At 60.2% G+C, this 57,288-nt stretch carries 51 protein-coding genes, 1 tRNA gene and 1 pseudogene (1 of these 53 only partly in view); 31 read left to right on the plus strand and 22 right to left on the minus strand.

What is annotated here, in order from left to right:
* Positions 1–192: 192 nt before the first annotated feature.
* Together purU and BLR63_RS31605 are read left to right on the plus strand one after the other, a co-directional pair.
* Positions 193–1,041 (plus strand): formyltetrahydrofolate deformylase, encoded by an 849-nt coding sequence (gene purU, locus BLR63_RS29515; RefSeq protein WP_010566126.1) that lies wholly within the window; start codon positions 193–195, stop codon positions 1,039–1,041.
* Positions 1,042–1,127: 86 nt separating this feature from the next.
* Positions 1,128–1,304: a hypothetical protein gene (locus tag BLR63_RS31605; RefSeq protein ID WP_010566127.1), complete on the plus strand. Its 177-nt coding sequence runs from the start codon at positions 1,128–1,130 to the stop codon at positions 1,302–1,304.
* Between the two features lie 59 nt (positions 1,305–1,363).
* On the opposite strand, the gene BLR63_RS29520 is transcribed toward BLR63_RS31605, so the two are convergent.
* Entirely contained in the window at positions 1,364–2,107 is a 744-nt protein-coding gene (locus BLR63_RS29520; RefSeq protein ID WP_010566128.1) for a DUF2334 domain-containing protein, read from the minus strand.
* Complete coding sequence (locus tag BLR63_RS29525; protein ID WP_010566129.1) at positions 2,100–3,221, minus strand: glycosyltransferase family 4 protein; 1,122 nt, start codon at positions 3,219–3,221, stop codon at positions 2,100–2,102. The genes BLR63_RS29520 and BLR63_RS29525 overlap by 8 nt, the downstream gene beginning before the upstream one ends.
* Positions 3,222–3,493: 272 nt before the next feature.
* On the opposite strand from BLR63_RS29525, the gene BLR63_RS29530 reads away from it, so the two are divergent.
* Positions 3,494–4,972 carry a helicase HerA-like domain-containing protein gene (locus BLR63_RS29530; RefSeq protein ID WP_042947124.1) on the plus strand — a complete coding sequence of 493 codons (1,479 nt, stop codon included), beginning with the start codon at positions 3,494–3,496 and terminating at the stop codon, positions 4,970–4,972.
* 4 nt (positions 4,973–4,976) lie between these two features.
* On the opposite strand, the gene BLR63_RS29535 is transcribed toward BLR63_RS29530, so the two are convergent.
* Positions 4,977–5,432, minus strand: coding sequence for a DUF721 domain-containing protein (locus BLR63_RS29535; protein WP_010566131.1), 456 nt, complete (start codon positions 5,430–5,432; stop codon positions 4,977–4,979).
* Between the two features lie 305 nt (positions 5,433–5,737).
* Between BLR63_RS29535 and secA the strand changes: the two genes are divergently transcribed.
* The 3 genes from secA (at position 5,738) to BLR63_RS29550 (ending at position 10,778) form a co-directional block, all read left to right on the plus strand.
* Positions 5,738–8,473 carry a preprotein translocase subunit SecA gene (gene secA / locus BLR63_RS29540; protein ID WP_010566132.1) on the plus strand — a complete coding sequence of 912 codons (2,736 nt, stop codon included), beginning with the start codon at positions 5,738–5,740 and terminating at the stop codon, positions 8,471–8,473.
* A gap of 123 nt (positions 8,474–8,596) precedes the next feature.
* Complete coding sequence (argJ, locus tag BLR63_RS29545) at positions 8,597–9,814, plus strand: bifunctional glutamate N-acetyltransferase/amino-acid acetyltransferase ArgJ (protein ID WP_010566133.1); 1,218 nt, start codon at positions 8,597–8,599, stop codon at positions 9,812–9,814.
* Positions 9,815–9,833: 19 nt separating this feature from the next.
* Positions 9,834–10,778, plus strand: a complete 945-nt coding sequence (locus BLR63_RS29550; protein WP_010566134.1) for a Nudix family hydrolase — start codon at positions 9,834–9,836, stop codon at positions 10,776–10,778.
* 64 nt (positions 10,779–10,842) lie between these two features.
* Here the strand turns inward: BLR63_RS29550 and BLR63_RS29555 are convergent, their stop codons facing one another.
* The 3 genes from BLR63_RS29555 to BLR63_RS29565 are packed head-to-tail and all read right to left on the minus strand — an operon-like array spanning position 10,843 to position 14,424.
* A complete protein-coding gene (locus tag BLR63_RS29555) occupies positions 10,843–11,421 on the minus strand; it encodes a cob(I)yrinic acid a,c-diamide adenosyltransferase (RefSeq protein ID WP_010566135.1) in 579 nt (192 codons plus the stop codon).
* A 2-nt stretch (positions 11,422–11,423) separates the two neighbouring features.
* Positions 11,424–13,460: a sensor histidine kinase gene (locus BLR63_RS29560; protein WP_010566136.1), complete on the minus strand. Its 2,037-nt coding sequence runs from the start codon at positions 13,458–13,460 to the stop codon at positions 11,424–11,426.
* Between the two features lie 46 nt (positions 13,461–13,506).
* Complete coding sequence (locus BLR63_RS29565; protein WP_010566137.1) at positions 13,507–14,424, minus strand: putative 2-dehydropantoate 2-reductase; 918 nt, start codon at positions 14,422–14,424, stop codon at positions 13,507–13,509.
* A gap of 123 nt (positions 14,425–14,547) precedes the next feature.
* On the opposite strand from BLR63_RS29565, the gene BLR63_RS29570 reads away from it, so the two are divergent.
* Together BLR63_RS29570 and BLR63_RS29575 are read left to right on the plus strand one after the other, a co-directional pair.
* The gene (locus BLR63_RS29570) at positions 14,548–15,033 is read left to right on the plus strand and encodes a YajQ family cyclic di-GMP-binding protein (protein ID WP_003193880.1); all 486 of its coding nucleotides are present in this window, start codon (positions 14,548–14,550) and stop codon (positions 15,031–15,033) included.
* A 136-nt stretch (positions 15,034–15,169) separates the two neighbouring features.
* A complete protein-coding gene (locus BLR63_RS29575) occupies positions 15,170–16,015 on the plus strand; it encodes a mechanosensitive ion channel family protein (RefSeq protein WP_010566138.1) in 846 nt (281 codons plus the stop codon).
* Between the two features lie 186 nt (positions 16,016–16,201).
* On the opposite strand, the gene BLR63_RS29580 is transcribed toward BLR63_RS29575, so the two are convergent.
* Positions 16,202–17,500, minus strand: a complete 1,299-nt coding sequence (locus BLR63_RS29580) for an OprD family porin (protein ID WP_010566139.1) — start codon at positions 17,498–17,500, stop codon at positions 16,202–16,204.
* 743 nt (positions 17,501–18,243) lie between these two features.
* Between BLR63_RS29580 and BLR63_RS29585 the strand changes: the two genes are divergently transcribed.
* Together BLR63_RS29585 and BLR63_RS29590 are read left to right on the plus strand one after the other, a co-directional pair.
* Positions 18,244–18,669: an HIT domain-containing protein gene (locus BLR63_RS29585; RefSeq protein WP_010566140.1), complete on the plus strand. Its 426-nt coding sequence runs from the start codon at positions 18,244–18,246 to the stop codon at positions 18,667–18,669.
* A gap of 3 nt (positions 18,670–18,672) precedes the next feature.
* A complete protein-coding gene (locus tag BLR63_RS29590; protein ID WP_010566141.1) occupies positions 18,673–18,879 on the plus strand; it encodes a SlyX family protein in 207 nt (68 codons plus the stop codon).
* Between the two features lie 69 nt (positions 18,880–18,948).
* Here BLR63_RS29590 and BLR63_RS32145 read toward each other — a convergent pair whose 3' ends face one another.
* Complete coding sequence (locus BLR63_RS32145) at positions 18,949–19,551, minus strand: cold-shock protein (RefSeq protein WP_010566142.1); 603 nt, start codon at positions 19,549–19,551, stop codon at positions 18,949–18,951.
* A 416-nt stretch (positions 19,552–19,967) separates the two neighbouring features.
* Here BLR63_RS32145 and BLR63_RS29600 point away from each other — a divergent pair, with 416 nt between their 5' ends.
* The 18 genes from BLR63_RS29600 (at position 19,968) to BLR63_RS29685 (ending at position 33,732) form a co-directional block, all read left to right on the plus strand.
* On the plus strand, positions 19,968–20,441 hold the full coding sequence (locus BLR63_RS29600; RefSeq protein ID WP_010566143.1) for a Dps family protein: 474 nt from the start codon (positions 19,968–19,970) through the stop codon (positions 20,439–20,441).
* A gap of 181 nt (positions 20,442–20,622) precedes the next feature.
* Entirely contained in the window at positions 20,623–20,964 is a 342-nt protein-coding gene (locus BLR63_RS29605; protein WP_042947107.1) for a ribbon-helix-helix domain-containing protein, read from the plus strand.
* Between the two features lie 185 nt (positions 20,965–21,149).
* Positions 21,150–21,371 (plus strand): FmdB family zinc ribbon protein, encoded by a 222-nt coding sequence (locus tag BLR63_RS29610; protein ID WP_010208103.1) that lies wholly within the window; start codon positions 21,150–21,152, stop codon positions 21,369–21,371.
* A 107-nt stretch (positions 21,372–21,478) separates the two neighbouring features.
* Positions 21,479–23,254: an aspartate--tRNA ligase gene (gene aspS / locus BLR63_RS29615; RefSeq protein ID WP_042947109.1), complete on the plus strand. Its 1,776-nt coding sequence runs from the start codon at positions 21,479–21,481 to the stop codon at positions 23,252–23,254.
* 135 nt (positions 23,255–23,389) lie between these two features.
* The gene (locus BLR63_RS29620) at positions 23,390–24,136 is read left to right on the plus strand and encodes a YebC/PmpR family DNA-binding transcriptional regulator (protein ID WP_010566146.1); all 747 of its coding nucleotides are present in this window, start codon (positions 23,390–23,392) and stop codon (positions 24,134–24,136) included.
* A 156-nt stretch (positions 24,137–24,292) separates the two neighbouring features.
* Complete coding sequence (ruvC, locus tag BLR63_RS29625) at positions 24,293–24,817, plus strand: crossover junction endodeoxyribonuclease RuvC (protein WP_010566147.1); 525 nt, start codon at positions 24,293–24,295, stop codon at positions 24,815–24,817.
* Positions 24,818–24,884: 67 nt separating this feature from the next.
* Positions 24,885–25,496 (plus strand): Holliday junction branch migration protein RuvA, encoded by a 612-nt coding sequence (ruvA, locus tag BLR63_RS29630; RefSeq protein ID WP_010566148.1) that lies wholly within the window; start codon positions 24,885–24,887, stop codon positions 25,494–25,496.
* Positions 25,497–26,555, plus strand: coding sequence for a Holliday junction branch migration DNA helicase RuvB (ruvB, locus tag BLR63_RS29635; protein WP_003193867.1), 1,059 nt, complete (start codon positions 25,497–25,499; stop codon positions 26,553–26,555). It begins immediately after the preceding gene.
* A gap of 139 nt (positions 26,556–26,694) precedes the next feature.
* On the plus strand, positions 26,695–27,150 hold the full coding sequence (ybgC, locus tag BLR63_RS29640; protein WP_010566149.1) for a tol-pal system-associated acyl-CoA thioesterase: 456 nt from the start codon (positions 26,695–26,697) through the stop codon (positions 27,148–27,150).
* A gap of 1 nt (position 27,151) precedes the next feature.
* The gene (tolQ, locus tag BLR63_RS29645; protein ID WP_010566150.1) at positions 27,152–27,847 is read left to right on the plus strand and encodes a protein TolQ; all 696 of its coding nucleotides are present in this window, start codon (positions 27,152–27,154) and stop codon (positions 27,845–27,847) included.
* A 23-nt stretch (positions 27,848–27,870) separates the two neighbouring features.
* A complete protein-coding gene (gene tolR / locus BLR63_RS29650; protein WP_162097537.1) occupies positions 27,871–28,323 on the plus strand; it encodes a protein TolR in 453 nt (150 codons plus the stop codon).
* Positions 28,323–29,396 carry a cell envelope integrity protein TolA gene (tolA, locus tag BLR63_RS29655; RefSeq protein WP_010566152.1) on the plus strand — a complete coding sequence of 358 codons (1,074 nt, stop codon included), beginning with the start codon at positions 28,323–28,325 and terminating at the stop codon, positions 29,394–29,396. Before tolR ends, tolA begins: the two co-directional genes overlap by 1 nt.
* A 17-nt stretch (positions 29,397–29,413) precedes the next feature.
* Positions 29,414–30,694 carry a Tol-Pal system beta propeller repeat protein TolB gene (tolB, locus tag BLR63_RS29660; protein ID WP_042947113.1) on the plus strand — a complete coding sequence of 427 codons (1,281 nt, stop codon included), beginning with the start codon at positions 29,414–29,416 and terminating at the stop codon, positions 30,692–30,694.
* 52 nt (positions 30,695–30,746) lie between these two features.
* Positions 30,747–31,247 carry a peptidoglycan-associated lipoprotein Pal gene (pal, locus tag BLR63_RS29665; RefSeq protein ID WP_003175795.1) on the plus strand — a complete coding sequence of 167 codons (501 nt, stop codon included), beginning with the start codon at positions 30,747–30,749 and terminating at the stop codon, positions 31,245–31,247.
* A gap of 6 nt (positions 31,248–31,253) precedes the next feature.
* On the plus strand, positions 31,254–32,090 hold the full coding sequence (gene ybgF, locus BLR63_RS29670) for a tol-pal system protein YbgF (RefSeq protein ID WP_010566154.1): 837 nt from the start codon (positions 31,254–31,256) through the stop codon (positions 32,088–32,090).
* A gap of 164 nt (positions 32,091–32,254) precedes the next feature.
* Positions 32,255–32,902: a 7-carboxy-7-deazaguanine synthase QueE gene (gene queE / locus BLR63_RS29675; protein ID WP_010566155.1), complete on the plus strand. Its 648-nt coding sequence runs from the start codon at positions 32,255–32,257 to the stop codon at positions 32,900–32,902.
* Between the two features lie 16 nt (positions 32,903–32,918).
* Complete coding sequence (queC, locus tag BLR63_RS29680) at positions 32,919–33,593, plus strand: 7-cyano-7-deazaguanine synthase QueC (protein WP_042947126.1); 675 nt, start codon at positions 32,919–32,921, stop codon at positions 33,591–33,593.
* Positions 33,594–33,656: 63 nt separating this feature from the next.
* Positions 33,657–33,732, plus strand: a tRNA-Lys gene (locus BLR63_RS29685).
* Between the two features lie 192 nt (positions 33,733–33,924).
* On the opposite strand, the gene BLR63_RS29690 is transcribed toward BLR63_RS29685, so the two are convergent.
* Together BLR63_RS29690 and BLR63_RS29695 are read right to left on the minus strand one after the other, a co-directional pair.
* Positions 33,925–35,250 carry an OprD family porin gene (locus tag BLR63_RS29690; RefSeq protein ID WP_042947115.1) on the minus strand — a complete coding sequence of 442 codons (1,326 nt, stop codon included), beginning with the start codon at positions 35,248–35,250 and terminating at the stop codon, positions 33,925–33,927.
* Positions 35,251–35,659: 409 nt separating this feature from the next.
* Positions 35,660–36,227, minus strand: a pseudogene (locus tag BLR63_RS29695) (PAS domain-containing protein); the annotation flags it as partial.
* A 373-nt stretch (positions 36,228–36,600) separates the two neighbouring features.
* On the opposite strand from BLR63_RS29695, the gene BLR63_RS29700 reads away from it, so the two are divergent.
* Entirely contained in the window at positions 36,601–37,998 is a 1,398-nt protein-coding gene (locus tag BLR63_RS29700; RefSeq protein ID WP_010566158.1) for a hypothetical protein, read from the plus strand.
* 240 nt (positions 37,999–38,238) lie between these two features.
* The gene (gene nadA / locus BLR63_RS29705) at positions 38,239–39,297 is read left to right on the plus strand and encodes a quinolinate synthase NadA (protein ID WP_010566159.1); all 1,059 of its coding nucleotides are present in this window, start codon (positions 38,239–38,241) and stop codon (positions 39,295–39,297) included.
* Positions 39,298–39,365: 68 nt separating this feature from the next.
* Here the strand turns inward: nadA and BLR63_RS29710 are convergent, their stop codons facing one another.
* The 6 genes from BLR63_RS29710 to gcvH form a co-directional block, all read right to left on the minus strand.
* Entirely contained in the window at positions 39,366–39,854 is a 489-nt protein-coding gene (locus BLR63_RS29710) for an RDD family protein (protein ID WP_010566160.1), read from the minus strand.
* A 96-nt stretch (positions 39,855–39,950) separates the two neighbouring features.
* A complete protein-coding gene (locus tag BLR63_RS29715) occupies positions 39,951–40,163 on the minus strand; it encodes a cold-shock protein (protein ID WP_010566161.1) in 213 nt (70 codons plus the stop codon).
* A gap of 387 nt (positions 40,164–40,550) precedes the next feature.
* A complete protein-coding gene (gcvT, locus tag BLR63_RS29720; RefSeq protein WP_010566162.1) occupies positions 40,551–41,675 on the minus strand; it encodes a glycine cleavage system aminomethyltransferase GcvT in 1,125 nt (374 codons plus the stop codon).
* A gap of 40 nt (positions 41,676–41,715) precedes the next feature.
* On the minus strand, positions 41,716–43,092 hold the full coding sequence (locus BLR63_RS29725; RefSeq protein ID WP_010566163.1) for an L-serine ammonia-lyase: 1,377 nt from the start codon (positions 43,090–43,092) through the stop codon (positions 41,716–41,718).
* 101 nt (positions 43,093–43,193) lie between these two features.
* A complete protein-coding gene (gcvP, locus tag BLR63_RS29730; protein ID WP_010566164.1) occupies positions 43,194–46,043 on the minus strand; it encodes an aminomethyl-transferring glycine dehydrogenase in 2,850 nt (949 codons plus the stop codon).
* 10 nt (positions 46,044–46,053) lie between these two features.
* Positions 46,054–46,437 (minus strand): glycine cleavage system protein GcvH, encoded by a 384-nt coding sequence (gene gcvH, locus BLR63_RS29735; RefSeq protein WP_010566165.1) that lies wholly within the window; start codon positions 46,435–46,437, stop codon positions 46,054–46,056.
* A 359-nt stretch (positions 46,438–46,796) separates the two neighbouring features.
* On the opposite strand from gcvH, the gene BLR63_RS29740 reads away from it, so the two are divergent.
* Complete coding sequence (locus BLR63_RS29740; RefSeq protein ID WP_010566166.1) at positions 46,797–51,479, plus strand: coiled-coil domain-containing protein; 4,683 nt, start codon at positions 46,797–46,799, stop codon at positions 51,477–51,479.
* Here the strand turns inward: BLR63_RS29740 and BLR63_RS29745 are convergent, their stop codons facing one another.
* The 6 genes from BLR63_RS29745 to arcD form a co-directional block, all read right to left on the minus strand.
* On the minus strand, positions 51,480–52,988 hold the full coding sequence (locus BLR63_RS29745) for a sigma-54-dependent transcriptional regulator (RefSeq protein WP_010566167.1): 1,509 nt from the start codon (positions 52,986–52,988) through the stop codon (positions 51,480–51,482).
* Between the two features lie 106 nt (positions 52,989–53,094).
* On the minus strand, positions 53,095–53,457 hold the full coding sequence (locus BLR63_RS29750; RefSeq protein WP_010566168.1) for a DUF5064 family protein: 363 nt from the start codon (positions 53,455–53,457) through the stop codon (positions 53,095–53,097).
* Positions 53,458–53,475: 18 nt separating this feature from the next.
* Positions 53,476–54,405, minus strand: a complete 930-nt coding sequence (gene arcC / locus BLR63_RS29755) for a carbamate kinase (RefSeq protein WP_010566169.1) — start codon at positions 54,403–54,405, stop codon at positions 53,476–53,478.
* 97 nt (positions 54,406–54,502) lie between these two features.
* Positions 54,503–55,513, minus strand: coding sequence for an ornithine carbamoyltransferase (locus tag BLR63_RS29760; RefSeq protein WP_010566170.1), 1,011 nt, complete (start codon positions 55,511–55,513; stop codon positions 54,503–54,505).
* A 69-nt stretch (positions 55,514–55,582) separates the two neighbouring features.
* Positions 55,583–56,839: an arginine deiminase gene (gene arcA, locus BLR63_RS29765; protein ID WP_010566171.1), complete on the minus strand. Its 1,257-nt coding sequence runs from the start codon at positions 56,837–56,839 to the stop codon at positions 55,583–55,585.
* Positions 56,840–56,863: 24 nt separating this feature from the next.
* Positions 56,864–57,288 carry the 3' portion of an arginine-ornithine antiporter gene (gene arcD, locus BLR63_RS29770; RefSeq protein ID WP_010566172.1) on the minus strand. It continues 1,009 nt past the right edge of the window, so 425 of the gene's 1,434 nt are visible here — the last part of the coding sequence; its start codon lies off the right edge, out of view; the stop codon is at positions 56,864–56,866.

The raw sequence follows: 57,288 nt of genomic DNA on the forward strand, positions 1-57,288 counted from the left end.
TGAAGATAATCTCCTTGGAACTCGGCGAACAGCCGGGGGGATGCGCTAGATTCATATAGGGTTGGTAAAGCCTTAGGCTATGTAAGGCGCATGCGGCGAGCCGGCGATCAGAATAAGCGTTAACGAATACTGCAGTTTTTCTGCGCAATCGCTAGAATGGCGGCCTTTGCGAAGTTCTGGAGTTCCCCCCTAATGCGCACTTTTCGGCTGGTGATTGCTTGCCCGGACCGGGTCGGCATCGTTGCCAAAGTCAGTAACTTTCTGGCCTCCCACAACGGTTGGATCACCGAGGCAAGTCATCACTCGGACAATCTCAGCGGTTGGTTCTTCATGCGTCACGAAATCCGTGCCGATACGTTGCCTTTTGGCCTCGAGGCCTTCCGTGAGGCCTTTGCGCCGATCGCCGAAGAGTTCTCGATGACGTGGCGCATCACCGACACCGAGCAGAAAAAACGCGTGGTGCTGATGGCCAGTCGCGAGTCCCACTGCCTGGCAGATTTGTTGCACCGCTGGCACAGCGATGAGTTGGACTGCGAGATCGCTTGTGTGATTTCCAACCATGACGACCTGCGCAGCATGGTCGAGTGGCATGACATCCCTTACTACCATGTGCCGGTCAACCCGCAGGACAAGGAACCGGCCTTCGCCGAAGTGAATCGACTGGTCAAGCAACACGAAGCCGACGTCGTGGTGCTGGCGCGCTACATGCAAATCCTGCCGCCGGAACTGTGCCGCGAATATGCCGGCAAGGTGATCAATATCCACCACAGCTTCTTGCCGTCGTTTGTCGGTGCCAAGCCCTACCATCAGGCATCCCTGCGTGGCGTGAAGTTGATCGGCGCAACCTGCCACTACGTCACCGAAGAGCTGGACGCAGGTCCTATCATCGAGCAGGACGTGGTACGCGTCAGCCATAGCGACAGCATCGAAGACATGGTGCGTTTCGGCCGTGACGTGGAGAAGATGGTACTTGCCCGTGGCCTGCGTTATCACTTGGAAGACCGCGTGCTGGTGCGCGGTAACAAGACCGTCGTGTTCTGATCGACGCGTCATGATTGAAGAATGAAGGGCCTGGGCGTTAAATCGTCCCAGGCCTTTTTTTTTGATCCGCACGGCAGGACACACCCATGACCGACCCACTCGATAAAGCCACGTCCAGGGCGCCGGCTATATTGGGCGAAGGGTGTCTGAGTCGCTATGACCCGGACGCGCTGGATGCCGAGGATGGTACTGATTTTCCAGGGGCAGCCCAATTGTGGGAGCACTTGCAGGAACTTCCCGGTGCGCCTGAAAAAGATGCTTGAGCATCGGCGCCGCCATCAGCACAAACACGGGCTGGCCAGCAACCGCCAGATCATCCGGCTCATGGCTGGGTGGCCAGCCATGCAGCCTTGGTCCGCGGGATGCGCCCATCGTTAAGCAAGCGTTGCAGGGTTTGCAGCCAATAACGGCGGGAAAGCTCATGGCGCATGTCTACCGGGTGCAGCCCCAGGCGGATGACCGGGGCCGCACGCCAGTGATGTTCGCGTCGATCGCTCAGGATTTTGGACAGACCGCGGCGCCAGGCACTGCGCGCGCTCCAGACCAGGCCGGGGGCGTCAAGTGGGGTGAAATCGGGCAGACGATAAAGATGGTTGGGGTCGCTGGTGTAGGTCAACGGCAACTGACGCAGGGCCTGGCGAGTGCCGTGGCTCATCAGCCAGGCCGGTGCTACGAAGCCTTGCAGTAGCCAGTCGTGGCGGCGGAACAGGTCGATGCCGTCGGTAATGCGCTGTAACGCCTGTTGCCGCGACAGTTGATAGAACTCGCCCTCGTGGGTGTAGATGCGTCGCATGAACCACTGTCTTGGTGTATGTGGTGCGGGTTGATCGTCGCAATGGTAGTAACCGTGCAAGGTCAGTTCATCGCCCCTGGCCACGCGGTCGTCCAGCAGGCGCCGAAAGTCATCCTGGCCGGCCAGGCTGTCATGATGATGGAAGTCCGGCACCACCAGCCAGGTGATGGGCACCGTACCCAAGGCGTCGACGGCCTCGACGAAGGAGCGGTAGTCTGGCCATGTTGACGGCGCCACATCGTGCAACACCAGCAAAACCGCGCGCTCAGCCATGGGAAAGCATCGGTTTGTGGGTCTCCAGCACCGCGCAGTAGTGCTCCAGCAGGCTATCGACCACAGTGTCCCACGCGTAATGCTGCTCCACATGCCGCCGAGCCTGCGCGCCCAGCCGGCGACTATCTGCGCCGAACAGCTCGCGCACCGCGTCGGCCATGGCGCGTGGGTTATTGGGGGCGCATAGCAGGCCGCAGCGCTCATCGACGATTTCGTTGAACGCACCGGCCGCCACGGCGACCACCGGGATGCCGCAGGCCATCGCTTCCAGAATCACCAGGCCGAAAGTTTCCTGGTCACCGCCGTGCAGCAACGCGTCGGCACTGGCCATCAGTCGGGCAACGTGCTGGGCAGGGCGAAACCCGTCGACCACTGTGACGTTGTCGGGCACGTGGGCCGGCATCCCGGAGCCCACCAACAGCAAGTGATAGCCATCCCCCAGGCGCCTCATGCACTTGAGCAGCACCGGCAGGTTTTTTTCCTTGGACCCGCGTCCGGCGAAGATCAGCAGGTGGGTGTCTTCGCCGATGCCCAGTTCGGCGCGCAAGCCAGGGTCGCGCACATCCGGGGTAAAGGTTTGCAGATCAACGCCCAGCGGCTGGACGAAGACATTCTTTACCCCAAGCCCGATGAGCTTGTCGGCCATCACTTGGCTGGGGGCCAGTACCCGATCGAAATTGCCATAGAGTTTGCTGACGTAGGCTTCAACGTTGGGCGTGAACCAGGGGCCCATGCGGTTGCTCACCAGCAGCGGCAAATCGGAGTGGTAGAAACCGATGACCGGTACATCCAATTGGCGTCGGGCGTCCAGCGCGGCCCAGGCAGTCAGGTACGGATCGCCGACTTCGATCAGGTCTGGCTGTAAATCGCGCAGGACATTTCGCCAGGGAGCCAGGCGCAGCGGGAATCGATAGCCTTTGCCGAAGGGCAGGGCGGGCGCCGGCACCTTGAAGATCCCATCTCGTTCGCTCAAGTGCGCACCGGGGATCAACAGGCTGTGGCGAATCCCGGGCTTGAGCGCCAGGCGCCGGTGCTTGGCGTCGAGATAAGTGCGTACGCCCCCGCTGGCGGGGGCATAGAACATGGTTATGTCCGCGATATGCACGATGAACACCCCTCCTATCCATTGCTCACCTTACGTGGACCTGGGGTAAGGATAGATGTTCGATCGGGATTGGAGGGATGTGTATCGCAGAGAGCGGCTCAGCTTCGGAAGCTGCGCGCCCGCCGGCTAGGCAAAATGGCAGCGTCAAAAAAGGTGTGATACTTGTTGTGATAGCGCTGGGGGTTCCCATAGGACCCAACTGACCTCTTTATTAGACGTTGTGGGCCTCACATCGGCCTGTAGCGACCTGGCGACAGTAAAGATTAACCATGGGTGATCAAATGCCTGACTCTATGCAACTCCTTATCGGCGCAGACCTTTCCGGCCTGCCGATTGCCCAGTCCATGCGCCTGGCCAATCGTCACGGGCTGATCGCCGGCGCTACCGGCACGGGCAAGACCGTCACATTGCAACGCCTGGCTGAAGCCTTCAGTGATGCAGGCGTTGCCGTGTTTGCCGCCGACATCAAGGGTGACCTCTGCGGCCTGGGGGCGGCGGCTAATCCCCAGGGCAAGGTGGCTGAACGTATCGCCGGTATGCCTTTCCTCAATTACACGGCCAAGGCGTATCCGGTCACGTTGTGGGACATCCACGGGCAGTCCGGTCATCCGTTGCGCACCACCATCAGTGAAATGGGCCCTTTGTTGCTCGGCAGCCTGTTGGAACTCACCGACAGCCAGCAGTCGGCCCTGTACGCAGCCTTCAAGGTGGCGGATCGCGAAGGCTTGTTGTTGCTGGACCTCAAGGATCTCAAGGCACTGCTCAATCACCTGCGTTATCACCCGGAACTGCTCGGTGACGACGCGGCGCTGATGACGACCGGTTCCAGCCAGGCCCTGTTGCGGCGCCTGGCGGTGCTCGAGCAGCAGGGCGCCGAGGCGTTGTTTGGCGAACCGGCCCTGCAGCTTGAAGACATCCTGCAGCCTACCGGCGACGGACGCGGGCGTATCCACCTGCTGGACGCCAGTCGCCTGGTGCACGAGGCGCCGAAGGTCTATGCGACCTTCCTGCTGTGGCTGCTGGCGGAACTGTTCGAGCAACTGCCTGAGCGCGGTGATGCGGACAAGCCATTGCTGGCGCTGTTTTTCGACGAAGCCCACTTATTGTTTGCCGATACGCCCAAGGCCTTGCAAGACCGCCTTGAGCAAGTGGTGCGGCTGATTCGTTCCAAAGGCGTGGGCGTGTATTTCGTAACCCAATCGCCGGGCGACCTGCCGGACAGCGTGCTGGCCCAGCTCGGCCTTCGCATCCAGCATGGCCTGCGGGCGTTCACCACCAAGGAGCAGAAGTCCTTGCGGGCTGTAGCGGACGGTTTTCGACCAAACCCGGCATTTGACACTTTGGCGGTGCTGACCGAACTGGGTACCGGTGAGGCATTGGTGGGCACCCTGCAGGAAAAAGGCACGCCGGAGGTCGTCCAGCGCGTGCTGGTAGCGCCGCCGCAATCGCGGATCGGGCCGTTGAGCGAGGCCGAACGCGCTGCGCTGGTGGCCCGTTCACCGTTGTTGGGACGTTATGACCAACCCATCGATCGGGAATCCGCTTATGAAGTGCTGATGGCACGCAAGGAGTTGGCACCGACCGAAGAGGCCAAGACGGCTGCCGAGGAACCGAGCTTTACCGACAAGGCCGGGGCGTTTCTGGGCACCACGGCGGGCAAGGCGCTCAAATCTGCCATGCAGCAGGCCGCCAATCAGATGGGGCGTCAATTGGTGCGGGGCTTGTTGGGGTCGCTGTTGGGCGGCAGCAAGCGCAAGTAGTGGCTCAGGCCTTAGGCTTGGCGTGGGCGGCGAGCCGTTCAAGGGCTGCCCGCAAGCCTGGGTCGCTGATCCCGTCCGCCGTTGCCTGAATGGTTTCGGCCGCATTCGCCGACAGGTCCATGGTATGGCCGACCGCACCTTGCTGGACCGTGGGCGGCTGTACCTTGAACTGGATGCGCGTCAGGCTGGCGAACTCATCAAAGGCCATCAACTGACGCTGCAGGCGTTTTTGCTGATAACGCAGGCGGGTCGCCCAATGGCCATCGGTGACAATCAGCAGCAAATTCCCTTCGCGCCAGGACGCCACATGACAATGTTCGCGTGCGGCCGGTTGCAGCTGGCTTTCGACCAGGCGTTGCAAATGGCCCAGGCGTTGTGCATGGCTAAAGATGGCTTTCAACGGCTTGGCTTCGCGAAGCAACACGCTGGGGGCGCGGGCTGTAAGAGGGCGAAATGCCATGATTAGACACCTTAAGTAACAGAGCGGCCATCTTAACAGAAAGCGTCCACGCGCCCCCAGGCCATGCATCGACTAGGCTTTACCCGTGAAATCAATAGGTAACTTCTGGGCTCCATGGGTTGAAGTTCCGGCAAAAGCCCTTATTTTAAACAAGCCCTCTCACCGCCCCATGCCAGCATCAGGGAACAACGCCACTTTCCTCACCCACGATTCCGGGTAGAATGCGCGTTCGCATGCGGCCGTGAGGGCTGCTCGGGCCACTGACGGTGCGCCCTCCATCCCTATGTGTGGAAGAACCTGCCGATATGTTTGCGCCTTTGTTAAAGAAACTTTTTGGAAGCAAGAATGAGCGCGAAGTCAAACGCATGCTCAAGACGGTGCAGCTGGTCAATGCCTTCGAAGAGCAGATGGTTGCCCTTTCGGACGAGCAATTGCGCGCCAAGACCCAAGAGTTCAAGGCCCGCATAGCCAAAGGTGAAACCCTCGACAAGTTGCTTCCCGAAGCCTTCGCGGTCGCCCGTGAAGCCGGTAAGCGTGTCATGGGCATGCGCCACTTCGACGTCCAGTTGATCGGTGGCATGACCTTGCATGAAGGCATGATTGCCGAAATGCGTACCGGTGAAGGCAAGACCCTGGTGGCAACCCTGGGCGTTTACCTCAACGCGTTGTCCGGCAAGGGCGTGCACGTTGTGACGGTGAACGACTACCTGGCCCGCCGCGACGCCAACTGGATGCGTCCGCTGTATGAGTTCCTCGGCCTGACCGTCGGCGTCGTGACGCCGTTCCAGCCGCCGGAAGAGAAGCGCGCCGCCTATGCCGCCGACATCACCTACGGCACCAACAACGAATTCGGTTTCGACTACCTGCGCGACAATATGGCGTTCAGCATGGAAGAAAAATTCCAGCGTGAACTCAACTTTGCAGTGATCGACGAAGTCGACTCCATCCTCATCGACGAAGCCCGTACCCCGTTGATCATCTCCGGCCAGGCCGAAGACAGCTCGCGCCTGTACACCGAGATCAACAAGTTGATCCCGCGTCTGGAGCAGCACATCGAAGAAGTGGAAGGCGTAGTGACCAAAGAAGGTCACTTCACCATCGACGAGAAGACCCGCCAGGTCGAACTCAACGAAGCCGGTCACCAGTTCGTCGAAGACATGCTGACCCAGATCGGCCTGCTGGCCGAGGGCGAAAGCCTGTACTCGGCCCACAACCTGGGCCTGCTGACCCACGTGTATGCCGGCCTGCGCGCCCACAAGCTGTTCCATCGCAACGTCGAGTACATCGTGCAGGACGGCCAGGTCGTCCTGGTCGACGAACACACTGGCCGTACCATGCCGGGTCGTCGCCTGTCCGAAGGTCTGCACCAGGCCATCGAAGCCAAGGAAGCGCTCAACATCCAGGCCGAAAGCCAGACGTTGGCATCCACTACCTTCCAGAACTACTTCCGTCTGTACAACAAACTGTCCGGCATGACCGGTACGGCCGACACCGAAGCGTTCGAATTCCACCAGATCTATGGTCTGTCGGTCGTGGTCATCCCGCCGAACAAACCGCTGGCGCGTAAAGACTTCAACGACCTGGTGTTCCTGACCGCCGAAGAGAAATACGCGGCGATCATCAACGACATCAAGGACGGCATGGCCCAGGGGCGTCCGATCCTGGTGGGTACCGCCACGATCGAAACGTCCGAGCACGTGTCCAACCTGCTCAACAAGGAAGGCATCGAGCACAAGGTCCTCAACGCCAAGTTCCACGAAAAAGAAGCCGAGATCATCGCCCAGGCCGGTCGCCCCGGCGCACTGACCATCGCCACCAACATGGCCGGTCGTGGTACCGACATCCTGTTGGGCGGCAACTGGGAAGTGGAAGTGGCCTCGCTGGACAATCCGACCCCTGAGCAGATCGCCCAGATCAAGGCTGACTGGCAGAAGCGCCACCAGGCCGTGCTGGAGTCGGGCGGCTTGCAGGTGATCGCTTCCGAGCGTCACGAATCCCGTCGGATCGACAACCAGCTGCGTGGTCGTGCCGGTCGTCAGGGTGACGCCGGTTCCAGCCGTTTCTACCTGTCCCTGGAAGACAGCCTGATGCGCATCTTCGCCTCGGATCGGGTGAAGAACTTCATGAAGGCCCTGGGCATGCAGTCCGGTGAAGCGATCGAACACCGCATGGTGACCAACGCCATCGAAAAGGCCCAGCGCAAGGTAGAAGGCCGCAACTTCGACATTCGTAAGCAACTGCTCGAGTTCGATGACGTCAACAACGAACAGCGTAAAGTGATCTATCACATGCGTAATACGTTGCTGGCCGCCGACAACATTGGCGAGACCATCGCCGATTTCCGCCAGGACGTGCTCAACGCCACCGTCAGCGCACACATCCCGCCACAATCCCTGCCTGAACAGTGGGATGTGGCTGGTCTGGAAGCCGCGTTGAAGAGCGACTTCGGTGTCGACTTGCCGGTCCAGCAATGGCTGGATGAAGACGACCACCTGTATGAAGAGACCCTGCGCGAGAAGCTCATGACCGAGCTGCTGGCCGCTTACAACGAAAAAGAAGAGCAGGCGAGCGCCGAAGCGCTGCGCACCTTCGAGAAACAAATCGTATTGCGCGTCCTGGACGACCTGTGGAAAGACCACCTGTCGACCATGGACCATCTGCGTCACGGTATCCACCTGCGCGGCTATGCCCAGAAGAACCCGAAGCAGGAGTACAAGCGCGAGTCGTTCACACTGTTCTCCGAGCTGCTGGATTCGATCAAACGCGATTCGATTCGTGTGCTGTCCCACGTCCAGGTGCGTCGCGAAGACCCGGTCGAGGAAGAAGCGCGTTTGCGTCAGGAAGCCGAGGCACTGGCGGCGCGCATGCAGTTCCAGCATGACGAAGCGCCGGGTCTTGAGGCTCCTGAGGTCGTGGGCGAAGAGGTCGATGCGGCCCTGGCTCAATCGCCGGTTCGCAACGAGCAGAAGCTGGGCCGTAACGAACTGTGCTGGTGCGGTTCGGGCAAGAAGTTCAAACACTGCCACGGCGAAATCAACTAAGATTTCCGCCTGACGCTGCTACACCCCGCGCCGCGACCGGCCTCTGCCGTCGCGGCGTTTTGCCATTAATTTCACCGTCGATCGCGACGGCACAGACATCATCTATTTTTAAGGAGCGCATTCATGGCTGTTGGTCTTGGTCCTTTGCCCACTTTGCACCCGGTTGCCGGTTTTGAACTCGGTATCGCTTCGGCCGGGATCAAACGCCCAGGGCGCAAGGATGTGGTGGTGATGCGCTGTGCCGAAGGCTCGACGGTCGCGGGCGTGTTCACGCTCAATGCTTTCTGCGCCGCACCGGTGATCCTGGCCAGGCAGCGCGTTGCCGGCCCGATCCGTTACCTGCTGACCAACACCGGCAATGCCAACGCTGGCACCGGCGAGCCTGGCCTGGTAGCTGCCGCGCGCACCTGCGCCAAGCTGGCTCAGTTGGCCGGCGTGGATGCCAGCCAAGTGCTGCCATACTCCACCGGTGTGATCGGCGAGCCGCTGCCTGTCGAGAAAATCGAAGGTGCCCTGCAGGCCGCGCTGGACGACCTGTCTGTGGATAACTGGGCTGCCGCCGCCACCGGCATCATGACCACCGACACCATGCCCAAGGGCGCGAGCCGCCAGTTCGTGCACGACGGCGTGACCGTCACCGTGACTGGTATCAGCAAGGGCGCGGGCATGATCCGTCCAAACATGGCCACCATGCTCGGCTACATTGCCACCGATGCCAAAGTTTCCCGCGACGTACTGCAGAGCCTGGTGCTGGACGGCGCCAACAAGTCGTTCAACCGCATCACCATCGATGGCGATACCTCGACCAACGACTGCTGCATGCTGATCGCCACCGGCCAGGCCAACCTGCCGCAGATCACCGAGGCCAGCGGCCCGCTGTTCGCTGCGTTGAAGCAAGCGGTATTCGAAGTGTGCATGGATGTGGCCCAGGCCATCGTGCGTGACGGCGAAGGCGCGACCAAGTTCGTGACGGTCGAAGTCAACGGCGGCGGCAATCACCAGGAGTGCCTGGATGTCGGCTATACCGTGGCCCACTCGCCGCTGATCAAGACTGCGTTGTTTGCCTCCGACCCGAACTGGGGCCGGATTCTCGCTGCGGTTGGCCGTGCCGGTGTGCCGGACCTGGACGTGAGCAAGATCGACGTGTTCCTGGGCGACGTCTGCATTGCCAGTCGTGGCGCCCGCGCCGAGACCTACACCGAAGCCCAGGGCTCGGCCGTGATGCAGCAGGAAGAAATCACCATCCGTATCGAACTGGGGCGCGGCGATTGCAGCGAAACCATCTGGACTACCGACCTGTCCCACGAGTACGTGAAGATCAATGCGGAATACCGCACCTGAAATCCGGAGGATAAGCGCGGTGAAACGAGTGCATGTAGCAGCAGCGGTGATCCGCGGCGCCGACGGCAGGGTCCTGCTGGCCCGCCGCGCCGACACCCAGCATCAGGGCGGCCTCTGGGAGTTTCCCGGCGGCAAGGTGGAGGCTGATGAGTCGGTCGCCACCGCACTGTCGCGCGAATTGCAGGAAGAGTTGGGCATTCAGGTCACCACGGCGCGGCCGTTGATCAAGGTGCAGCATGACTACCCGGACAAACAGGTGTTGCTGGATGTCTGGGAAGTGTCGGCCTTTACCGGCGAACCCCATGGCGCCGAGGGGCAGCCGCTGGAATGGGTGGCGCCTCGGGATCTGCTCAACTATGAGTTCCCGGCGGCGAATGCGCCGATTGTTGCCGCCGCGCGTTTGCCCGCCGAATACCTGATCACCCCAGGCGATCTGGAAACCCCGACCTTGTTGCGCGGTGTCCAGAAAGCTATCGCGGGGGGCATCAAGCTGGTGCAACTGCGCGCACCCAACGGCTACGACCCCAAGTACCGTGACCTTGCGGTGGATGCGGTGGGGCTGTGTGCCGGCAAGGCGCAATTGATGCTCAAGGGCCCGTTTGAATGGCTGGGGGATTTTCCTGCCGCCGGCTGGCACATGACCTCCGCGCAATTGCGTAAATACGCCAGCAAAGGGCGACCGCTGCCGAAGGATCGCTGGCTGGCAGCTTCGTGCCACAACGCCGAAGAACTGGCGCTGGCCGAGTTGATGGACGTGGATTTCGTCACGCTGTCACCGGTGCAACCGACCCAGACCCATCCCGATGCCCAGCCTCTCGGTTGGGAGCAGGCTGCGGCGTTGATCAGCGGGTTCAGCAAACCGGTGTTTCTGCTGGGCGGTGTCGGGCCTGACGAGCGGGAACAGGCGTGGCAAGCCGGAGCCCAAGGTGTGGCGGGGATTCGGGCGTTTTGGCCGCAAGCTTGATGTGGTTCTGACGGGCCTCATCGCGAGCTAGCCCGCGATAAGGCCCGATCAAACACCGCAGTCCTCAGTGAGGTTTAGCCGCCGCCTGCCACAAAACCTCTGCGACACCCTGGCGCTTGGCGATCACCCTGGCCGCTACAAACAGCAAGTCCGACAGCCGATTGATATACGCCAGCGCCACCCCTTCCAACGGTTCGACCGCATTCAAATGCTGACACCGTCGTTCCGCGCTGCGCGCCAGGCTTCGGCATATATGGGCTTGGGCGATCAACGCTGAACCACCCGGCAAAATGAAGTTTTCCAACGACCCCACTTCCTCATTCCAGCGATCAATCGCCGCTTCCAGCCGGTTCACCTCGGCCTCATTCAGCGCCTTGTACACCGGCATCGCTAACTCACCGCCCAAGTCAAACAGGCGATGTTGGCAGGGGGTCAACACCTCGATCACATCCTTCAGCGCCGGATGCTTGCCGCTCTGTTCTTCAAGACTGGCCAGCAGCAGTCCCAGTTGGCTGTTCAGCGTATCGACCTCGCCAATGGCCTCTACCCGGGGATGGTCCTTGCCTACCCGACGGCCGTCGCCCAGGCCGGTTTCGCCCTTGTCGCCGGTACGGGTGTAAATCTTCGACAGGCGAAAGCCCATGGTCAGTGCTCCAGTTGGGTAAGTTCGTGAGGGAGTGGTTGGCTGCCGGCCAAGGGCAGGCGCAAGGTGAAGCAGGTGCCCTGGCCAGGGGTGGAATGCACTTCCATCTGGCCCTTGTGGTTATTGGTGATGATGAAATAAGACACCGACAGCCCCAACCCTGTGCCCTGGCCGATTTCCTTGGTGGTGAAGAACGGCTCGAAGGTCCGTTTGCGCACGTTTTCGCTCATGCCGATGCCGTTGTCTTCCACCTGGATCTCCGCCCATGGCGGGTTGAGACGGGTGCGCAGGATGATACGGCCCGGCTCACTGTCGTCTTCGCGCAGGTGAATGGCCTGGGCGGCGTTTTTAAGCAGATTGAGCAGCACCTGTTCCAACTCGTTGGCGGTGCCGGGCACCGGGCCCAGTTGCGGGTCGAACTGGCGGATGATCGCCTGGCCCTTGAAGTCGAAGCCGATGGTGAGGTCGAAGTCGTTACCGGCGATTTCCACTGCCTGGTCGATCAGTGCGGGCAGATCGCAGGGCGCCATCTGGCGGTTACTGCGACGGCTGAAGCTGAGCATATGGGTGACGATTTTTGCCGCTCGCGCCCCGGCTTGCTGGATGCCGTCGAGCAGTTGTGGCACTTCGCGGCTTTGCAGATAGCGGTTGACGGTGTCCAGCTCGATGCCCAATTGCTCGGCATGCTCGAGGTTCTTGGGCAGGTCGGGGGACAGGCGGCGGCGAATATTCTGCACGTTATGCAGGATCGCTCCCAACGGGTTGTTGATCTCGTGGGCCATGCCTGCGGCGAGCCCGCCAACGGAAAGCATCTTTTCCGACTGCACCATCATTTCTTCCAGGGACAGGCGCTGGGTAATGTCATCGATACGGATCACCACGCCGCGGCCCGCACCGCCGGTCAGCGGGTAGAAGGTCAGCGCGTAATGCTTGGGCTCATCGTCCTTGGTCCAGGTGACACGCTCTATGCGTTCTACCGTGTGTTGCTCGACGGTGGCCTTGATCTGCGGCAGGAACGGCTTGAGCGGTTGGAAGGCCAGGTCGATCGGCTGATTCAAGGCTTCGTCCAGGCGCGTGCCGGAAAGCGCGCTGGCTTCCTGGTTCCACTGTGTCACGTAGAGCTGCTCATCCAGGGCGATCAGTGCCGATGGCATCGAGTCGATAATGCTGTTCAGATAATTCTGAAAGCCGGTGAGTTTTTTCTCGATTTTGCTGCGAACCTGAACTTCCAGCTCCAGCTTGCGGTTGGTATGGCGCGTCTCTTCCGCCAAGCCCTGGGCCTGGTCGTAAGCGGCCTGGGAATCGTCCCGTGCGCGCTTGAGCTGCTGCTCGCGGGCTTCGATGCGCGACAGCATGGTGTTGAAGGCTTCGGCCAAGCTGCCGATTTCATCGCGGTTGCCGGGGCCTGCGCGCAGGGCGTAGTTCTCTTCGCGGGTCACCTGGCGTGAGAGTTCTTCCAGCTCGTGGATGGGCCGGGTGATCAGGCGTTTGATCTGCCGGGCGATGATCAGCCACAACAGCACACTGAAAATCAGGATGCCCAGGCTGGCGGTCAGTGTGCCGGTATAGAAGGCCATCGGCAGCTCACTGCTGGCCACCAGCAACAAATGCCCGGAAGGTTGGCCGGGGCGGGGCAGGGTGATGACTTGATTGCTGCGGAATTCGGTGACGCGCCAGGCTTCGATATGACGGTAGTGGTCTGGCAGGTGCAGGCGATCGCCATGTTGCATCTGCGCCAGGCGGTTGCCTTCGCCGTCGTAAAGCGCGGCGGCGCGTAATGGCGAATAGCTGGTCAGTTCATTGAGCAGGGCGTCGGCTTTGGCGGGGGATTCAAGGGCTTCTGCCGCCAGCGCCGGGTTGGACACCAGTCGACCGATGGCCTGCAACGCCTGGGGCGCCATGCTTTCCTGGGAGATCCAGTAGGCGGCGCTGATGAAAGTCAGGTTGGCCACCAGCAACACGGTGGTCAGCAACACCAGCAGGGCGGCCAGCAGTTTCTGCCCGACCGGTAGGTTTTCTAGACGCTGGCGCAGCGGCATCAGGATTTTCCCAGGTGATAGACAGGCGGGCAGAGTAGCGCGTGGCTCAGTCGCGGGGCAATCCGTGTGCGCGTAACTGGTCGACCAGGCGTATTTGCAGTTGTTGCAAATGCGGCAAGTTCAGTTGGTGACGGGCCGCCGCCTGGCAAGCATAGCCCAGCAAATAGCTGATTTCGGTGCGCCGGGCGTTGGCCACGTCCTGATACATGGAGGAGTAATTGGCGGCCGTGGCGTGGATCACCCGTTCCACTTCGTGCTGCAGATCCCGCGCTGCGGCGGGTTGGCCGCAGCATTCCAGCAGTTCGCCGAGCTCGGCGCACAGGGTCGCCACTTCACATTGATGGGCCTGCAGTTCGCCGTTGCGGCACTGGTACAGCACGGTCAGCGGGTTGATCGCACAATTGAGCGCCAGCTTGCGCCACAGACGCGTGAGGATGTCGGTGCTCCATTCGTGGGGAATGCCAGCGGCGTGCAGGTCCTCCAGCCACAGCGGTGGGGTGGGGTGACGAGTGTCCCCCAGCCAGGTGTAGCCATGGCCGGCAAACACGACGCGCCAGTTGCCATCACGAAACGCGCCCTCGGTGCTTGAGGCGAAAATGCAGCGGGCCTGGGGCAGTTGCGCGGCTACTGCGTCCTGGCTGCCGAGGCCGTTCTGCAGCAGGATCAGCTCGGCGTCGGGTACGAGGCGGTGTTGCAACTGTGCGACGGCGCTTTGGGCGTCGTAGGCCTTGCATGCCACCAGCAGGCGATGAATCGGTTCGGGACTGTCGGCTGTTTCGCCGATCACTGGGTAGCTCTGTTCGACACCATGCTCTACCAGCGTCAGCCCGCCTGCGGTCTGATAGCTGGCCAGGCGCGCCTCATCGCGCAGGATCAACCTGACGGGCACGCCAGCGCGAGCCAAGCGGGTGGCCCAGAGTGTGCCCAGGCTGCCGGCGCCAAGGATATGCCAGGTGGTCGACATCAGTTTTTGCTCCGCAGGGTCGCTCACAGTGAACGGGACGAAAGAACCGCTATAATGCCCCGGCATTTTAGCCTGGGCGCGCTCCATCTCTACTGAGCCCGCCCCTTATATTGGAGATATGACATGCCTTCGTTCGACGTGGTATCCGAACTGGACAAACACGAAGTCACCAACGCCGTCGAGAACGCCGTCAAGGAACTGGACCGTCGCTATGACTTGAAAGGCAAGGGCAGCTTCGAATTCAAGGAAAAGGAACTGACCGTCAACCTGACCGCTGAAGCCGATTTCCAGCTGGAAGCGATGATCGAGATCCTCAAGCTGGCCCTGGTCAAGCGCAAGATCGACGTGCAATGCCTTGAAGTCAAGGACGCCTACGCCTCCGGCAAGCTGATGAAGCAGGAAGCCGTGCTCAAGGAAGGCATCGACAAAGAGTTGGCGAAGAAGATCGTCGCCCATATCAAGGATGCCAAGCTGAAAGTCCAGGCCGCCATCCAGGGTGAGCAGGTACGGGTTACGGGCAAGAAGCGTGACGACCTGCAAGAGGCCATCGCCGCCCTGCGCGCCAAGACCTTCGATATGCCGCTGCAGTTCAATAACTTTCGCGACTGATGGCACAGTGGGGAACCTGTGGACGTTTTTGACGTCCCACGCCCCAGAATCCCGCGCCTACAACTGAGCCCTACGGGGCTCAGTTGCGTTTTCAGACCGTCAATAAAGCCGTACATCCGCATACAGGAGAAGCTACATGGATTTAAACGCTGAAATGGATCACTTGATCAAGACCTCGCAGTCGTGGATCCCGATGATCATGGAATACGGCAGCCGGGTGTTGCTGGCGGTCATCACCTTGGCCATTGGCTGGTGGCTGATCAACGTATTGACCCACCGTGTGGGGCGTCTGCTGGCCATGCGTAACGCGGACCAGGCGCTGCAGCACTTCATCACCAGCCTGGCGAATATAGCGCTCAAAGTCATGCTGATCGTCAGTGTGGCCTCGATGATCGGCGTTGCGACCACTTCGTTCGTCGCGGCGATCGGTGCCGCTACCCTGGCCATCGGCCTGGCATTGCAAGGCAGCCTGGCCAACTTCGCCGGCGGCGTGCTGATTCTGTTGTTCCGCCCGTTCCGCATTGGTGACTGGATCGAAGCCCAGGGCACATCGGGTACCGTCGACAGCATCCAGATCTTCCACACCGTGCTGCGTACCGGCGACAACAAGACCGTCATCGTGCCTAACGGCATCTTGTCCAACGGCATCATCACCAACACCAATCGTCAGCCGACCCGCAAGGTGGTGTTCGATGTAGGAGTGGACTATGAAGCCGATCTGCAGAAAGCCCGCGAAGTGTTGCTGGAGTTGGCGAAGGATCCGCGTGTACTGACCGATCCCGCAGCGGTGGCCGTGGTTTCGACCTTGGGCGATAGCTCGATCACGGTTTCCCTGCGTTGCTGGACTAATACGGCGGATTACTGGGATGTAGTGTTCATGCTTAATGAACTGGCGCGCGACCGTTTGAAGGCAGCGAATATCAATATTCCATTTCCGCAGCGAGTCATTCGTGTAATGCAGGAAACAACAGCGAAGCAATAGTAAGCAATTGCATTTAACTTGGCTGGCAGGTCGGGTTTAGTGTGAAAACGTTAGTGTCGTTAGTTAGCTTGCTAGTTATTTTTTCGCTGAAGCCACACAGACAAAAAAGCCGCTCCCTTGTGAACAAAGGAGCGGCTTTTTATTTAAGGCCGAAGCCTTAAGTCATCGTTGTAATCAAACTGTCAATTACAAGATGTTCAGCGGGTATTGCGCGATCAGACGCAGTTCGTCGAGGGACGGGGAACCGTAGTACACGCCATCAGACGAACGATAGGTCGCTTGACGTACGCGCAGGCTCAGGTCTTTGGCTGGGCCGCTCTGGATTACGTACTTGGCTTCGATATCGCGTTCCCACTCTTTGCCGTTCGAAGTGGTGCCAGTGTTGGCGCCGCTACCGGTTACGTAACGAGTCATGAAGCTCAGGCCAGGAATGCCAAAGGTCGCCATGTTGATGTCGTAACGCGCCTGGTAGGACTTCTCGCCTTCGGCGTTGAAGTCGGAACGGGCAATGGAGTTGGCCAGGAAGATCGTACCGCCGCCGTCTACGCCGTAGCCGTAGTCGCCGTCGCCGGTGACCTTCTGTGCAGCCAGGGTGAAGGTGTGAGCGCCGATGGTGTACGCACCCTGCAAGCTGAACGCACGGTTGTCGAGCTTGGTCGTACCGTCTTTTTCAGCGCGTTGCAGGCCTGCGCCGTCGCTCTTGGTGTCGTAGATGTTGAAGTCGATAGCGAAGGACTGATCGTCGCTCAGTGCATGGGTCCAGTTCAGGTTGCCGTAGTACTTGCGGAAGTAATCTTCGGTCTTCGCGTAGTACAGGCTACCGGTGAACTCTGGAGTGAAGGAGTAGACGCCACCGACGAAGTCGGTTTTCGTCAGGCCGAGGCTGTCATGGTAGGTCTGGCTCTGCGCGACGCTGGAAGTAAAGTGGCCGCCTTCCAGTTTCAGTCCCTTGATCTCGTTGCTGGTGATCGAGATACCTTGTGGCAACTCTGGCAGCAGACGGCTGTCGTCAGAAGCGAATACAGGTGCTGTGGTGTACTGGTCGCCGATTTTCAATACGGTGTCAGAGATGCGGAACTTAACTGCGCCGCCGCCTTTGGAGTAGTCGTCTTGCGAGCGACCATCGGAACCTGTTGGGAACAGACCGGTACCGGAGCGCCCTTTACCGCTGTCGAGCTTGACGCCCCCCAGGGCGATCAGGTCAATACCGAAACCGACGGTGCCTTGGGTGAAGCCCGATTGATACAGGGCATTGAAGCCCAGGCCGGTTTCTTCGGCGCGGCTCTTGCGCTTGCCGTTGACGATGGTATAGCCGTTTGCGGGTTCATTGCGGAAGTCGCGGCTGAAATACAGCGCACGGGTATTGATACCGAAAGTGCTGTCTTCAACAAAGCCCTTGGCGTCGTCTTGGGCGGACGCCATTGCGAACTGCGAGGTGCCTGCTGAAACAGCCAGGGCGATCATGCTCCACTTCATCACGCGCATCGTGATTTGCTCCTTTGGTTTTAGGAAGAGTACTGCCGTCCCACCTGTATTTTTATCTGGGCGGCTCTTTCTTTTTTGTGTCAGCGCAAAGTTATATCACGCAGACCCTTATTGACGATACTTACCCATCTTTCCTTTCAGCTTCTTTACGAGGCTGTCGTAAATTGCTAGCTCCATGTCGCAAATTCACAGTCCAAATTTAACTGGACTGACAACTCCAATACTGTTTTCAAACGCATTTCGGCGTCTGAAGTCTTCCTTGGCACGCATTGAAACGCTTGGGTTTTTATCGCGAAACACCTGCATCCCGGCGAGTGTCGTTGTCGACGATGTGGGTGTGAATGCAACAAGCGTGCACAAACCGGTAACTGAATGTCATTTTTTCGTGAAAAGGCGCTCTCATGTGTAAAAACCTCATAAGTACGGGCTTCTTACGCCGTTTGGTTTGGACTCGGGCGTGGGTGTCACGGTCTTTTTTATGCTCCAAAAAACCTGTGTCAGAAAAAAACGTTACCGGATCACCCCATCAGTGGGTACTTGGCGGATCTTTTTGACGCGCAAGTGGGTCATTTTGGTGCGTCCCGGTGAAGCCCGTATCAGCGTAGCTCAAATATTCGACTGCTTCGAAAGAGTGCAGGTTTTCTGGTGGATTGCGTCGTGGCTCTGCGCAATCGCCGTGAAGCCAGCGACATTCAAAGGTATGCTGGGCCCCTGAACCTGACTTGCCGAACGGAGTGCCCGCAGTGTTCGCTTTAGATCAACGCCTGCAACAAGACACACTGGTCATCGGGGACTTCCCGCTTTGTCGCCTGCTGCTGTCCAACGATTCGAATTACCCCTGGTTCATCCTGGTGCCGCGCATCAACGGTATCAGCGAGGTGTTTCAACTGGATGTCGCAGATCAACAAACGCTTTGGCAAGAGACGACGGCTCTTGCGCAATTGCTGAGCGAGGGCCTGGTCGCCGACAAGATGAACATTGGTGCGCTGGGTAACGTCGTCAGCCAACTGCACGTGCACGTGATTGTGCGCAAGCGCGATGACGCCGCCTGGCCGGCACCGGTATGGGGCAAGCAACCGGCGCGGCCTTATACGCAAGAGCAGGCCACGGCCATGCGGGCGCGCCTGCGCGAACTGTTGCCCGCCGACTTCGTCTTTACCCAGGGCTGAATCATGGATCTGCAAGACCGCGTCACCGATCTGGAAAGCCGACTGGCCTTTCAGGACGACACCATCGAGACCCTCAATGACATCCTTGTCGCTCAGCAGCGGGCCGTGGAGCGCCTGCAGTTACAGATGACCGCGCTGCTCAAGCGCCAGGAAGAAATGGGCAGCCAGTTCGAAACCTCCGAAGAGGAAGCCCCACCGCCCCACTATTAAGCGCTATGCATAAAAAACCGCGATCCAGCCAGCGCCGGGTCGCGGTTTTTTTTGCTGCGAAGACTGGAATCAGCGACGCGGCAGGGCGGCGATCACGTCCTCGGCTTGCAGGCCTTTGTCGCGATTCATCACGGAGAACTCCACGCGCTGGCCTTCGACCAGAACACGATGGCCTTCGCCGCGAATGGCCCGGAAGTGGACGAAAATATCGTCGCCCGAATCGCGGGAAATAAAGCCGAAGCCTTTGGATGTGTTGAACCACTTGACGGTCCCGGTATCCCGATTGGTCATGTCGTAGTTTTGCGACGCGGCCGCAGGGGACGAACGGTAGAAGCTGATGGCCAGGTGAAGAACGATGGCGACCAGCGCAATCACCAGGCTGAGGAGGATGGCCGGGTGGCCGCCGACTTCAGGCATGGGCGCCAGGAGGGTGAGGGTTTGTACGACAACAGTCAGCACCAGCAGCGCGCTGACCAGGTTTTGCAGTTGATGACGCGTGCCTTTGTTCCAGTAAGGGATCACTGGTGCAAGCGTCAGGTTAAGAAGGCCGAACAAGGCCAGGTACAGAGCGTCGTGTTGTTGCAGGTAGGGCAGGCTTTCAGGCTGCAGGCTCGGGATAAAGGACAGCAGCAAAGCTGCAACGCCCGTTAGCAGGTGGACGATTTTCAACATTTTGATTAACTCACGTTAAGACGGATCACAAGGAAGAGCTGACTGGCACGGTTCGCTTCTGAACAATGGGAGGCGTTGGGCACGTGCGCGGGTATCAGCCTATGCCGCTTGCCGCGAAAGGTAACGGCGGCGACACGCTGCCTATTTAACAGCAAAGGCTGTGCCTACTCAAATCAAGCATTTCCGGGTGTTGCAAGAGGCGGGGCATTTATGCGTCAAACGCTTGTCCTAGACACGTGCGGGCTTTTCAAGCGGCTCGCTTGGACATTTCCGGCTTTGCCCGCCGGCCTTGCCGGTACGCGCCAACAGGGCGTTCCAGGGGATTTGCCGCAGGGCCGGGCTGCGCATCAACGATGCTCTTGCTAGAGTGGTCCTGCACCTGATCAATGAATGCTTGTCAATTGAAGGGGATAAACATGGCTATCGATATCGGTATCAGTGAAGAAGATCGTAAATCCACCGTCGACGGGCTTTCGCGTCTGCTTTCCGACACCTATGTACTGTACCTGAAGACCCACAACTTCCACTGGAACGTCACGGGGCCCATGTTTCGCACGCTGCACTTGATGTTCGAGGAGCAATACAACGAGCTGGCGCTGGCGGTGGACTCCATTGCCGAGCGGATTCGTGCCCTGGGCTTCCCGGCGCCGGGTGCCTATTCGATCTATGCGCGTCTTTCTTCTATCAAGGAGGAAGAGGGCGTACCCAGCGCGGAAGAAATGATCCGGCAACTAGTGGCCGGCCAGGAGGCGGTGACTCGCACCGCGCGGGGTATCTTCCCGTTGCTCGACAAGGTCAGCGATGAGCCGACTGCCGACTTGCTGACCCAGCGTATGCAGGTTCACGAGAAAACCGCGTGGATGCTGCGCTCCCTGCTCGAAAATCAATAATCTTCGGCCCTGAGGGGCGCCGTCCTGGCGCCGCTCGCTGGTTTCCGCGCATTTCCTGGCGTTGTCCTACGCCTATCGACGTACCGTCTTCTGGCTGCCTGCCGCTTCCTGCTGTTTTATAGAGCCTACTGTCCAATGGGAGAACTCATGGGCTGCTGTTTGGCAATGGAGTGTCAGGTGTATGTCACGTGGAGTGGGTAATGGGGTAATGGAAACCAGTGGCTTTCATAAGATGCAGATCGACCCCTTCGCAAAAGGGTTCGATATGGGGCTCGCCAAGCCGTTGTCCCGGTCGGTCAGGCTCAATGGCTTTTCCACTTGCCTGCGGCTTGAACAGATCTATTGGAATATCCTCACGGAAATAGCCAGGATCAATGCCTGTTCGGTCAGTGCGTTGCTGTCATACGTCGATCGGGAAGTGCACTTGCGTCATGGCGGGGTGAAGAACTTCAGTGGGTTGGTCAGGGTGGTGTGTGTGGTTCATCTGTTAAAAGGACGTGCCGGAGCACCGAGCCCTGAGTAATCGTCGGGCTCCGGGGCCTGTCCGCCGTCGAGGTGGGCGAGGCCCCGAGCAGAAAGCCGGCTGCGCTGCCTCGATTTACCAGATATAATCCCGCGCTTTGCTGCGCATGCCGGGGGCTTTCTCCCTGTGCTCTCTAGCCAGGAGCGGGCGCGGCACAGTAACGATCTGATCGCCGAGACATCTCCATGCCCATGTACGACTATCAATGTGCTTCCTGTGGTCATCAGTTGGAAGCCATCCAGAAGATCAGCGCCGCGCCGCTGGTCGATTGCCCGGCCTGCCAGGCGCCTGAGCTCAAGAAGATGTTGTCCATGCCGGGCTTCCGCCTGAGCGGCAGCGGCTGGTACGAGACCGATTTCAAGACCGGCTCGAAGAAAAACCTGGCGGGCGGCGACAAAGCAGACTGAGTTGAACTCCATGCGCAGGCTCCTGCATTATTCGTCCCCTGCTTAACTGTACGGTGACGAGGCAGGCCTCCACCGAATTTCGAATTACGAGAAGTGAAACCACTACCATGATGCGCAGCCACTATTGCGGCCAACTGAACGAGACCCTGGATGGTCAGGAAATCACCCTTTGCGGATGGGTTCACCGTCGCCGCGACCACGGCGGGGTGATCTTCCTCGATATCCGTGATCGTGATGGTCTGGCCCAGGTGGTGTTCGACCCTGATCGCGCTGACAGCTTCGCCGCCGCCGACCGCGTGCGCAGCGAGTATGTCGTGAAGATCACCGGCAAGGTCCGTCTGCGTCCGGCCGGTGCCGTTAACCCGAACATGGCGTCCGGCGCGATCGAAGTGCTGGGTTACGAGCTGGAAGTGTTGAACGAGTCGGAAACCCCGCCGTTCCCACTGAACGAATACTCCGACGTCGGTGAAGAAACCCGCCTGCGCTATCGCTTCCTGGACCTGCGTCGTCCGGAAATGGCCGAGAAGCTGCGTCTGCGTTCGCGCATGACCACCAGCATCCGCCGCTTCCTCGACGAAAACGGCTTCCTTGACGTCGAAACGCCGATCCTGACCCGGGCCACCCCGGAAGGCGCGCGTGACTATCTGGTGCCGAGCCGTACCCACGCTGGTAGCTTCTTTGCCCTGCCGCAATCGCCACAGCTGTTCAAGCAACTGTTGATGGTGGCCGGCTTCGACCGTTACTACCAGATCGCCAAGTGCTTCCGCGACGAAGACCTGCGCGCCGACCGCCAGCCGGAATTCACCCAGATCGACATCGAGACCAGTTTCCTCGATGAAAAAGAGATCATGGGCATCACCGAAAAAATGATCCGCAACCTGTTCAAGGAAGTGCTGGACCTGGAGTTCGGTGAGTTCCCACACATGACCTTCGAAGAAGCCATGCGCCGTTACGGTTCCGACAAGCCAGACCTGCGTATTCCGCTGGAACTGGTGGACGTGGCCGACCAGCTCAAGGACGTCGACTTCAAGGTATTCAGCGGCCCGGCCAACGACCCGAAATGTCGTATCGCCGCTCTGCGCGTGCCTGGCGGCGCGAGCATGCCGCGCAAGCAGATCGACGACTACACCAAGTTCGTCGGCATCTACGGTGCCAAGGGCCTGGCGTACATCAAGGTCAACGAGCGCGCCAAAGGCGTTGAAGGCCTGCAGTCGCCTATCGTGAAGAACATCCCTGAAGCCAACCTCAACGTGATCCTGGATCGCGTGGGCGCGGTCGATGGCGACATCGTGTTCTTTGGCGCCGACAAGGCCAAGATCGTCAGCGAAGCCTTGGGTGCGCTGCGGATCAAGCTGGGCCACGACCTGGACCTGCTGACCTGCAAGTGGGCACCGATGTGGGTCGTTGACTTCCCGATGTTCGAAGAGAACGACGACGGCAGCTTCAGCGCCTTGCACCACCCGTTCACCGCGCCGAAATGCTCCCCGGAAGAATTGGAAGCCAATCCTGCGGGCGCTCTGTCCCGTGCGTATGACATGGTGCTCAACGGCACCGAGCTGGGTGGCGGTTCGATCCGTATCCACCGCAAAGAGATGCAGCAAGCGGTCTTCCGTCTGCTGGGTATCGACGAAGCGGAACAGGAAGAGAAGTTCGGCTTCCTGCTCGATGCCCTGAAATACGGCGCGCCGCCTCACGGTGGCCTGGCTTTCGGCCTGGACCGCCTGGTCATGCTGATGACCGGCGCCCAGTCGATCCGTGAAGTGATTGCGTTCCCGAAAACCCAGAGTGCTGCCGACGTAATGACGCAGGCTCCAGGTGTGGTGGATGCCAAGGCATTGCGCGAGCTGCACATTCGTCTGCGCGAGACGCCGAAGGCTGAGTAAGGCTGCGGCGTGAAAGCGCACTGAGGTTTACGCAGTCCAAAAAGGCGCATCTTCGGATGCGCCTTTGCGTTACAAGGGTTGTATCCCACCTGGGGTGGGGTTGATAAGGTTTCTAGAGAATTTCGGAGTTGTGTTATGGCTGGCCATTCCAAGTGGGCGAACATCAAGCACCGCAAAGAGCGTCAGGATGCCAAGAAAGGCAAGATATTCACCAAGTGGATTCGCGAGCTGACCGTCGCTGCCCGCCAGGGTGGCGGTGACCCCGGCTCCAACCCGCGCCTGCGCCTGGCGCTGGACAAGGCCCTTGGCGCCAACATGAGTCGCGACATCATCGACCGGGCCGTGGCCCGCGGCGCCGGCGCTGCCGATACCGACGACATGGTCGAACTGACCTATGAAGGCTACGGCCCCGGCGGCGTGGCCGTGATGGTCGAGTGCATGACCGACAACCGTAACCGCACCGCGGCCGCCGTGCGTCATGCTTTCAGCAAATGCGGCGGCAACCTGGGGACCGATGGTTCGGTGGCCTACCTGTTTGAGCGCAAGGGGCAGATATCCTTCGCGCCGGGTACGGATGAAGATGCGCTGATGGAAGCCGCCATGGAGGCCGATGCCGACGACGTGGTGACCAACGAAGACGGCTCCATCGATGTGTTCACCTCGTTCGCCGGATTCTATGCCGTGCGTAACGCGCTGGAAGCCGCCGGATTCAAAGGCACCGACGCGGAAATCGTGATGCTGCCGACCACCAGTGCCGAGCTGGACCTGGAGGGTGCGCAGAAAGTGTTGAAGATGCTGGATATGCTCGAAGACCTGGATGATGTGCAGAACGTCTATTCGAACGCCGACATCCCGGAGTCAGTGGCCGAACAGCTAGGCTGACGGGCAACGTGGATCGACATGTGGGAGGGGGCTTACTGCCGATGGCGGTGTGTCGGTTATTTATCAATCGACTGAACCTCCGCCATCGGCAGCAAGCCCCCTCCCACATTGGATCTTCCCTGTTTCAAGAATTGTTTTACCCGACCTGCAGGCGTTATGACTTTAATCCTAGGTATCGACCCCGGTTCGCGCATCACCGGTTTTGGCGTAGTGCAACAGACCCCGCGCGGCTGCATCTACGTCGCCTCGGGTTGTATCCGCACCGGCGCGGGCGAGTTGGCCGAACGCCTGCAGATCGTCTACCGTGGCGTGCGTGAAGTGATCCAGACCTACGGTCCGGTGACCATGGGGATCGAAAAGGTATTCATGGCCAAAAACGCCGATTCGGCCCTCAAGCTCGGGCAGGCTCGCGGCGCCGCCATTGTGGCCGGTGCCGAGGAGGGCATGGAAATCGCCGAATACACCGCGACTCAGGTCAAGCAAGCCGTGGTCGGCACCGGTGCGGCGAATAAAGAGCAAGTGATGATGATGGTGATGCATATGCTCAAGCTCACCTCGAAACCTCAAATCGATGCCTCCGACGCCCTGGCGATCGCCATTTGCCATGCGCACACCCGCTCCAGCCTGTTGCCCCACGGGCTGGGTGCGGCACGCAGTCGTGGCGGGCGCCTGCGTCTCTGATAGCATCAGCGCAATCGTTATTTCCGGTCAGGCCTCGATCTGACCCCAAGCTTTAAGGATCTGAACCGTGATTGGACGCTTGCGCGGCACCCTGGCTGAGAAACAGCCGCCGCACCTGATTCTGGATGTCAACGGGCTGGGGTATGAGCTGGAAGTGCCCATGACCACCCTGTATCGCCTTCCGTCGGTCGGTGAGCCAATAACCCTGCACACCCACTTGGTGGTGCGCGAAGATGCGCAACTGCTCTATGGTTTCATCGGCAAGCGCGACCGCGACTTCTTCCGCGAGTTGATTCGCCTCAATGGCGTCGGCCCGAAACTGGCCCTGGCACTGATGTCGAGCCTCGAAGTGGACGAGTTGGTACGTGCCGTTTCCGCCCAGGACACCTCGGCGTTGACCAAGGTGCCGGGTGTGGGCAAGAAAACCGCCGAACGCCTGCTCGTGGAACTCAAGGACCGCTTTAAAGCCTGGGAAGTGGCGCCAAGCATGTTCGCCCTGGTGCCAAACCAGCCGGATATGCCAGCGGGTCAGGTGGCCAGTGCCGAAAGCGATGCGGTCAGTGCGCTGATTTCCCTGGGCTACAAGCCGCAGGAAGCCAGCAAGGCGGTGTCGGCCATCAAGGACAAGAACCTGAGCAGCGAAGACATGATCCGCCGAGCCCTGAAGGGAATGATTTAAGTGATTGAAGCTGATCGTCTGATCGCGGCCACCGGCCCTCGGGACCGCGAAGAAGTCCAGGACCGCGCCATCCGCCCCCTGAGCCTGGCCGAGTACATCGGCCAGCCGACCGTGCGCGAGCAGATGGAGTTGTTTATCCAGGCCGCGCGTGGGCGCAGCGAGTCCCTGGATCACACCCTGATCTTTGGCCCGCCGGGTCTGGGCAAGACCACCCTGGCGAACATCATTGCCCAGGAGATGGGCGTGTCGATCAAGTCCACTTCCGGCCCCGTACTGGAGCGTCCGGGTGACCTGGCGGCGTTGCTGACCAATCTTGAGCCGCACGATGTGCTGTTTATCGACGAAATCCATCGTCTTTCACCGATCGTCGAGGAAGTACTGTACCCGGCGATGGAAGACTTCCAACTCGACATCATGATCGGCGAAGGCCCGGCGGCCCGCTCGATCAAACTCGACCTGCCGCCGTTCACCCTGGTCGGCGCGACCACCCGTGCCGGGATGCTCACCAACCCGCTGCGGGACCGTTTCGGCATCGTTCAGCGTCTGGAGTTCTATAGCACGGCGGACCTGGCGACCATCGTCAGCCGTTCGGCGAGCATTCTCGGTTTGCCGCTGGACCCGGAAGGCGCGTTTGAGATAGCCCGCCGGGCCCGCGGCACGCCACGCATCGCCAATCGACTGTTGCGTCGCGTGCGCGACTTCGCCGAGGTTCGGGCCAAGGGCCATATCACCAAGGCCGTGGCCGACCTGGCCTTGAACCTGCTGGATGTGGACGAGCATGGCTTCGATCATCAGGATCGACGACTACTCTTGACCATGATCGAGAAGTTCGACGGGGGCCCTGTCGGGGTCGACAGTCTGGCGGCGGCCATCAGTGAAGAACGTCATACCATCGAAGATGTGCTGGAGCCGTACCTGATCCAACAGGGCTACATCATGCGCACGCCACGGGGCCGGGTGGTGACGCGCCACGCCTATTTGCACTTTGGGCTAAACATTCCGTCACGATTGGGTGAGATGCCTGTGGTAGACGAATTCCTCGATGCAGTGGACGATTAAAAAGGCTACCTGAGCTGATTTATTCAAGGTTTGTGCTGTCCTAGTGGCTGGCGTCGTCATTCAGTCACTGGAAATGTTTCAGAGAATGAAAAAACAGTTGCCTGAGCGGATTGGCAACCTGAGGAGTAAGCACTAGAGTATGCGCGCGCAAAATGGGGATCAGTCGTTCGCACATCGTTGTCGCGTTTATTACGAGGACACCGATGCTGGCGGCATCGTGTATTACGTCAATTACCTCAAGTTCATGGAGCGGGCTCGAACCGAGCAGCTACGGGAGCTGGGCTTTGCCCAATCCGAGCTGGCAGGGGAGGACCTGTTATTCGTTGTGCATTCCAGCGAGGCTCGGTATCACGCGCCGGCGCGATTGGATGACGAGTTACTGGTCAGCGCGCAAGTAATCGAATTGAACCGTGCCAGCCTGCGTTTCAAGCAGCAGGTCAGGCGGGCAACGGATGCAACGCTGCTCTGTGAGGGGCAGTTCCTGGTGGCGTGTGTGCGCACCAGCAGTTTGAAACCTCGGGCCATTCCCGAAACTCTACGTGCGGCCTTTGCCGCCGTGAGCGGCGCGGGTAAACAATCAAAGCAGGAGATTTAGCGTGGAACCTACCGTCGTCGACCATTCCTCCATGTGGAGCCTGGTCAGCAATGCCAGTGTTGTGGTTCAACTGGTCATGCTGACCCTGGTAGCCGCATCGGTTACCTCTTGGGTCATGATTTTTCAGCGCAGCAACCTGCTGCGTGCCGGTCGACGTGCCCTGGAGAGCTTTGAAGAGCGCTTCTGGTCGGGAATCGACCTGTCCAAGCTGTACCGCCAGGCTGGCAGCAACCCGGATCCGGATTCGGGCGTCGAACAGATCTTCCGCGCCGGCTTCAAGGAGTTTTCCCGCCTGCGCCAGCAACCGGGCGTTGACCCTGAAGCGGTAATGGAAGGTGTGGCCCGTGCCATGCGCGTCGCGATCTCCCGTGAAGAAGAGAAGCTGGAGCAGAGCCTGCCGTTCCTCGCGACTGTCGGTTCCGTGAGCCCATACATCGGCCTGTTCGGTACCGTGTGGGGGATCATGAACTCTTTCCGCGGCCTGGCCCAGGCCCAGCAAGCGACCCTCGCCACCGTGGCTCCGGGTATCGCCGAAGCCCTGGTTGCCACCGCGATTGGCCTGTTCGCCGCTATCCCCGCAGTAATCGCCTACAACCGCTTTGCTGCCACTAGCGAAACGTTGATCGCTCGTTACTACACCTTCGCCGAAGAATTCCAGGCGATCCTGCACCGTAAAGTGCACACCAGCGAAGAATAAGCAGGTAATTCCCAATGGCTTTAATCGCTCGATCTCGCAAAAAGCGCAAGCCGGTCGCTGAGATGAACGTAGTGCCCTACATCGACGTGATGCTGGTGCTGCTGGTGATCTTCATGGTGACCGCGCCGATGCTCAACCAGGGCGTGAAGGTTGATCTGCCCAAGGTTTCCAGTGAAGCCCTGCCGCAAGACAACAACACTCAGGTCCTGACCATTTCGATCAAGGCTGACAAGACCTATTACTGGAACCTTGGCAGCGAAGTCGACACTCAGAAGCAGCAAGACAAGGCCCTGACCTTGCCCGCGATGACCGATGCGGTGACCAAGATCATTCGCTCCGGCAACGAAGGCGGCAAGCACACCCAGGTGTTCATCCGGGGCGACAAGTCTGTCGACTACGGCTCTGTCATGGGCGCCATGGGCGGGCTGCAGAAGGCCGGCGTCGGTAACGTTGGCTTGATTACCGAGGCGCCCTGATGCACCAACAGCGAGAGCCGTCCGCCTCGGAAAGCTTCTTCTGGCCTAGCGTCTGGGCAATCGCCCTGCACGTCCTGGTATTTGGCCTGCTGTTCGTCAGCTTTGCCATGACCCCGGACCTGCCGCCAGCCAAGCCGATCGTGCAGGCGACCCTGTATCAGCTGAAATCGAAAAGCCAGGCCACCACCCAGACCAATCAGAAGATTGCGGGTGAGGCCCAGAAGTCGGCTGCGCGCCAGACTGAAGTCGAGCAGATGGAACAGAAGAAGGTCGAGCAGGAAGCGGTGAAGGCTGCTGCGGAACAAAAGAAAGAAGAGGCGGCTCAAAAGGCCGAGGAATCGAAAAAGGCTGACGAAGCCAAGAAGGCCGACGAGGCGAAAAAGGCTGATGAAGCCAAGAAAGCCGAGAAAGCTGCCGAAGCGAAAAAAGCCGAAGAGAAACAATTGGCTGATATAGCCAAGAAGAAAGCCGAAGACGAAGCGAAGAAAGCTGCCGAGGAAGAGGCCAAGAAAAAGGCCGCTGAAGAGGCCAAGAAAAAGATAGTCGAAGACGCGAAGAAGAAAGCCGCCGAAGACGCCAAGAAAAAAGCTGAAGCAGACGAGGCGAAAAAGAAAATCGCCGATGATGCGAAGAAGAAAGCTGCCGCCGATGCCACCAAGAAAAAGGCCCAGGAAGCAGCGCGCAAATCCGCCGAAGAGAAAAAGGCCCAGGCCTTGGCAGATCTGCTTTCCGACACGCCGCAGCGTCAGCAAGCTTTGGCCGATGAACGGGGTGACGAAGTCGCGGGCAGTTTCGACGACCTGATTCGGGCACGGGCAGCAGAAGGCTGGACGCGTCCACCTTCGGCACGTAAAGGCATGACAGTAGTGCTGCAGATCGGCATGTTGCCGGACGGTACGGTGACTTCGGTCAGCGTGGCCAAGTCCAGTGGTGACGGTTCGTTCGACAGTTCGGCGGTTGCCGCGGTCAAGAACATTGGCCGGTTGACCGAGATGCAGGGAATGAAACCAAGCGACTTCGCTCCCTATCGTTCATTCAAGATGACATTCACACCTGAGGATCTAGCCTTGTGAGAAACCTTCTTCGAGGAATGCTTGTCGTTATTTGCTGTATGGCAGGGATAGCGGCGGCGGATGAAAAGAACATCCTGGTCACCAGCGGTAGCGATCGGGCCACCCCGATCGCGGTCGTACCGTTCGGTTGGCAGGGCGGCAGTGTTCTGCCGGACGACATGGCCCAGATCGTCAGCGACGACCTGCGCAACTCCGGTTACTACGCGCCGATTCCGAAAGGCAACATGATCAGCCAGCCAACCCAGGCCAGCGAAGTCATCTTCCGTGACTGGAAAGCCGTTGGCGCCCAGTACCTGATGGTCGGCAACATCGTTCCGGCGGGTGGTCGCCTGCAGATCCAGTACACGTTGTTCAACGTGGCCACTGAACAGCAGGTCCTGACCGGCAGCGTTTCGGGCACTGCCGAACAACTGCGGGACATGGCCCACTACATTTCGGACCAGTCGTTTGAAAAGCTCACCGGTATCAAGGGGGCTTTCTCGACGCGTCTGCTGTATGTAACGGCTGAACGATTCTCCGTAGACAACACGCGTTATACCTTGCAACGCTCGGACTACGACGGTGCGCGGGCTGTCACTTTGCTGCAATCGCGCGAGCCAATCCTGTCGCCGCGTTTCGCACCGGATGGCAAGCGCATTGCCTACGTGTCTTTCGAGCAGAAGCGTCCGCGCATCTTCGTCCAGCACATTGACACGGGGCGTCGTGAGCAGATCACCAACTTCGAAGGCCTCAACGGTGCGCCGGCCTGGTCTCCGGATGGTTCGCGCCTGGCGTTCGTGTTGTCCAAAGACGGCAACCCGGATATCTATGTGATGAACATGGCTTCGCGCCAGATCTCTCGCGTAACCAGCGGTCCAGGTATCAATACCGAACCGTTCTGGGGTAAAGATGGTTCGACCATCTATTTCACTTCCGATCGTGGTGGTAAGCCGCAAGTCTATAAAACAAGTGTTGGCGGCGGGGGCGCGGAACGCGTGACCTTTATCGGTAACTACAATGCCAACCCTAAGCTTTCGGCTGATGAAAAGACGTTGGTGATGATTCACCGTCAGGATGGTTTCACTAATTTCCGGGTTGCGGCCCAGGATTTGCAGCGCGGAACCGTAAAAATCCTCACAGATACCAACCTAGATGAGTCAGCCACTGTTGCGCCCAACGGCACCATGGTAATCTACGCCACCCGCCAGCAGGGCCGGGGAGTCTTGATGCTCGTGTCCATTAATGGACGCGTAAGGCTCCCGCTTCCTACCGCACAAGGCGAAGTCAGAGAACCATCCTGGTCCCCTTACCTGAACTGACGCGGCGCTACATGATTTGCTTAACACACTGGGGTTCATTAGGAGTTTCACGATGGAAATGCTGAAGTTTGGTAAGTTTGCTGCTCTGGCTCTGGCTCTGTCCGTAGCCGTTGGTTGCTCGTCTAAAGGCGGCGACAATGCCGGTGAAGGCGCAGCTGTTGATCCAAACGCTGGTTACGGCGCTAACTCTGGTGCAGTTGACGGCTCCCTGAGCGAAGAAGCTGCTCTGCGCGCTATCACCACTTTCTACTTCGAATACGACAGTTCGGATCTGAAACCAGAAGCCATGCGCGCTCTGGACGTTCACGCCAAAGACCTGAAAGCTAACGGCGCTCGCGTTGTACTGGAAGGTAACACTGACGAACGTGGTACTCGTGAGTACAACATGGCACTGGGCGAGCGTCGTGCGAAAGCCGTTCAGCGTTACCTGGTACTGCAAGGTGTTGCTCCAGGCCAACTGGAACTGGTTTCCTACGGTAAAGAGCGTCCAGTCGCTACTGGCCACGACGAGCAGTCCTGGGCTCAAAACCGTCGCGTCGAACTGCGTAAGTAATTCGTCATGCGAACGTGCCGTCGTGCTCTAACTGTATTGGCTCTCAGCCTCGCTCCGCTTGCGGTGTGGGCTGCGGTTCCTGTGGTAGATAGCAACTCAGGCTATAACAATAGCGGGAGCAGTTATCCGCCAGCAGGTTATGGCACGAACGGCGCCTATGCTGGGGGGGCGGCTACGTCCGCGCCCTCGGCACAGGGCGAACTGTTCAACCAGCTGCAACGCATGCAGGATCAATTGTCGCAGCAGCAGGGCGCCATTGAAGTTCTGCAGAATCAAGTGAACCAGCTGAAGCAAGAAGGCCTGGAGCGTTACCAGGATCTTGATCGACGTATAGGAGCCGGCGTTACACCTGCCGCTACTCCTGATAATTCTTCTGCCGGTGGCGCGCCAAGTGCCGTCGCCGTTGGTGCTGCGGCTGGGGCCGCAGCTGGCAGCCAACCCCCTGCCGCCAGCAGCGAACCGGGTGATCCGGCGAAAGAAAAGCTGTATTACGATGCAGCCTTCGACCTGATCAAAGCCAAGGACTTCGATAAAGCCAGTCAGGCATTTACCGCATTCCTGCGCAAATACCCGAATAGCCAGTACGCGGGCAATGCCCAATACTGGTTGGGCGAGGTTAACCTGGCAAAGGGTGATCTGCAGGGTGCCGGCCAAGCATTTGCCAAGGTCAGCCAGCTGTACCCCAAGCACGCCAAGGTGCCGGATTCGCTGTACAAACTCGCTGACGTAGAGCGCCGCCTGGGTCATACCGACAAGGTCAAAGGCATTCTGCAGCAGGTGGTGGCCCAATATCCTGGGACGTCTGCTGCCCAGTTGGCCCAACGGGATCTGCAACGCTTGTAAGCGATGCCTTCCGTCTAGAAGAAACCCGCGCTTGCCGCGGGTTTTTTCGTTAGAATCCACGCCCTTTTATGAAACACGCTTCCTGGGGTCTACGCGTTGGCGGGGTCTCTTGAAGTGCCTGACGGAGGCGGACAGCCTGTTTAGCTGTTACGCCCGTGGCGACTATGCAAGACACATTACGAATTACCGAAGTTTTTTACTCGTTGCAGGGTGAAACGCGAACGGCTGGCCTGCCTACAGTGTTTGTGCGCTTGACCGGCTGTCCTTTGCGTTGCCAATACTGTGACAGCGCCTACGCCTTCAGTGGCGGCACTGTGCGCTCCCTCGACGACATCCTGGAGCAGGTTGCCGGTTATCGGCCACGTTACGTCTGTGTGACGGGAGGCGAGCCCCTGGCGCAACCCAATGCCATTCCCTTGCTCAAACAGTTGTGTGATGCCGGCTACGAGGTCTCCCTGGAAACCAGTGGCGCCCTGGATATCTCGGCGGTGGACCCGCGCGTGAGCCGAGTGGTCGATCTCAAGACTCCGGGCTCCAAGGAAGCGCACCGCAATCGCTATGAGAACATTGAGTTGCTGACGGCCAACGATCAGGTCAAGTTCGTCATCTGTTCCCGTGAAGATTACGACTGGGCGAACTCCAAGCTTATTCAGTATGGCCTGGACCGTCGCGCGGGCGAGGTGCTGTACTCCCCAAGCCACCATGATCTGAATGCTCGGGACCTGGCCGACTGGGTGGTGGCTGACAATCTGCCAGTGCGCCTGCAATTGCAACTGCATAAATATCTTTGGAACGACGAGCCGGGGCGCTGAAATGACTGAACAAACGATCGATCAAAAACGCGCTGTCATCCTGTTGTCCGGTGGCCTGGACTCCGCCACCGTGGTAGCGATGGCGCAGGCAGAGGGCTACACCTGCTACACCATGAGTTTCGACTACGGCCAGCGCCATCGCGCCGAGCTGAATGCTGCTGCCCGCGTAGCGCATGACATGGGTGTGGCCGAACACAAGGTGATCGGCCTGAATCTCAACGGGATCGGTGGCTCAGCCCTCACCGACAGCAGCATCGACGTGCCGGAAACGCCGGGAGAAGGCATTCCGGTGACATACGTACCGGCTCGCAACACTGTGTTTCTGTCCCTGGCCCTTGGCTGGGCAGAAGTATTGAATGCCCGCGACATCTTTATTGGCGTCAATGCGGTGGATTATTCCGGTTACCCGGACTGCCGCCCAGAGTTCGTGGAGTCGTTCGAGCGCATGGCTAACCTGGCAACCAAGGCCGGTGTCGAAGGGCATGGTTTCCGTATCCTGGCGCCGCTGCAGAACCTCAGCAAAGCCGATATCGTGAAGGCCGGCATAGGACTTGGCGTCGATTATTCGCTGACTGTTTCCTGCTATCAGGCAGACAATGACGGCCGTGCTTGTGGGAAATGTGACAGCTGCCGACTGCGTGCAGAAGGCTTCCAAGCGGCCGGAATTGCGGACCCAACGCGTTATTTCTGATTTATTTCAAATAAGGTGTTGAATAATCCTTAGAAATCAGTATTATACGCGCCACCACACAGCGGGTCGTTAGCTCAGTTGGTAGAGCAGTTGGCTTTTAACCAATTGGTCGTAGGTTCGAATCCCACACGACCCACCATTTTTGGCGGTTTAGAAAATCCGGAAGGCCCACGCAAGTGAGGATTTCCGGGTTTTTTTTGCCTGCGATTTGGCAGCTTGCCGCGCAATCGAATCCAGACTCGGCGTTATGTAAACAAACGGCCAGTCTCAGCGGGGCTGAAACTGGCCGTCAACGTATTGCGGTCTTCAGGTTGGGTCGATGGTTGTCCGATTAGAAAATCGAGATCGGGTAGTCCACGATCAGGCGGGTTTCGTTGTAGTCCCCTTCGGCCTGATCGGCGTTGCCGCGGTGCCAGGCTTGGCGCACTCGCATCGACAAGTCTTTGGCTGGACCGGTTTGCACCACGTATTTGGCTTCAAAGTTGGTTTCGTGATGCTTGCCATCGGCGCCATAACCGTAGGCCTGGTAAGCACTGCCGACCGGCATGTGGGTGCCGTCGATATTGTCACCGTTGAGATAGCGCGTCATAAAACTCAGCCCCGGCACGCCGTAAGCCGCCATGTTCAGGTCGTAACGGGCCTGCCAGGACTTTTCGCCAGGGCCGTTGAAGTCAGAGTATTGAACCGAGTTGGCCAGGAAGATGGAGTCGGCCAAATCACCTGACTTGTTATTACCGACGGCCACATAGTCAAACGGAGTGTTGCCATGAACTTTTTGGAATGCCAGTGTAACCGTATGGGCGCTCAGGAAAGAGTAAGCCGCCGCCAATGACCAAGTGGTGTTGTTGATAGTACCGGCTTTGGACTGGCCGGAATCGTTGGTGCGGTAGATATTGAAGTCCAGGTTCAGTGATTGATCGGCAGTGAACGGAATGGTGTAGTTGGCATTACCATAATATTGATGCCAGACGTCTTTGAGGTCCGACGCAAACAAACTCATGGACAGATTATCCGTCAGCGCATATTTGCCGCCGAGATAGTCAATGCTTTTGGCCGGTATGTTTGCATAACCTGCATACAGTTCATGGCTATTGTTGGTTGTGGTCGGACCGTTACTGCTGGTGAAGTGTCCCGCGTCGAGGTTCAACCCTTCAATTTCACTGCTCAACAGGTTGAAGCCGGTCGCCGTTTGAGGGGTGGCGCGAGTACCCGCAGTGGCCAGGACGGGGTTGTTGGGCTGCAAGTTGCCATAATGCAGCTCAGTCTTGGAGAATCGTGCCTTGATCGACGCGCCTGCGCTGCTGAAATCATTCTCCGGCCGGCCGTTGCTGTCGACCGGCAAGTTGCCTGAGCCCGCGTTGCCTTTGCCACCGTCCAGCTTCACCCCCCAGTATCCGTAGGCATCCACACCAAAACCGACGGTGCCTTGGGTGAAGCCGGAAGTGAAGTTGCCTTGGACCACTTGCAACCAGTCCTGCTTATCGCCTGCCGAATTCTTACCATCACGATCAAAATAAAAGTTGCGAAGTAAGAGGTTCAGACTGCTGCCTTCAACAAATCCCTTGGCCGTCGCCTGGTCGTCCACACCAGCAGCTGACGCTAGTTGACTAACACCCAGTGAGACCGCCAGCGCCATCCAATTACACTTTGAAGACATTTTTCGTTCCCCAGTTTTAATAGAACTGCCTCGCCTTTCAACCCACGACCAGCAGGAGAATTCCTGAAGTCAGGCGGTTAAAAGCGAACAGTCATAAGTCGATGGCAGATAAGAAGAAAGCTCTACGTCGCAGCCCAGTGACTGCGCACAGTGATACACCGTTTTATAACGGTTTATTTTTAATATAGGGCGGGCCCTAAGGTGGAAAACTTATAACACTTTCCCGTCGAAATAATGATCACGTTTTTCGCGAAAGTAATTATCCATTTCTGTAACAATTGAGCTCACACAAGCCGATGCTCAAGCACGTCTAGAGAGTGGGATAGCGCACACCAAATCGCCTCCTTGCTGCTTCGCGAGGGTCATGTCGATGCGGCAAGACGCCAATTCGATTATTTTGTGCTCAGCCGGCTGGGTTGACGGCAGAGATCACGCCGTCGAGTTGGGCCACCAGCGTCAGGTCCGGGGACAGGCGCCAGATGCGGTCACGTTCGCGGGTGCGCTCCAGCACCCGTTGTTCCAGGGATTCGTTGAGCTTGTGCAAGGCGTCTTCGGCTTCATGCAGGGCTGTGATGTCGCGGGATACGCAGAGGATCTGTTCCGGCTGGCCGTTACTGCCAAGGATCGGGCTGACCTGCACACGCCACCATTTCAGGTTGCCGGCCAAGGTCTCGGCGGGGCCGATAAAGCTTGCGCTCTTACCGTTTTTGGCGGCCTGCACGGCGGTTTTGGCATCGAGGTGGCCCTGATGTTTCCAGAAGTCCGGCCAGGGGGCAGCCGCGGATGACGTTGAAGTCACTGACTTCCATGATTTTCTGGCCACCTTCGCTCATGAAGGTGAGACGGTCATCGAGGTCGAGTAGGTTGGCGCAATCGTTGGTGTTGCCCAGCACGCGCTGGATGAACGCTTCGTTTTGGTCCAGGCCGGAGGCGGTCAGCTCGCTGGCCTCACAGCCCATCCCGACGGTGCTATTCATTTGAGTTTTGCCGAGGGGATTAAGTGGCACCCATCATGTCATTAAGATATGTGTTGTCTTACCAGCGACTTCCTGAGCGCTGCATTGCAGAGACAGTTTGTTGTGTGGCTCTTTGCTATGTATATCGACGGCAATGCTTTTAATCGCGGTGTGTCTTGGTTAGATTGAAGGCTACTCAGCTTTTAAGACATGGACTGTCATGACTACGCTAATGCCGATCATCGCTAGCAATCCTCTCATTGTTAGCGCTACCGCCACACCGCCCGCCACGTTGGCGAACACTGTCGATGTCTCACCGGTTCGACCTGCTTCGTTGGTCAGTCTCGGCAATCCGCCTGCCGATGTCGTTGATATCTACTCCCGAGACGGGCAGATGCCGGGCCGGGAAAGTGTACGTGCCTGGGAAAATAGCAGTCAGGACGCAGTCACCAAGATCATAAACGCCAGCTTTAACTCGATCTCCACAGCCAGTCGCTACAGCGGCTTGGGAGCGGCATTGGTGGCGCAATTCACCCAGGGCGGCGGTGCGGGCATTTCACAGTCCGTACTCAACACCACGGCTGACCGAGCCGGGGACGCCAGCGCACTCAAGACCGACCAGGCCGTGCTGCACAATAAGGCCGACAACCAGGTCAGCCTCAGCATCAAGACCGCCAGCGGCAAGATCGTCACCTTCAGCCTGTCCAGCCAGAAAGATGGGCTGGGCGTGCAGGCTACGGTCGAGGGGGGCGATTTGACTGCTGACGAGCTCAAGGCCGTCGGTCAACTGGGCAGTGCGTTCCAAGCCTCGGTCGATGGGCTCACTGCCGTGCCACCAAAACTCGACCTGAGCCAATTGACGCAGTTCGATTCAAAGGTGCTGGCGTCCGTAGACCTTAATGCCAAGGTGACGTCCCAGGGTAATGATGACCTGACTTTGGCCTTTCACGCCGACAGCCAGAGCCGCACGACACGCATGAGTGGCCCGGCGGGTAGCATTGACCTGGCGGTGGACCTGAAAAACCCTGCGATCTTCGGCGATGCCAAACAACAGGCCAACGCGCTGAAAACCTATCTCGCCCAGTTCGACCGAGTGGAAAAGCGAGGGAGTGCCAACGCCGACTTGATGGCGATGTTCAAAGACGCATTCAGCGCCATGAACAGTAACTACCCGCAAAGCGCCGCCGTGGATGCCTTGAGTAATAATCCGAGCGACAAAGGCCTGCTGACCGGACTGGCCGACTTCAAAGCATCCATCAAGCAGGCCGTAGACAGTTCCAACTCAATGCGCCCTTCAGAGGTCGACAGTTTTTCCTACAATGTGTCGCAGAAAACCCAGGTCAATGGTCGCAGCAGCGCGGATCGCAGCGTCACCCAGAACCAGCAATCGGTGCTGTCGGCAAGCTTCCACAAAGGCCTTGATGGTGGGAAACCGCCGGTGTTTGATGGCAGTCGCGAATCGCAAAATTACCTTTATGTGGAAGTGCAGGACAGGGCCAGCAGCACCGCGAGCCTTGCCTATCAAGACGGCCAACTGACCCGTGCTTCCGTCACGCAGGCGGCTTCCCAGAATACCCACACGCAAAAGTATGTGATGGCCAACCTGGTAGAAGATACCGTGGTGCCGAAGGACGGTTCATCCAAGCGCGACTACCTGGCACTGCTCGAACATGCGGGCAGGGAAAGCAAAAAATCCAAGGATGCGCTGGAGCAGTCGACGTTGAAGGATGCATTGGTGAAGATGCATGATTCAGTCCTGTTGCAGGATGATCCGGATGTGCTGACGCGCTGAGGGGCATGCTGGTCAATGCGGCAAGCCCCAGTGATGAGCCTTCACGTTTTTTTTGCCCGACGGATGCGCTGCGTCGTGCCAGATTAGGCTTTTGAATCCATTCGATATTCTGTAGCCTTGCGCAGCTTCACCTTAACCCGTGCTTGATGACATCATCACTTCGTCCGGCGGCGCCCGAAGGGCTCCAGAGCCGGTGATACACTCGACTTTCGCGCAACGGCGCCTGCAGGTCTTGCGAACATGACGCAAATTTCCGAACGCCTTCTGGTTCAAGCCCACCTCGACGCCAAGCAGCCCAAGGCCCTCAGTGCCGATGAAGAGGCGAGCTTGCGGACTGCCATTGCCGCCGAGCTCAAGGCTCAGGACGCGGTGTTGGTCGCTCACTTTTACTGCGATCCGGTGATTCAGGCCCTGGCCGAAGAAACCGGCGGCTGCGTCTCCGACTCCCTGGAAATGGCGCGCTTCGGCGCCGCCCACCCGGCCAAGACTGTGCTGGTCGCCGGTGTGCGTTTCATGGGCGAGACCGCCAAAATCCTCACCCCCGAAAAGCGCATCCTGATGCCGACCCTGGAAGCCACGTGCTCCCTCGACCTGGGTTGTCCGGTGGAGGAGTTTTCGGCGTTCTGCGACCAGCATCCCGAGCGCACGGTGGTGGTGTATGCCAATACCTCGGCGGCGGTCAAAGCCCGCGCCGACTGGGTGGTGACCTCCAGCTGCGCGCTGGAAATCGTCGAAAGCCTGATGGACAACGGCGAGACCATTATCTGGGGCCCGGACAAGCACCTGGGTACGTATATCCAGCGCCAGACCGGTGCCGACATGCTGTTGTGGGACGGCGCCTGTATCGTCCACGAAGAGTTCAAGTCCAAGCAACTGGAAGACATGAAGGCGCTGTACCCGGATGCCGCGATACTGGTGCACCCGGAATCGCCGACCTCGGTGATCGAACTGGCGGACGCCGTGGGCTCCACCAGCCAGTTGATTGCCGCCGCCCAGCGTTTGCCGAACAAAACCTTCATCGTGGCGACCGATCGCGGCATCTTCTACAAGATGCAGCAGTTGTGCCCGGACAAGGTCTTCGTCGAAGCGCCTACCGCCGGTAACGGCGCGGCGTGCCGCAGCTGCGCGCACTGCCCATGGATGGCGATGAATACGCTGGAGCGCACCCTGCAGTGTCTGCGTGAGGGCAGTAACGAGATCATCGTCGAGCCGGCGCTGATTCCCCACGCCGTGCGCCCGCTCAAGCGCATGCTGGATTTCACCCAGGCTGCGCGCCTGAAGCTGGCCGGCAACGCATAGTCGGACGCGCTAAAAAATGTAGGAGGGGGCTTGCTCCCTCCCACATTTTGATCCGCACAAGCAGGACGTTATTTTTTTTGCTTCGGAACCCGCACCAACTGCGTGTCGGAATAGATGTCGTGCCAGCTGCGTTTGCGCTTGTCGAACAACGACCAGATAAACCCCAGCCCCACGCACAGCCACGACGCAATCGACACCACAAAGCGCAACAATGCCTGCCACAGACTGATGCGCGAGCCATCGGCGTTCTGCACGCGTACCCCCCACACCTGCATGCCCAGGGTCTGCCCGGAGTGGGTCCAGAACTTGGCGAAGAAGCCAAACAGCACGAACAGCAGAATGGTCGACAGCAATGGGTCGCCGTCCAGCGCGCCTGATTCGGTGAGGGTGCGCATCTTGGCTTCGCCGACGAATGCGATCCATATCAGTTTGTAGATGAACGCAGTGACGATCAGCAGGGCCGTGCACAACAGGAAATCATAAAACATCGCTGCCAGGCGACGGCCCAGGCCAACGGCGGGGAATTCGCCTTGGGGGCTCAGCAGGTTCTTCGGCATGGCAGGTCTCTCGGCTGGAAAAAAGCCATTTTACGTAATAACGGCCATAAAAAAGCCTCTGATGTCACCATCAGAGGCTTTTTGTCGCAGGAGGGATCAGGCTTCGGCGATCACTTCATCTGCTTGCAGGCCTTTTTGGCCTTGTACCGAGACGAAGGTCACTTTCTGGCCTTCCTTGAGGCTTTTGAAGCCGTTGCCCTGAATAGCGCGGAAATGCACGAACAGATCCGGACCGCTTTCTGGAGTGATAAAACCAAACCCTTTCTCGTCGTTAAACCACTTGACGGTACCGCTCTGACGTTCAGCCATTTTCTTATTTCCTTGACGCTAAAAATTAATGACAGTCCCTTTCGCATGAAAGAGTACTGGGCTGGGTTGCAGGAAAGTAAGAGACGTCGAACGGGTGTAGCAAACTTTGGCTACTGCCCAGGTCCAGGTTCCAAGCGACCCATGCAAACACAGTGGGCAAACTCTACGCCAACTAATGGAGAAAAAACAAGCCCCGGAAAATGCCTTGGTTTTGCTCGGCGATATGACACTTGGGTGAACAGTTGGGCGATCACTTATTCGATAGAGTTAATCACTTGTTATAGGTTGTTCCCGATAATAATGACTATCGTCAATGCACTGTTTTATGGCGGTTGCGTTACAGATTAGTGCACGTTACGCAACCGCGTTACTTATAGGAACAGTCAATTAGCCACGGTAGTAACGTTGTGGCACGAATGGCATTTTACTTACACGAAGTGCCACTCTTTTCCCACGCACCAGCGCAGAGACCGGGGTGTCCAGCGCGGTGAATGCGCTGTCCAGGTAACCCATGGCCAGCGGGCCACCGAGGCTCGGGCCGAAGCCGCCGCTGCAGACACGGCCGATCACGCTGCCGTCTGCGTCGACAATCTCTGCGCCTTCACGCACCGGTGTGCGTTCCTGGGGCAGCAGGCCAACACGCTTGCGGCTCACGCCTGTTTGTTGCTGGGCGAAGATGCGGTCCGCGCCAGGAAAGCCGCCGGCACGGGCACCGTCAGCGCGGCGGGCCTTGGAGATCGCCCACAGTAGGTTGGCTTCGATCGGCGTGGTGTCGGTGTTCATGTCGTGGCCGTACAGGCACAGACCGGCTTCCAGGCGCAGCGAGTCGCGGGCGCCCAGGCCGATGGCTTGCACTTCGGATTCGGCCAGCAGGCTGCGGGCCAGTGTCTCGGCACTGGCAGCGGGCACGGAAATCTCGAAGCCGTCTTCGCCGGTGTAGCCGGAACGGCTGACGTAGCAGTCCACGCCCAGCAGGCGCAGGGCGGCGAATTGCATGAAGGTCATCCGGGTGACTTCCGGCGCCAGGCGCGCCAGCACCTTGACGGCCGCCGGGCCTTGCAGGGCCAGCAGCGCGCGTTCTTCGAACAGCGGTTCGACGGTGCATTGGTCGCCGATGCGCGCACGCAGGTGGGCCAGGTCCTGGTCCTTGCACGCAGCGTTGACCACCAGGAACAGTTCGTCGTTACCCAGGTTGGCCACCATCAAGTCGTCGAGAATGCCGCCCTGGTCATTGGTGAACATCGCATAACGCTGCATGCCCACCGGCAAGTCGATGATGTCGACCGGCACCAGGGTTTCCAGGGCCTTGGCGGCATTGGCGCCGGTCAGGCGGATCTGGCCCATGTGGGACACATCGAACAACCCGGCCAGCTCACGGGTGTGCAGGTGTTCTTTCATCACGCCCAAAGGGTATTGCACCGGCATGTCATAGCCGGCGAAGGGCACCATGCGCGCGCCTAGCTCCAGGTGCAGGGCGTGCAATGGGGTTTTCAACAGAGTTTCGGTGGACATATTCAGCTCCTAAAAAAACGTGCTGGCGCGCCTTTGGGCGTCAGCACTCGATGATGTTGACCGCCAAACCGCCACGGGCGGTTTCCTTGTATTTGCTTTTCATGTCGGCGCCGGTCTGGCGCATGGTGCGGATGACTTTGTCGAGGGACACGAAGTGCTGCCCGTCGCCACGCAAGGCCATGCGCACCGCATTGATCGCCTTGATCGAGCCCATGGCATTGCGCTCGATGCACGGCACCTGGACCAGGCCGCCAATCGGGTCGCAGGTCAGGCCGAGGTTGTGTTCCATGCCGATCTCGGCGGCGTTTTCCACCTGGGAAACCGTACCGCCCAACACTTCGCACAATGCCCCGGCGGCCATGGAGCAGGCCACGCCGACCTCGCCCTGGCAGCCGACTTCGGCGCCGGAAATCGAGGCGTTTTCCTTGTAAAGAATCCCGATGGCGGCAGCAGTGAGCAGAAAGCGCACCACGCCGTCTTCGCTCGCGCCGGGGATAAAGCGCATGTAGTAATGCAGCACCGCCGGCACAATCCCGGCCGCACCGTTGGTGGGCGCCGTGACCACGCGCCCGCCGTTGGCGTTTTCTTCGTTGACCGCCAATGCGTACAGGTTGACCCAATCGAGTACCGACAATGGGTCGCGCAGGGCCGACTCCGGGTTCCCGCACAATTGGCGATGCAGGGCGGCGGCACGTCGCTTGACCTTCAAGCCGCCGGGCAAGATGCCTTCATTGCGACAACCGGCGGCCACACAATCCTGCATCACCTGCCAGATCTTCAGCAGGCCGGCACGGGTTTCGGCTTCGGGGCGCCAGGCACTTTCGTTGGTCAGCATCACCTGGCTGATGGACAGCCCGTAGGTGGCGCAATGACCGAGCAAGTCCTTGGCGCTTTTGAACGGGAAGGTCAGGGGCGTGGCATCTTCGACGATCCGGTCGGCGCCGGCGGCGTCTTCGTCCACCACAAACCCGCCGCCGACCGAGTAGTACTCGCGGCTGCGGATCTGGATACCGGCGGCGTCAAAGGCACGGAAGATCATGCCGTTGGGATGGTAGGCGAGGGGTTTGCGAATCATCGCCAGGTGTTCTTTCTCATTGAACGCAATGCTGTGTTCGCCGAGCAGGTTCAAGCGGCCGTCGCTGCGCATCTGTGCCAGGCGTGCGGCGACGGTTTCAGTGTTCACGGTGTCCGGGTGTTCGCCTTCCAGGCCGAGCAGCACGGCCTTGTCGCTGCCGTGGCCTTTGCCGGTGGCGCCGAGTGAGCCGTAGAGTTCCACCTTGACGCAGGTGGTGGCGCTCAGCAGGTCGTCGCGGCGCAACCCCTCGACAAAGCGGGCGGCGGCGCGCATCGGGCCGACGGTGTGGGAACTGGAGGGACCGATGCCAATCTTGAACAGGTCGAACACGCTAAGGGACATGGTTGTTCTCCGGTTTCTTATTATTCTCAAAGTCGTACGCGGTCGAGTGTGGGAGGGGGCTTGCTCCCTCCCACCTTTTGGATCGCGCTCAGGCCGTCAGGTTATGCGTAGCTCTCGACTGAAGGGCAGGCGCACACCAGGTTGCGATCGCCGAACACGTTGTCGACCCGGCCAACCGGCGGCCAGTATTTGCCGTCGATCAACGAGGCGACCGGGTACACCGCCTGTTCGCGGCTGTATGGGTGGCTCCATTCACCCACCAGCTCGGCTGCGGTGTGCGGTGCGTTCTTCAGCGGGTTGTCGTCCTTGTCCAGCGTGCCGTTCTCCACGGCGCGGATTTCTTCGCGGATGGCGATCATGGCGTCGCAGAAGCGGTCCAGTTCTTCCCTGGATTCGCTTTCGGTCGGCTCGATCATCAAGGTGCCGGCCACTGGGAACGACATGGTCGGTGCGTGGAAACCAAAGTCGATCAGGCGCTTGGCCACGTCATCGACGCTGATGCCGCTGCTGTCCTTCAACGGCCGCAGGTCCAGGATGCATTCATGCGCCACCAGGCCGTTGCTGCCGGTGTAGAGCACCGGGTAGTGCTCCTCGAGGCGACGGGAAATGTAGTTGGCATTCAGGATCGCCAATTGCGAAGCGCGCTTGAGTCCCGCACCGCCCATCATGCTGATGTACATCCAGGTGATCGGCAGGATGCTTGCGCTGCCGAACGGCGCCGCGCACACCGCGCCTTCCTTGCGTGCCATGGCCGCGTGGCCGGGCAGGAATGGCGCCAGGTGGGATTTGACGCCGATCGGGCCGACGCCCGGGCCGCCGCCGCCGTGGGGGATGCAGAAGGTCTTGTGCAGGTTCAGGTGGGACACGTCGCCGCCGAACTTGCCCGGTGCGCAGAGGCCGACCATGGCGTTCATGTTGGCGCCGTCGATGTACACCTGGCCGCCGTTATCGTGGACGATCCCGCAGATTTCGCGGATACCTTCTTCGAACACGCCGTGGGTGGATGGGTAGGTGATCATCAGCGCGGCGAGGTGGTCGCGGTGCTCGATGGCCTTGGCGCGCAGGTCCTCGATGTCGACGTTGCCACGGGCGTCGCAGGCGGTCACGACCACGCGCATGCCGGCCATGTGGGCGGTGGCCGGGTTGGTGCCGTGGGCCGACGAGGGGATCAGGCAGATGTCGCGGCGATCATCGCCACGGCTCTGGTGATAGGCACGAATCGCCAACAGGCCGGCGTACTCGCCCTGGGAGCCGGCGTTCGGTTGCAGCGAGATCGCGTCGTAACCGGTGGCCGCACAGAGCATGGCTTCCAGTTCGGTGGTCAGTTGCAGGTAGCCGGCGCTTTGTTCGGCCGGGGCGAACGGGTGCAGGGCGCCGAATTCGGCCCAGGTCACCGGGATCATTTCGCTGGCGGCGTTGAGCTTCATGGTGCAGGAGCCCAGCGGGATCATGGTGCGGTCCAGCGCCAGGTCCTTGTCGGCCAGCTTGCGCAGGTAGCGCATCAGCTCGGTTTCCGAGTGATAACGGTTGAACACCGGGTGGCTGAGGATCGCTGACTGACGCAGCAGCGCGGCCGGCAGGGTGCTGTCGACGCTGGCGGCCAGGGCGGCGAAGTCCGGCAGGGCTTTGTCGCCCGCGAAGATCGCCCACAGGGTTTCGATATCGGCCTGGGTGCTGGTCTCGTCGATCGACAGGCCAACACGCCCGGCATCCACCACGCGCAGGTTGATGCGTTGGGCGCGGGCCTTGTCATGCAGGGCTGCGGTGTGGGCGCCGGTGTCGAGGGTCAGGGTGTCGAAGAAGTGTTCCTGCTCGACCTTCAGGCCCAGGGCGCTCAGGCCTTTGGCGAGGATCGCGGTCAGGTGATGAATGCGCTTGGCGATCTGGGTCAGGCCTTTGGGGCCGTGGTACACGGCGTACATGCTGGCGATGTTGGCGAGCAGGACCTGGGCGGTGCAGATGTTGCTGGTGGCTTTCTCGCGGCGGATATGTTGCTCGCGGGTCTGCATGGCCAGGCGCAGGGCCGGCTTGCCGAAGCGGTCGACCGAAATCCCGACCAGACGCCCCGGCATGTCGCGCTTGAACGCGTCCTTGGTGGAGAAGTACGCCGCGTGCGGGCCGCCGAAGCCCAGCGGGACGCCGAAGCGTTGTGCGCTGCCGATGGCCACGTCGGCGCCGAACTCACCCGGTGGGGTCAGCAGGGTCAGGGCCAGCAGGTCAGCGGCCACGGCCACCAGGGCATTGGCGGCGTGGAAGCGTTCGGTCAGTTCGCGGTAGTCGAACACGTCGCCGTTGCTGGCCGGGTATTGCAGCAAGGCACCGAAGAACGGGCTGACGTCGCTCAGTTCGCGTTCATCGCCCACCACCACGTCGATGCCCAGTGGCTCGGCACGGGTGCGCAGCACGTCGAGGGTCTGCGGGTGGCTGTGGATCGAGGCGAAGAAGGCATTGCTGCCCTTGTTCTTGCTCAGGCGTTTGCAGAAGGTCATGGCTTCGGCGGCGGCGGTGGCTTCATCCAGCAGCGAGGCGTTGGCGATCGGCAGGCCGGTGAGGTCGCTGATCAGGGTCTGGAAGTTCAGCAGCGCTTCCAGGCGGCCTTGGGAAATCTCCGGCTGGTACGGCGTGTAGGCGGTGTACCAGGCCGGATTTTCGAGGAGGTTGCGCAGGATCGGCGACGGTGTGTGGCAGTTGTAGTAGCCCTGGCCGATGTAGGTCTTGAACAGTTGGTTCTGGCTGGCGATGGCCTTGATCCGGGCCAGGGCCTCGGCTTCGCTCAGGCCGTCTTCCAGGCCGAGCACGCTGGTGCCCTTGATGCTTTCCGGGATCACACTGGCGCTGAGGGCTTCCAGGGAATCGAAGCCTAGGCGGGCGAGCATCTGTTGCTCGTCGTCCTGGCGCGGGCCGATGTGGCGGGCGATGAATTCGTTGGCGGTGCTGAGATTGACGGTCATGGTGCGTTCCTCAGGCTTGGGCATTGGCTTTGATCAGGCGGTCGTACGCATCCTGATCCAACAGCTTAGTCAGTGCGTCGGCGTCAGCCGGTTTAAAGCGGAAGAACCAGCCTTCGCCCATCGGGTCTTCGTTGACCAGTTCCGGGCGGCCTTCCAGCTCGGCGTTCACTTCGATGACTTCACCGTCCAGGGGCATGTACACGCCGCTGGCGGCCTTGACCGATTCCACGGTGGACGCTTCGGCGCCCTTGTCGTAGGCCTGCAACTCCGGCAGTTGCACGAAAACCACATCACCCAGCGCGTCCTGCGCGAAAACGGTAATGCCTACGGTGACGCTGCCATCGGCTTCGGCACGCAGCCATTCGTGATCTTCAGTGAAACGCAACTCGCTCATGGAAACTCCTCAGGGCCAGATTCGTCTGGTGGACGGGATGGGAATAATGGGGTGTTGCTTAGCAATATCGCGGCCAATGTTATTAATGCTTTATAAATCAATAAGTTATGAGAAATGGTTATACGCTTATGTCTTTTGGCTGTAGCGATTTCGCTACAGTTGAGCCGCTGAAAAAAAGCCTATGTGGATCAAAGCCTTGCATGGCGCGCAAAAAGAAGGGTTGTAGCGATATCGTTACGCTGTAGCGCTTTCAGTACGCTTTTAGGTCGCTTTCAGCACTCCGGTGGATGATCTATCTACCGTTGTGCCCGCTCATCCGCGTTTTAACGTGCACGCCTCTCGTTTTCAGGATGCGTCCCATGAGTGCTTCAACCGCCATTCCTCCGGAGATTTCTCAGGCCCGCCGGTCCCACGATTATTTATCCGGGGTGTTTGCCCAGCGCCCGAGCCTGACCCTGGTGGCCCAGGCCATGCTCCAGGCCTGGATCGATGATGAAGGTGTCGGTTCCCGTCTGCTGGTCAGTGACACCTGGATCGGGGTGAAGCCCGCAACGTCGACCGGCACGGCCTATACGCAGTTGATCACCTTGAGCGATGCGCTGATCCAGCGTTGCATGCGCGACGAGGCGCTGAACTACACGCCCGGCCATCACCACGTGTTGCGCCAGTCGGGGCCGCAGGTGTTCGAGCCGGTGACCGCAGCCATCGGCGTGGATGACATCGAGTTGATGCTCAATACCCTGGCGCCCGACGTGCTCGCAACGTTTGCCCAGCGCTGGGTGGACTACTGGAACGGGCGGGTCTCGGACGGGGTTTCCCACAGCCGCTGGAACGCCGTGGGCGGTCAGTTGCGCACGTGCCTGCTCACGGCGCGGCAGAACCCGCCGCTGACGGCGGCGCAAGCACGGGGACTGCTGGGGCTGGGGGATGAGCAGACGCAGCAACTGTGGGCGCAGCGGGTGGACCGCGAAGCCCTGGGCAAACCCGATGTGCTGCGTATCTATCAGGTCTATGGGGTCCAGGGTGACGGCGTGGGGGAGTGGTTGCCGCTGCTGGTCTTGCAGCGTCGGGTCCAGGGGCAACTGGTCAACCTGGTCTACGTTCCGGTGCTGAACCTGCTCAGGCTCGATAGCCTCGACACCCTCGGCAACCTGCTGCCCCGCTACATGAGCGACTACCGGCCGGGCGTGCCCGTCAACTGGGTGCTTCGCGAGCCCGACGGCGACGTCTTCGATGCGCTGGCCCAGACCTTGCTCGAGCGGCAACTGCGCAAGCTGTCCCGGATCGACTGGTCGGCGCTGCCCGAAGTCGAAAGCTACGAACGCCTGTTCGCCACTCTCACGTCGCCCCTGGCCTGGTTCGATCCCGATGACCTGCAGCAGCCCCACGAAGAGCAACTGCCGGTGTGGCTACAGGGCGCGCGCAGCGCCGATCGCCAGCGCTATGGTCAGTGGCTCGAGCGCCTGCAACGCGTGCAGCAGAGCACCGGCGGCGCTCTGTTCCTGGACGGTCTTGAACCCATCGATGTGTATGCACGCAAGGCCCTGCAACGGCAACTGCGCCTGGACCATCCCGAGCACACGGCTCTCGACCCGGACGACCTCGTGCTGACCTTCGAGCGCACCCAGGGTGGCACCGTCGGCTGGACGCAACACGCTGCCAGGACCTTGACCCAATGCTCGCTGGAAAATCCCTTCGCCAGCACCTATGCCAGCGTGCAGATCAGCCATGTGGCCGGGCCGGGTAACGTGCCCGGCTGGTTGACGGCGGCTTACCTCAAGCACCTGATCGCGCGCGTGGATGTGGGCCGCCACTACCCACAGTTGCTCGCGCATGCACTGATAACCGACCCGACGGAATCGGCGCGGCGCCGCCGTTTGTTTGTGGATCAGATGGCGCTCCAGTTGCCGATGCGGGCCCTTGAAAACAGCTTGCGCCAGCGCCACGGGTTTACCCGCTCGGGCGCCAGGGCTGTGCACGCCCTGTTGCAGCCCGATCCGTCACAGCGGACGGTCGACGGCGCAGTGATTGTGGCGCGGCCCCTGGCGTTCCTGACCCACGCCGGAGGGCGTGCCCATCGGGCCGCCAACCTGTTTGTGATCGGGCCCCGCGACAACGGCGGGCTGCCCCATGTTCTCTATCGGCCGGACCAGGATGAAGCGCTCCTGCAGCAATTCCCCAGTCGCCAGGCGCTGCTCGACGAAGTCGCGCGCCCGGGCGACCTGCAAACCCTGGTGCTGCAACGGTTGCCAGAGAGCAGCCGGGCCTTGTTCGGCAACGGCGGTTTCCTGCACCCCCATGTGCAGCGGTTCCTGCAGGGCGATGAATACGATCAACAGCCGCTCTCAAGCCCGGCGCTGCTCAGTGACGAAACGGTGCCTGGCGAGTTCCTGGCGGCGGTGTTCGACGAAAACGCGAAGAGCCTGTGGCAACTGGCGGTCAGCCAGTCGGTGTCCAACGAGGCGCTGCGCTGGACCGTGTTCAAGAACGATCTGTGGCAAGTGTTCACGGCGCTGTTACCCATGATCAGGGGGCCGGTGGCGGTGGCGGGCTGGCTGTTTCAGGCACTCGCTACCTTTCGCGCGGTGCTGGCATTGCCGGCGCAGGCCAGCCGCGAGGCGTCTGCCGATACGGTCGCCGAACTGATGGGCAGCCTGGCCGGCCTGCTCATGAGCCCTGTGGTCAGGCTGGATGAGCGTTTGCGCCTGAACGGCCCGCGCGTCCTTTCAGCCGGCGCGGGGCAGGTGCGCGAGGCGATCCCGGTCAGCCATGCGCGCCAATCGGCGTCGACCTTTGCCTGGCAGCGCGCGTTCGCGGATATCAGCGCCATGGATTATTCCTGGTCCAATTCACGCTTCAAGCTGGCCCCGACGCAGCAGGCCGCGCTCGAGACCTTCCAATGGTCACCCCGGGCCGGCGAGCGTTGGCCGGCGCATCCTACGTTGGGCGCGCCGCACAGCCCGGTGCGCGGCCAAGTCCGGGTGCTGCGTGGTGGCGCACCGGCCAGCCAGGAAAACTACACGCTGATCGACAGCAAGGTGTATGGCGTCAGCGCCATCGAGGGCGGCTGGCGCATCGTCGATCTCCGGGAGCCCCGGCGCCTGGGGCCGTGGCTCGGGAAAAACTCACAGGGTGTGTGGACCGTCGACCTAGGCCTGCGCTTGCTCGGTGGGCAGCCCAAACCCACGGCGGCCCAGCGGCGTGCGCAACTGGAACAGAACAGTCTGGCGCTCGAGCAGCAGTACCGCGAAGCGAGCACCGAGGTGGAGCAGGCAGAACGCATCCTGACCGCCGCCGAGGACCTGTGTGAAAAGGCCCATTTGAGCGCGCAAGGGGCCTTCACCGACCAACACCGCCGCAGTGCCAGGGCCCGTTATTGGCAGGAACTGGAGAAAAAAGCCGAGACACTGCAAAAAAAGCTCAATGTGCTGCTGCAAAAAAACGCCACTAAGCCCATGGACGGTTTTGAAAAAGAGCACAGCCTGCAGTTGCGCGACATGCTGTTGAACATGCGCCGGCAAATGTTCGTGTTGATTTTCAGTCGCCGGGAAGAGCAGTTTTCCGAGACGCGTTTGGCGCAACTGGCCGCGCAGTTGGAGGATCAGGATTCGACCGTGGTCCGGGCGGCGTTCAGTGTGTTGGCCGAGGAAAGTCAGCGGGTTGCCGAGTTCCACGAAAAGATGGTCAACCTGAGCTTTTGGGAGCGGGTCTTTTACGAGCGTTTGCTGAGCATTCCGGGGCATGCCTCGTACATCGCCGACATTGGCCCTTCCCCCCATGGCCTGCCGCTGGACTGGCGCACCTTGCAGTTGCAGGCACTCAAGCAGCGCCTGTGGCGGCGGCCGCCGTTGCCTGAAGAGCAGGAGGATTTCACTCGCATCGAGACGGCGATTGACGAAGCGATCCAGTCGGCCCAGTCGCAGAAAACCATCGATGAGTCCGGCGTGCTGAGCCTGGCGCAACGTATTGAAGGCATCCAGGCGATTCTGCACGAATACGCCAAAGCCTTTGCGCTGCTGGAGGAATACCGCGCCCTGGCGCCGGACCTGTTGCTGGGCGACAGCGAAGTGCCGGTGGGGACTACGATCCTCAGTCTGGAACAGGAGTCGAGAATCGCCCTGGCCAAGCTGCTGCGTGAGCAGGCACGCGACCCCGCAGTCGGCAGGGTGCGTGCGCCCGGTTCCGGTCAACGGCTGATCCGCGATTCGAAGAAGCGCTATCAGTTGGGCCAGGTGCGCGCGCGCACTCCAGATGCCACCGAAGACATCGTCGATGTCATCAACCCGATCGACCGCAAAGTCGTCGTCAGCTTGCATCAGCGGCCCGGCTCCGCCGAATTCGAGGCCGTCACCGAGGCTGGCGTCGCCGTTCCCCGCCCGACCCGCTCCCTGGAAAACCTCAAGGGCGACGCGCGCCGGCTGTTGGCCCGAGAGCCGATCGTGCAGCAGCAGGCCCGCGACGAGGCGCTCGGGTCCAGCCTGCCGGCCAGCGTCGAGGCCCGGTTGACGCGGCAGTCCGACGCCATCAAGGCCGTCGCCGAGAAGATTCGCAAAGCATTGCCGCCCACGCCGGATACCGCCACCCAGGCGCTGCTCGATGAGTTGGAGCAGGCCAGCCGCCGTTACCTGGAGCAGGGGCGGTTATTGCGCATCGACATGCTCAAGCGCCTGCCGCCCGAAGAGGACGGGATTGCCTGGCTCAAGGCCCAGGGCGAGGTGCAGATCCTGCGCATCGAAGGGCGGATCCCCCTCAAGCGGGCTGATGATTTCTTGCAGGAGTATGTGGTCAAGGACCGGCAGGGCAGGGTGCTGGCCTACGCGCATTTTCACTACACCACGCCGACCACCGCCGACGTTGCCTACAACGCCGGGCATCTCAAGCGACCGGAGCAGCGCTTCATGAGTTTCCGCAGCCTGGCCGACAAGGCCGACAGCGACGTGATCGCGATCTACTATTCGCGCATCAGCGCGCCGATGGCCGAGCGCCTGTTTTTCAGCGCCACGGAGTCCGTCAAGCACCGTGGGCGGCGCGCGTTCTGGTGATCAGGGTTTGCCGGGAATGCCGTACTTGCGCAAGCGATGGGCGATGGCGGTGTGGGAAGTCTGCAAGCGGCTGGCCAGTTGTCGCGTCGAGGGATAGGTGACGTAGAGCTTCTCCAGCAGGCTGCGTTCGAAGTCTTCGACGGCCTGTTCGAGGCTGTCTACTTCACCGTCGCTCTGGCGCGCCACCGAGGTGCCGGCAATGTCGAGGTCGCCGATGTCCACCAGGCTGCTTTCGCAAATGGCCGCCGCGCGGAAGATCACGTTCTGCAATTGGCGCACATTGCCTGGCCAGCGGTTGCCCAGCAGGGCCGGGTAGGTGCCGGGCGCGAGGCGGCACACCGGGCGCTGGATCTGCGCGCAGGCCTGCTGCATGAAGTAGCGGGCCAGCAACAGGATGTCCTGGCCGCGTTCGCGCAGGGGCGGCACTTCGACGTTGAGCACGTTGAGGCGATAGAACAGGTCTTCGCGAAACGTGCCCTCGCTGACCATTTTTTCCAGGTTGCGGTGGGTGGCGCTGAGGATGCGCACATTGACCTTCACTTCGCGGTCGCCGCCCACGCGGCGAAAGCTGCCGTCGTTGAGAAAACGCAGCAGCTTGGCCTGCAGATAGGGCGACATCTCGCCGATTTCATCGAGGAACACCGTGCCCTGGTTGGCCAGCTCCATCAGCCCAGGCTTGCCGCCGCGCTGGGCGCCGGTGAAGGCGCCGGGCGCGTAACCGAACAATTCACTTTCGGCCAGGTTCTCCGGCAGCGCCGCGCAGTTCAGCGCCAGGAACGGCGCACTTGAGCGCGCACTGATGGCGTGGCAGGCGCGCGCCACCAACTCTTTGCCGGTGCCGGTTTCGCCCTGGATCAACAACGGTGCATCCAGCGCCGCCACCCGCTGCGCACGGGTCTTGAGGGTGCGGATCACCGGGGATTCGCCCAACAGCGCATCAAACCCTTCGGCATGGTCATGGTGCAATGCCGACAGTTGTTCGCCGATGCGGTTGGGCTGGTAGAGGGTCAGCAGGCCGCCGGCGTCGGTGATCGGCGTGGCGTCGAGCAACAGGGTCTGGCCGTTGACGGCGATTTCGCGCAGCGGCAGGCGAAAGCCATTTTCGAGCAGGGTGTCCAGCAACGCCGGGTCATTGAACAGCTCGGCGATGCTTTCCCCGGCCGGTTCGCGACCGTACAGCGCGATCAGCGCCGGGTTGGCCAACAGGATCTTGCCGGCGCTGTCCAGAGCCAGCACCGGGTCGGTCATGGCTGCCAGCAGGGCGTCGAGTTGCAGGTGGCGGCGCTGGCCGGGAAGGATGTCGACCACGGTGACCGCCTGCACGCCGCGCACGCTGAACAGCGCATCGCGCAGCTCTTCGAGCACCTCGGCGCTGAGGGTCGGCGCGTCGATGTAGACGTTGGGCGGCACCATCTCCACCGCATCCAGGTTCAGATTGCGCCCACCGAGCAGGGCCAGGACTTCCTGGGTAATGCCAACGCGGTCGATGAAGCTGACGTGGATACGCATGGGGCGGTTAGGGATTCTGAGGAGCGAGAGGCGGCAAGTATGCCTGACGGGCGGTGCAGATCAACAATGTGGAAGGGCACTTGCTCCCTCCCACACGGGATTCATGTCAACCCAGGTGCTCGGGTTTGATGGGGTCGCCCGGCTTCACATCCAACTGGTGCCTGACATCTTCGAACATCAGGTCGTACTGCTTGTGCATCGAGCCATTGAGCGTGGCGATCTTCGGCATCCCGTACTTCTGCGCGATGTTCATCGCATGTCGCGCGAAGTCGAAGGCCTGGTCCTTGGGCAGGAAGAACTCCTCCTTGACGTCGTTACCCTGCACCGTGCCATGCAGTTTGAACAGCATTCCCTTGCCTTCCTTGGGGTCCTGGCTGACTTCGTAGTCGATGCACAGGTTGTAGCTGTAATCATCGTTGGTGAGTGCGTGACGTTCGATGTGCAAGTGACCGGACTCAAAGGTGGCCATAGGCGTTTCTCCTCAACTTCACAGGTAACGGATTCCGGGCGTGGCTGTGCTGATGCGCGTACCGGCACTGCCCTGGACGATGGCTTCGATGTCAGAGAGTGAACCGATCACTGCGGTTTTGCCAGTCTGGCGCGCGAACTCGCAGGCCGCTTGCACCTTGGGGCCCATGGAGCCGGCAGCGAAGCCGAGTTTTTCCATTTCGTCGGGATGGGCCTGGCCGATGGCTTTTTGGGTCGGCTTGCCGAAGTCGATAAACGCGGCATTGACGTCGGTGGCGATCACCAGCAAATCGGCCTCCAGTTGCGAAGCCAGCAACGAAGAACACAGGTCCTTGTCGATCACTGCTTCGATGCCTTTGAGCTTGCCGTCTTCGCCATACATCGTAGGAATGCCGCCGCCGCCGGCGCAGATCACAATGACGTTTTTTTCCAGCAGCCATTTGATCGGGCGGATTTCAAAGATGCGTTTGGGGCGCGGGCTGGCGACCACACGGCGGTACTTATCGCCATCCGGGGCGATGGCCCAGCCTTTTTCCGCAGCCAGTTTCTCGGCTTCGGCCTTGGCGTACACCGGCCCGATAGGCTTGGACGGATGCTGGAACGCGGGGTCCTTGGCGTCCACTTCCACCTGGGTGAGCAGGGTGGCGAACGGCACTTCGAAGTCCAGCAGGTTGCCCAGTTCCTGTTCGATGATGTAGCCGATCATGCCTTCGGTCTCGGCCCCCAGCACGTCCAGCGGGTAAGGCGAAACGCTGGTGTAGGCCGCCGCCTGCAACGACAGCAGGCCGACCTGCGGACCATTGCCGTGGGCGATCACCAGCTCATTGCCGGTGTGGATCTTGGCGATCTGTTCGGTGGCGATGCGGATATTGGCGCGCTGATTGTCCGCGGTCATGGGTTCGCCCCGGCGGAGTAGGGCGTTACCGCCCAGTGCAACGACGATACGCATAGTGCATTCCTTCTGAAATTCATCGTTGTGAACGCAGGAACAGATGTGGGAGAAGGCAAGCGCCCTCCCACATTGACTGTGTTCTGGCAGTGAGACGTTAGATATCCGCCAACGCCGACACCAGGATCGCCTTGATGGTGTGCATGCGGTTTTCCGCCTGTTCAAAGGCGATGTTGGCCGGCGACTCGAACACTTCCTCGGTCACTTCCACGCCGTTGGCCAGGTTCGGATAACGCGTGGCGATGTCCTTGCCGACCTTGGTTTCGCTGTTATGGAAGGCCGGCAGGCAGTGCATGAATTTCACGCGGGGGTTGCCCGAGGCTTTCATCATCTTGGCGTTGACCTGGTACGGCAGCAGTTGCTCGATGCGTTCGTCCCACGCTTCCACCGGCTCGCCCATGGACACCCAGATATCGGTGTGGATGAAGTCCACGCCCTTCACGGCCTCGACCGGGTCTTCGGTGATGGTGATGCGTGCGCCGCTTTCCTCGGCGAAGGCCTGGCACTGCTTGATGAAATCGTCATGGGGCCACAGGGCTTTGGGCGCGCCGATGCGCACATCCATGCCCAGCTTGGCGCCGATCATCAGCAGCGAATTGCCCATGTTGTAGCGCGCGTCCCCGAGGTACGCGTAGCTGATGTCATGCAGCGGCTTGTCGCTGTGTTCGCGCATGGTCAGGGTGTCGGCGATCATTTGGGTCGGGTGGAATTCGGCGGTCAGGCCGTTGAACACCGGCACGCCGGCGAACTTGGCCAGTTCTTCGACGATTTCCTGCTCGAAGCCACGGTACTCGATGGCATCGAACATCCGCCCGAGGACGCGGGCCGTGTCTTTCATGCTTTCTTTATGGCCGATCTGCGAGGAAACCGGGTCGATGTAAGTGACGTGGGCGCCCTGGTCATGGGCTGCCACCTCGAAGGCACAGCGGGTGCGGGTCGAGGTTTTTTCGAAGATCAGCGCGATGTTCTTGCCCTTGAGGTGCGCGCGCTCGGTGCCGGTGTATTTGGCGCGTTTGAGGTCGCGGGACAGGTCCAGCAGGTAGTGCAGTTCGCGGTTGGTGTGGTGCATCAGCGACAGCAGACTGCGGTTGCGCATGTTGAAAGCCATGGTGGATCTCCTTGTGTTCAGGTTATCCCCTTGGCCGACGCCTTGTGGGCGGCGGCCAAGGCCTGGAAATTAATAATCGATAGGGTCGCGGATGATCGGGCAGGTCATGCAGTGGCCGCCGCCACGACCACGGCCGAGTTCGCCGGCACTGATGGTGATGACTTCCACACCGGACTTGCGCAGCAGGGTGTTGGTGTAGGTGTTGCGGTCATAGCCGATCACCACGCCAGGCTCCAGGGCCACGACGTTGTTGCCGTCGTCCCATTGCTCGCGCTCGGCGGCGAAGCTGTTGCCGCCGGTTTCGACCACGCGCAGGGTCTTGAGCTTGAGGGCATTGGCGACCACGTCGAGGAAGCTCGTTTCTTCACGGCGCACATCGATGCCACCGGGTTTGCTTTCGTCGGGGCGCAGACTGAAGGCGACGATCTGGCTGACCACTTCGGGGAAGATGGTGACGAGGTCGCGGTCGCAGAAGCTGAACACGGTGTCCAAGTGCATCGCGGCACGGGATTTGGGCAGGCCGGCGACGATCACGCGCTCGACGGCTTTGTGCTTGAACAGGTTCAGCGCCAGTTGGCCGATGGCCTGGCGCGACGAACGTTCGCCCATGCCGATCAACACCACGCCGTTGCCCAGCGGCATGACGTCACCGCCTTCGAGGGTGGCGCTGCCATGGTCTTGGTCCGGGTCGCCGTACCAGATCTGGAAGTCGGCGTTGGTGAACTCGGGATGGAACTTGTAGATGGCGCTGGCCAGCAGGGTTTCCTGGCGTCGCGCCGGCCAGTACATCGGGTTGAGCGTCACGCCGCCGAAGATCCAGCAGGTGGTGTCGCGGGTGAACTGGGTGTTGGGCAGCGGCGGCAGGATGAAGCTGGAGTGGCCGAGGAAGTCGCGGAACATCTCGATGGTCTTGCCACCGAAGCTGTTGGGCAGGTCATCGGCCGACACGCCGCCGATCAGGTATTCGGCGATTTTGCGCGGTTCCAGGCTGCGCAGCCACGAGCCGACTTCGTTGACCAGGCCGAGGCCGACCTGGTTGGCGGTGATCTTGCGTTCCAGTATCCAGTCCAGTGCTTCTGGAATGGCGACGATATCGGTCAGCAGGTTGTGCATTTCCAGCACATCAATGTCCCGCTCGCGCATCTTGGTCACGAAATCGAAATGGTCGCGCTTGGCCTGGGCCACCCATAGCACGTCATCGAACAGCAGTTCGTCGCAGTTGTTGGGGGTCAGCCGCTGGTGGGCCAACCCTGGGGAGCACACCAAGACTTTGCGCAGTTTGCCGGCTTCGGAATGGACGCCGTACTTCACTTTTTCCGTGGTCATTGCAGATCCTCCAGTGAACAACAGTTACATAGACATAGTCAGGAAGCCGGCGTAGAGGCCATAGGCAGCCACGAGGGCGCCAATGACCACTGCCGCGAAAATCAGCTTCTCGACATTGGTGAAAATCGGTTTGCCCAGTTCATGCTTGGCCTTGGCGAACAGGATCGCGCCGGGGGCGTAGAGCAGGGCGGACAGCAGCAGGTATTTGGTGCCGCCGGCATAGAGCAGCCAGACCGCATAGATCAACGCGATGGCGCCGATGATCAGGTCCTTTCTGCGCTCGACCGGGTCGTTTTCATAAGTCTCGCCACGCACCGCCAGCAACAGCGCATAGGCCGCCGACCACAGGTAAGGCACCAGGATCATCGAAGTAGCGAGATAGATCAGCGACAAGTACGTGCTGGCGGAAAACAGCGTGATCACCAGGAACACCTGCACCAGCGCGTTGG

Origin of the sequence: Pseudomonas extremaustralis (assembly GCF_900102035.1) — a bacterium.
In the GTDB taxonomy this organism is placed as follows: Bacteria; Pseudomonadota; Gammaproteobacteria; order Pseudomonadales; family Pseudomonadaceae; genus Aquipseudomonas; species Aquipseudomonas extremaustralis.

What these genes read in the sequence shown, in the direction of transcription:
- purU (WP_010566126.1), top strand. Translation starts at nt 193, where the DNA reads ATGCGCACTTTTCGGCTGGTGATTGCTTGCCCGGACCGGGTCGGCATC.
- BLR63_RS31605 (WP_010566127.1), top strand. Translation starts at nt 1,128, where the DNA reads ATGACCGACCCACTCGATAAAGCCACGTCCAGGGCGCCGGCTATATTG.
- BLR63_RS29520 (WP_010566128.1), bottom strand. Translation starts at nt 2,107, where the DNA reads ATGGCTGAGCGCGCGGTTTTGCTGGTGTTGCACGATGTGGCGCCGTCA.
- BLR63_RS29530 (WP_042947124.1), top strand. Translation starts at nt 3,494, where the DNA reads ATGCCTGACTCTATGCAACTCCTTATCGGCGCAGACCTTTCCGGCCTG.
- BLR63_RS29535 (WP_010566131.1), bottom strand. Translation starts at nt 5,432, where the DNA reads ATGGCATTTCGCCCTCTTACAGCCCGCGCCCCCAGCGTGTTGCTTCGC.
- secA (WP_010566132.1), top strand. Translation starts at nt 5,738, where the DNA reads ATGTTTGCGCCTTTGTTAAAGAAACTTTTTGGAAGCAAGAATGAGCGC.
- argJ (WP_010566133.1), top strand. Translation starts at nt 8,597, where the DNA reads ATGGCTGTTGGTCTTGGTCCTTTGCCCACTTTGCACCCGGTTGCCGGT.
- BLR63_RS29555 (WP_010566135.1), bottom strand. Translation starts at nt 11,421, where the DNA reads ATGGGCTTTCGCCTGTCGAAGATTTACACCCGTACCGGCGACAAGGGC.
- BLR63_RS29560 (WP_010566136.1), bottom strand. Translation starts at nt 13,460, where the DNA reads ATGCCGCTGCGCCAGCGTCTAGAAAACCTACCGGTCGGGCAGAAACTG.
- BLR63_RS29565 (WP_010566137.1), bottom strand. Translation starts at nt 14,424, where the DNA reads ATGTCGACCACCTGGCATATCCTTGGCGCCGGCAGCCTGGGCACACTC.
- BLR63_RS29570 (WP_003193880.1), top strand. Translation starts at nt 14,548, where the DNA reads ATGCCTTCGTTCGACGTGGTATCCGAACTGGACAAACACGAAGTCACC.
- BLR63_RS29575 (WP_010566138.1), top strand. Translation starts at nt 15,170, where the DNA reads ATGGATTTAAACGCTGAAATGGATCACTTGATCAAGACCTCGCAGTCG.
- BLR63_RS29580 (WP_010566139.1), bottom strand. Translation starts at nt 17,500, where the DNA reads ATGCGCGTGATGAAGTGGAGCATGATCGCCCTGGCTGTTTCAGCAGGC.
- BLR63_RS29590 (WP_010566141.1), top strand. Translation starts at nt 18,673, where the DNA reads ATGGATCTGCAAGACCGCGTCACCGATCTGGAAAGCCGACTGGCCTTT.
- BLR63_RS32145 (WP_010566142.1), bottom strand. Translation starts at nt 19,551, where the DNA reads ATGTTGAAAATCGTCCACCTGCTAACGGGCGTTGCAGCTTTGCTGCTG.
- BLR63_RS29600 (WP_010566143.1), top strand. Translation starts at nt 19,968, where the DNA reads ATGGCTATCGATATCGGTATCAGTGAAGAAGATCGTAAATCCACCGTC.
- BLR63_RS29605 (WP_042947107.1), top strand. Translation starts at nt 20,623, where the DNA reads ATGTCACGTGGAGTGGGTAATGGGGTAATGGAAACCAGTGGCTTTCAT.
- BLR63_RS29610 (WP_010208103.1), top strand. Translation starts at nt 21,150, where the DNA reads ATGCCCATGTACGACTATCAATGTGCTTCCTGTGGTCATCAGTTGGAA.
- aspS (WP_042947109.1), top strand. Translation starts at nt 21,479, where the DNA reads ATGATGCGCAGCCACTATTGCGGCCAACTGAACGAGACCCTGGATGGT.
- BLR63_RS29620 (WP_010566146.1), top strand. Translation starts at nt 23,390, where the DNA reads ATGGCTGGCCATTCCAAGTGGGCGAACATCAAGCACCGCAAAGAGCGT.
- ruvC (WP_010566147.1), top strand. Translation starts at nt 24,293, where the DNA reads ATGACTTTAATCCTAGGTATCGACCCCGGTTCGCGCATCACCGGTTTT.
- ybgC (WP_010566149.1), top strand. Translation starts at nt 26,695, where the DNA reads ATGCGCGCGCAAAATGGGGATCAGTCGTTCGCACATCGTTGTCGCGTT.
- tolA (WP_010566152.1), top strand. Translation starts at nt 28,323, where the DNA reads ATGCACCAACAGCGAGAGCCGTCCGCCTCGGAAAGCTTCTTCTGGCCT.
- tolB (WP_042947113.1), top strand. Translation starts at nt 29,414, where the DNA reads ATGCTTGTCGTTATTTGCTGTATGGCAGGGATAGCGGCGGCGGATGAA.
- pal (WP_003175795.1), top strand. Translation starts at nt 30,747, where the DNA reads ATGGAAATGCTGAAGTTTGGTAAGTTTGCTGCTCTGGCTCTGGCTCTG.
- ybgF (WP_010566154.1), top strand. Translation starts at nt 31,254, where the DNA reads ATGCGAACGTGCCGTCGTGCTCTAACTGTATTGGCTCTCAGCCTCGCT.
- queE (WP_010566155.1), top strand. Translation starts at nt 32,255, where the DNA reads ATGCAAGACACATTACGAATTACCGAAGTTTTTTACTCGTTGCAGGGT.
- BLR63_RS29690 (WP_042947115.1), bottom strand. Translation starts at nt 35,250, where the DNA reads ATGTCTTCAAAGTGTAATTGGATGGCGCTGGCGGTCTCACTGGGTGTT.
- BLR63_RS29700 (WP_010566158.1), top strand. Translation starts at nt 36,601, where the DNA reads ATGCCGGGCCGGGAAAGTGTACGTGCCTGGGAAAATAGCAGTCAGGAC.
- nadA (WP_010566159.1), top strand. Translation starts at nt 38,239, where the DNA reads ATGACGCAAATTTCCGAACGCCTTCTGGTTCAAGCCCACCTCGACGCC.
- BLR63_RS29710 (WP_010566160.1), bottom strand. Translation starts at nt 39,854, where the DNA reads ATGCCGAAGAACCTGCTGAGCCCCCAAGGCGAATTCCCCGCCGTTGGC.
- BLR63_RS29715 (WP_010566161.1), bottom strand. Translation starts at nt 40,163, where the DNA reads ATGGCTGAACGTCAGAGCGGTACCGTCAAGTGGTTTAACGACGAGAAA.
- gcvT (WP_010566162.1), bottom strand. Translation starts at nt 41,675, where the DNA reads ATGTCCACCGAAACTCTGTTGAAAACCCCATTGCACGCCCTGCACCTG.
- BLR63_RS29725 (WP_010566163.1), bottom strand. Translation starts at nt 43,092, where the DNA reads ATGTCCCTTAGCGTGTTCGACCTGTTCAAGATTGGCATCGGTCCCTCC.
- gcvP (WP_010566164.1), bottom strand. Translation starts at nt 46,043, where the DNA reads ATGACCGTCAATCTCAGCACCGCCAACGAATTCATCGCCCGCCACATC.
- gcvH (WP_010566165.1), bottom strand. Translation starts at nt 46,437, where the DNA reads ATGAGCGAGTTGCGTTTCACTGAAGATCACGAATGGCTGCGTGCCGAA.
- BLR63_RS29740 (WP_010566166.1), top strand. Translation starts at nt 46,797, where the DNA reads ATGAGTGCTTCAACCGCCATTCCTCCGGAGATTTCTCAGGCCCGCCGG.
- BLR63_RS29745 (WP_010566167.1), bottom strand. Translation starts at nt 52,988, where the DNA reads ATGCGTATCCACGTCAGCTTCATCGACCGCGTTGGCATTACCCAGGAA.
- BLR63_RS29750 (WP_010566168.1), bottom strand. Translation starts at nt 53,457, where the DNA reads ATGGCCACCTTTGAGTCCGGTCACTTGCACATCGAACGTCACGCACTC.
- arcC (WP_010566169.1), bottom strand. Translation starts at nt 54,405, where the DNA reads ATGCGTATCGTCGTTGCACTGGGCGGTAACGCCCTACTCCGCCGGGGC.
- BLR63_RS29760 (WP_010566170.1), bottom strand. Translation starts at nt 55,513, where the DNA reads ATGGCTTTCAACATGCGCAACCGCAGTCTGCTGTCGCTGATGCACCAC.
- arcA (WP_010566171.1), bottom strand. Translation starts at nt 56,839, where the DNA reads ATGACCACGGAAAAAGTGAAGTACGGCGTCCATTCCGAAGCCGGCAAA.